Source organism: Streptomyces sp. CMB-StM0423 (assembly GCF_002847285.1).
GTDB lineage: Bacteria > Actinomycetota > Actinomycetes > Streptomycetales > Streptomycetaceae > Streptomyces.
Genome location: NZ_CP025407.1, coordinates 7,103,460 through 7,161,130, shown reverse-complemented (window position 1 = coordinate 7,161,130; position 57,671 = coordinate 7,103,460). Strand labels below are relative to the sequence as shown.

Annotated in this window: 51 protein-coding genes and 1 pseudogene (2 of these 52 cut by a window edge); 9 read left to right on the top strand and 43 right to left on the bottom strand. The window is 73.6% G+C overall.

Translation table 11 applies throughout. The features are described from left to right. The 3 genes from CXR04_RS31210 to pyrR form a co-directional block, all read right to left on the bottom strand. On the bottom strand, positions 1–130 hold the 5' end (the start) of the coding sequence (locus CXR04_RS31210; protein WP_101425552.1) for a dihydroorotase. The gene continues 1,166 nt to the left of window position 1, outside the view; 130 of the gene's 1,296 nt are visible here — the first part of the coding sequence; the start codon lies at positions 128–130; its stop codon lies beyond the left edge, outside the window. Beyond that, positions 127–1,125 (bottom strand): aspartate carbamoyltransferase catalytic subunit, encoded by a 999-nt coding sequence (locus CXR04_RS31205; protein WP_101425551.1) that lies wholly within the window; start codon positions 1,123–1,125, stop codon positions 127–129. Before CXR04_RS31205 ends, CXR04_RS31210 begins: the two co-directional genes overlap by 4 nt. Positions 1,126–1,220: 95 nt before the next feature. Next, the gene (gene pyrR / locus CXR04_RS31200; RefSeq protein WP_101425550.1) at positions 1,221–1,781 is read right to left on the bottom strand and encodes a bifunctional pyr operon transcriptional regulator/uracil phosphoribosyltransferase PyrR; all 561 of its coding nucleotides are present in this window, start codon (positions 1,779–1,781) and stop codon (positions 1,221–1,223) included. Between the two features lie 227 nt (positions 1,782–2,008). Here pyrR and bldD point away from each other — a divergent pair, with 227 nt between their 5' ends. Next, entirely contained in the window at positions 2,009–2,512 is a 504-nt protein-coding gene (gene bldD / locus CXR04_RS31195) for a transcriptional regulator BldD (RefSeq protein ID WP_018836716.1), read from the top strand. A gap of 385 nt (positions 2,513–2,897) precedes the next feature. On the opposite strand, the pseudogene nusB reads toward bldD, so the two are convergent. The 5 genes and pseudogenes from nusB to CXR04_RS31170 form a co-directional block, all read right to left on the bottom strand. Further along, positions 2,898–3,323, bottom strand: a pseudogene (nusB, locus tag CXR04_RS36230) (transcription antitermination factor NusB); the annotation flags it as partial. 1 nt (position 3,324) lies between these two features. Continuing rightward, positions 3,325–3,891 carry an elongation factor P gene (gene efp / locus CXR04_RS31185; protein ID WP_101425548.1) on the bottom strand — a complete coding sequence of 189 codons (567 nt, stop codon included), beginning with the start codon at positions 3,889–3,891 and terminating at the stop codon, positions 3,325–3,327. Between the two features lie 67 nt (positions 3,892–3,958). After that, positions 3,959–5,065 carry an aminopeptidase P family protein gene (locus tag CXR04_RS31180; RefSeq protein ID WP_101425547.1) on the bottom strand — a complete coding sequence of 369 codons (1,107 nt, stop codon included), beginning with the start codon at positions 5,063–5,065 and terminating at the stop codon, positions 3,959–3,961. Between the two features lie 113 nt (positions 5,066–5,178). Then, positions 5,179–5,919, bottom strand: coding sequence for an AAA family ATPase (locus CXR04_RS31175; protein ID WP_101425546.1), 741 nt, complete (start codon positions 5,917–5,919; stop codon positions 5,179–5,181). Positions 5,920–6,066: 147 nt separating this feature from the next. Continuing rightward, positions 6,067–6,282: a hypothetical protein gene (locus CXR04_RS31170; protein ID WP_234380567.1), complete on the bottom strand. Its 216-nt coding sequence runs from the start codon at positions 6,280–6,282 to the stop codon at positions 6,067–6,069. A gap of 187 nt (positions 6,283–6,469) precedes the next feature. Here CXR04_RS31170 and CXR04_RS31165 point away from each other — a divergent pair, with 187 nt between their 5' ends. Continuing rightward, entirely contained in the window at positions 6,470–9,052 is a 2,583-nt protein-coding gene (locus tag CXR04_RS31165; protein ID WP_101425544.1) for a protein kinase domain-containing protein, read from the top strand. Further along, on the top strand, positions 9,049–11,433 hold the full coding sequence (locus tag CXR04_RS36555; RefSeq protein WP_101425543.1) for a protein kinase domain-containing protein: 2,385 nt from the start codon (positions 9,049–9,051) through the stop codon (positions 11,431–11,433). Before CXR04_RS31165 ends, CXR04_RS36555 begins: the two co-directional genes overlap by 4 nt. A gap of 55 nt (positions 11,434–11,488) precedes the next feature. Here the strand turns inward: CXR04_RS36555 and aroQ are convergent, their stop codons facing one another. From aroQ to CXR04_RS31085, 15 genes are all read right to left on the bottom strand, one after another. After that, the gene (aroQ, locus tag CXR04_RS31155; RefSeq protein ID WP_101425542.1) at positions 11,489–11,929 is read right to left on the bottom strand and encodes a type II 3-dehydroquinate dehydratase; all 441 of its coding nucleotides are present in this window, start codon (positions 11,927–11,929) and stop codon (positions 11,489–11,491) included. Next, entirely contained in the window at positions 11,926–13,053 is a 1,128-nt protein-coding gene (aroB, locus tag CXR04_RS31150) for a 3-dehydroquinate synthase (protein WP_101425541.1), read from the bottom strand. Before aroB ends, aroQ begins: the two co-directional genes overlap by 4 nt. Further along, complete coding sequence (locus CXR04_RS31145; RefSeq protein WP_101425540.1) at positions 13,050–13,631, bottom strand: shikimate kinase; 582 nt, start codon at positions 13,629–13,631, stop codon at positions 13,050–13,052. Before CXR04_RS31145 ends, aroB begins: the two co-directional genes overlap by 4 nt. Then, on the bottom strand, positions 13,628–14,812 hold the full coding sequence (aroC, locus tag CXR04_RS31140) for a chorismate synthase (RefSeq protein ID WP_101425539.1): 1,185 nt from the start codon (positions 14,810–14,812) through the stop codon (positions 13,628–13,630). Before aroC ends, CXR04_RS31145 begins: the two co-directional genes overlap by 4 nt. Positions 14,813–14,954: 142 nt before the next feature. Beyond that, positions 14,955–15,791 carry a shikimate dehydrogenase gene (locus CXR04_RS31135; protein ID WP_442802478.1) on the bottom strand — a complete coding sequence of 279 codons (837 nt, stop codon included), beginning with the start codon at positions 15,789–15,791 and terminating at the stop codon, positions 14,955–14,957. Continuing rightward, entirely contained in the window at positions 15,791–17,407 is a 1,617-nt protein-coding gene (mltG, locus tag CXR04_RS31130) for an endolytic transglycosylase MltG (protein ID WP_101425537.1), read from the bottom strand. The genes CXR04_RS31135 and mltG overlap by 1 nt, the downstream gene beginning before the upstream one ends. A gap of 78 nt (positions 17,408–17,485) precedes the next feature. Next, complete coding sequence (gene ruvX, locus CXR04_RS31125; RefSeq protein WP_199850568.1) at positions 17,486–17,977, bottom strand: Holliday junction resolvase RuvX; 492 nt, start codon at positions 17,975–17,977, stop codon at positions 17,486–17,488. A 1-nt stretch (position 17,978) separates the two neighbouring features. Further along, a complete protein-coding gene (gene alaS / locus CXR04_RS31120) occupies positions 17,979–20,645 on the bottom strand; it encodes an alanine--tRNA ligase (protein WP_101425536.1) in 2,667 nt (888 codons plus the stop codon). Then, positions 20,645–20,995 (bottom strand): DUF6167 family protein, encoded by a 351-nt coding sequence (locus tag CXR04_RS31115; protein WP_101425535.1) that lies wholly within the window; start codon positions 20,993–20,995, stop codon positions 20,645–20,647. Before CXR04_RS31115 ends, alaS begins: the two co-directional genes overlap by 1 nt. A 5-nt stretch (positions 20,996–21,000) precedes the next feature. After that, a complete protein-coding gene (locus CXR04_RS31110) occupies positions 21,001–21,489 on the bottom strand; it encodes a DUF948 domain-containing protein (RefSeq protein WP_101425534.1) in 489 nt (162 codons plus the stop codon). Between the two features lie 194 nt (positions 21,490–21,683). Beyond that, entirely contained in the window at positions 21,684–22,295 is a 612-nt protein-coding gene (gene rpsD / locus CXR04_RS31105) for a 30S ribosomal protein S4 (protein ID WP_101425533.1), read from the bottom strand. A 162-nt stretch (positions 22,296–22,457) separates the two neighbouring features. Next, on the bottom strand, positions 22,458–23,843 hold the full coding sequence (locus tag CXR04_RS31100) for a replication-associated recombination protein A (protein WP_101425532.1): 1,386 nt from the start codon (positions 23,841–23,843) through the stop codon (positions 22,458–22,460). Between the two features lie 33 nt (positions 23,844–23,876). Then, positions 23,877–24,518: a vitamin K epoxide reductase family protein gene (locus CXR04_RS31095; RefSeq protein WP_101425531.1), complete on the bottom strand. Its 642-nt coding sequence runs from the start codon at positions 24,516–24,518 to the stop codon at positions 23,877–23,879. 182 nt (positions 24,519–24,700) lie between these two features. Next, complete coding sequence (gene hisS / locus CXR04_RS31090; protein ID WP_101425530.1) at positions 24,701–25,987, bottom strand: histidine--tRNA ligase; 1,287 nt, start codon at positions 25,985–25,987, stop codon at positions 24,701–24,703. Then, positions 25,984–26,703: an MBL fold metallo-hydrolase gene (locus CXR04_RS31085; protein ID WP_101425529.1), complete on the bottom strand. Its 720-nt coding sequence runs from the start codon at positions 26,701–26,703 to the stop codon at positions 25,984–25,986. The genes hisS and CXR04_RS31085 overlap by 4 nt, the downstream gene beginning before the upstream one ends. 193 nt (positions 26,704–26,896) lie before the next feature. Here CXR04_RS31085 and CXR04_RS31080 point away from each other — a divergent pair, with 193 nt between their 5' ends. Both CXR04_RS31080 and CXR04_RS31075 read left to right on the top strand, forming a co-directional pair. Next, positions 26,897–27,751: a peptidylprolyl isomerase gene (locus CXR04_RS31080; RefSeq protein ID WP_101425528.1), complete on the top strand. Its 855-nt coding sequence runs from the start codon at positions 26,897–26,899 to the stop codon at positions 27,749–27,751. A gap of 230 nt (positions 27,752–27,981) precedes the next feature. Next, positions 27,982–29,211, top strand: coding sequence for a DUF349 domain-containing protein (locus tag CXR04_RS31075; protein ID WP_101425527.1), 1,230 nt, complete (start codon positions 27,982–27,984; stop codon positions 29,209–29,211). 96 nt (positions 29,212–29,307) lie between these two features. On the opposite strand, the gene CXR04_RS31070 is transcribed toward CXR04_RS31075, so the two are convergent. The 15 genes from CXR04_RS31070 to pgsA all read right to left on the bottom strand — a co-directional run bounded on the left by CXR04_RS31070 (position 29,308) and on the right by pgsA (position 44,781). Continuing rightward, positions 29,308–31,806: a RelA/SpoT family protein gene (locus CXR04_RS31070; protein ID WP_101425526.1), complete on the bottom strand. Its 2,499-nt coding sequence runs from the start codon at positions 31,804–31,806 to the stop codon at positions 29,308–29,310. Positions 31,807–31,977: 171 nt separating this feature from the next. Further along, positions 31,978–32,526 carry an adenine phosphoribosyltransferase gene (locus CXR04_RS31065; protein WP_101425525.1) on the bottom strand — a complete coding sequence of 183 codons (549 nt, stop codon included), beginning with the start codon at positions 32,524–32,526 and terminating at the stop codon, positions 31,978–31,980. Next, positions 32,523–33,725, bottom strand: coding sequence for a protein translocase subunit SecF (gene secF / locus CXR04_RS31060; RefSeq protein ID WP_101425524.1), 1,203 nt, complete (start codon positions 33,723–33,725; stop codon positions 32,523–32,525). The genes CXR04_RS31065 and secF overlap by 4 nt, the downstream gene beginning before the upstream one ends. Before the next feature lies 1 nt (position 33,726). Beyond that, complete coding sequence (gene secD / locus CXR04_RS31055) at positions 33,727–35,484, bottom strand: protein translocase subunit SecD (RefSeq protein WP_199850567.1); 1,758 nt, start codon at positions 35,482–35,484, stop codon at positions 33,727–33,729. 160 nt (positions 35,485–35,644) lie between these two features. After that, the gene (gene yajC, locus CXR04_RS31050; protein WP_199850566.1) at positions 35,645–36,151 is read right to left on the bottom strand and encodes a preprotein translocase subunit YajC; all 507 of its coding nucleotides are present in this window, start codon (positions 36,149–36,151) and stop codon (positions 35,645–35,647) included. A gap of 233 nt (positions 36,152–36,384) precedes the next feature. After that, positions 36,385–37,428 (bottom strand): Holliday junction branch migration DNA helicase RuvB, encoded by a 1,044-nt coding sequence (gene ruvB, locus CXR04_RS31045; RefSeq protein ID WP_101425521.1) that lies wholly within the window; start codon positions 37,426–37,428, stop codon positions 36,385–36,387. 67 nt (positions 37,429–37,495) lie between these two features. After that, entirely contained in the window at positions 37,496–38,119 is a 624-nt protein-coding gene (ruvA, locus tag CXR04_RS31040) for a Holliday junction branch migration protein RuvA (RefSeq protein ID WP_101425520.1), read from the bottom strand. Next, positions 38,116–38,790 carry a crossover junction endodeoxyribonuclease RuvC gene (gene ruvC / locus CXR04_RS31035; RefSeq protein ID WP_101425519.1) on the bottom strand — a complete coding sequence of 225 codons (675 nt, stop codon included), beginning with the start codon at positions 38,788–38,790 and terminating at the stop codon, positions 38,116–38,118. Before ruvC ends, ruvA begins: the two co-directional genes overlap by 4 nt. A gap of 123 nt (positions 38,791–38,913) precedes the next feature. Continuing rightward, positions 38,914–39,666, bottom strand: a complete 753-nt coding sequence (locus CXR04_RS31030) for a YebC/PmpR family DNA-binding transcriptional regulator (protein ID WP_101425518.1) — start codon at positions 39,664–39,666, stop codon at positions 38,914–38,916. A 71-nt stretch (positions 39,667–39,737) separates the two neighbouring features. Next, positions 39,738–40,331 carry a pyridoxal 5'-phosphate synthase glutaminase subunit PdxT gene (gene pdxT, locus CXR04_RS31025; protein WP_101425517.1) on the bottom strand — a complete coding sequence of 198 codons (594 nt, stop codon included), beginning with the start codon at positions 40,329–40,331 and terminating at the stop codon, positions 39,738–39,740. 11 nt (positions 40,332–40,342) lie between these two features. Continuing rightward, on the bottom strand, positions 40,343–41,263 hold the full coding sequence (pdxS, locus tag CXR04_RS31020; protein ID WP_101425516.1) for a pyridoxal 5'-phosphate synthase lyase subunit PdxS: 921 nt from the start codon (positions 41,261–41,263) through the stop codon (positions 40,343–40,345). Between the two features lie 183 nt (positions 41,264–41,446). Then, positions 41,447–42,001, bottom strand: coding sequence for a hypothetical protein (locus tag CXR04_RS31015; protein ID WP_101425515.1), 555 nt, complete (start codon positions 41,999–42,001; stop codon positions 41,447–41,449). A gap of 1 nt (position 42,002) precedes the next feature. Continuing rightward, a complete protein-coding gene (locus CXR04_RS31010; protein WP_101425514.1) occupies positions 42,003–43,175 on the bottom strand; it encodes a glycosyltransferase family 4 protein in 1,173 nt (390 codons plus the stop codon). Beyond that, the gene (locus CXR04_RS31005; protein ID WP_234380837.1) at positions 43,172–44,038 is read right to left on the bottom strand and encodes a phosphatidylinositol mannoside acyltransferase; all 867 of its coding nucleotides are present in this window, start codon (positions 44,036–44,038) and stop codon (positions 43,172–43,174) included. The genes CXR04_RS31010 and CXR04_RS31005 overlap by 4 nt, the downstream gene beginning before the upstream one ends. 20 nt (positions 44,039–44,058) lie before the next feature. Continuing rightward, entirely contained in the window at positions 44,059–44,781 is a 723-nt protein-coding gene (pgsA, locus tag CXR04_RS31000; protein ID WP_101425512.1) for a phosphatidylinositol phosphate synthase, read from the bottom strand. A 251-nt stretch (positions 44,782–45,032) separates the two neighbouring features. Between pgsA and CXR04_RS30995 the strand changes: the two genes are divergently transcribed. Beyond that, entirely contained in the window at positions 45,033–47,231 is a 2,199-nt protein-coding gene (locus CXR04_RS30995; RefSeq protein WP_101425511.1) for an elongation factor G-like protein EF-G2, read from the top strand. A 141-nt stretch (positions 47,232–47,372) separates the two neighbouring features. Then, entirely contained in the window at positions 47,373–48,986 is a 1,614-nt protein-coding gene (locus tag CXR04_RS30990) for a hypothetical protein (RefSeq protein WP_101426696.1), read from the top strand. Between the two features lie 39 nt (positions 48,987–49,025). On the opposite strand, the gene yczR is transcribed toward CXR04_RS30990, so the two are convergent. Next, the gene (gene yczR, locus CXR04_RS30985; protein WP_101425510.1) at positions 49,026–50,480 is read right to left on the bottom strand and encodes an aminotransferase-like domain-containing protein; all 1,455 of its coding nucleotides are present in this window, start codon (positions 50,478–50,480) and stop codon (positions 49,026–49,028) included. 63 nt (positions 50,481–50,543) lie between these two features. Here yczR and CXR04_RS30980 point away from each other — a divergent pair, with 63 nt between their 5' ends. Beyond that, positions 50,544–51,737, top strand: a complete 1,194-nt coding sequence (locus CXR04_RS30980; protein ID WP_101425509.1) for a trans-sulfuration enzyme family protein — start codon at positions 50,544–50,546, stop codon at positions 51,735–51,737. 41 nt (positions 51,738–51,778) lie between these two features. Here CXR04_RS30980 and CXR04_RS30975 read toward each other — a convergent pair whose 3' ends face one another. The 4 genes from CXR04_RS30975 to CXR04_RS30960 form a co-directional block, all read right to left on the bottom strand. Then, the gene (locus CXR04_RS30975) at positions 51,779–52,852 is read right to left on the bottom strand and encodes a hypothetical protein (protein WP_159072410.1); all 1,074 of its coding nucleotides are present in this window, start codon (positions 52,850–52,852) and stop codon (positions 51,779–51,781) included. Between the two features lie 134 nt (positions 52,853–52,986). Further along, entirely contained in the window at positions 52,987–53,547 is a 561-nt protein-coding gene (locus tag CXR04_RS30970) for an HIT family protein (protein WP_101426695.1), read from the bottom strand. 59 nt (positions 53,548–53,606) lie between these two features. Then, positions 53,607–55,589, bottom strand: coding sequence for a threonine--tRNA ligase (thrS, locus tag CXR04_RS30965; protein WP_101425507.1), 1,983 nt, complete (start codon positions 55,587–55,589; stop codon positions 53,607–53,609). A 115-nt stretch (positions 55,590–55,704) separates the two neighbouring features. Continuing rightward, positions 55,705–56,862 carry a hypothetical protein gene (locus CXR04_RS30960; RefSeq protein ID WP_101426694.1) on the bottom strand — a complete coding sequence of 386 codons (1,158 nt, stop codon included), beginning with the start codon at positions 56,860–56,862 and terminating at the stop codon, positions 55,705–55,707. 492 nt (positions 56,863–57,354) lie between these two features. Here CXR04_RS30960 and CXR04_RS30955 point away from each other — a divergent pair, with 492 nt between their 5' ends. After that, positions 57,355–57,671 carry the beginning of a 3'-5' exonuclease gene (locus tag CXR04_RS30955; RefSeq protein ID WP_101425506.1) on the top strand. 412 nt of this gene lie beyond the right edge of the window, so only the first 317 of its 729 coding nucleotides appear in the window; its start codon is at positions 57,355–57,357; its stop codon lies beyond the right edge, outside the window.

The window sequence follows — 57,671 nt, the reverse complement described above, 5'->3', positions numbered from 1 at the left end:
CCACCTCGGCGCCTTCGGCCGCCAGCGCCACGCCGGGCTCGGCGACCTCGGCGATCGTCTCGCCGTCGATCAGGACGTCCCGGGCCTCGCCGCCGAGGAGCTTCGCGCCGCGGATCAGGGTCTTGCTCATCGGTCGGTCTCCTCGGTGCGTGCGGTGGTCGGGGCGGTCGTGGCGGCAGCGGGGGCCTCGCCCGGTGCGCCGCCGAGCAGCAGGTAGAGCACGGCCATGCGGATGGAGACGCCGTTGGCGACCTGCTCGACGGCGGTGCAGCGGGGCGAGTCGGCGACCTCGGCGGTGATCTCCATGCCGCGGTTCATCGGGCCCGGGTGCATGACGAGGGCGTGCTCGGGCATGCGCGCCATCCGGTCGCCGTCGAGGCCGTAGCGGCGGGCGTACTCCCGCTCGGTGGGGAAGAACGCGGCGTTCATCCGCTCCCGCTGGACCCGCAGCATCATCACGCCGTCGGACTTCGGCAGCACGGCGTCCAGGTCGTACGAGACCTCGCACGGCCAGCTCTCCACGCCGACCGGCACCAGCGTGGGCGGGGCGACCAGGGTGACCTCGGCCCCGAGGGTGTGCAGCAGCAGCACGTTCGAGCGGGCGACCCGGCTGTGCAGGATGTCGCCGACGACCGTGATCCGGCGGCCGTCGAGCCCGCCACCGGTGCCGGGCGCCAGGTGGCGGCGCATGGTGAAGGCGTCGAGGAGCGCCTGCGTGGGGTGCTCGTGGGTGCCGTCGCCTGCGTTGACGACGGAGCCGTTGATCCAGCCGGAGGTGGCCAGCCGGTGCGGGGCGCCGGAGTCGTGGTGGCGGATGACGACGGCGTCGGCGCCCATGGCCTCCAGGGTCAGGGCGGTGTCCTTCAGGGACTCGCCCTTGGAGACCGACGAGCCCTTGGCGGAGAAGTTGATGACGTCGGCGGAGAGCCGCTTGGCGGCGGCTTCGAAGGAGATGCGGGTGCGGGTGGAGTCCTCGTAGAAGAGGTTGACCACGGTGCGGCCGCGCAGGGTGGGCAGTTTCTTGATGGGCCGGTCCGCGATCCGGGCCAGCTCCTCGGCGGTGTCGAGGATCAGCACGGCGTCGTCGCGGGACAGGTCGGCGGCCGAGATGAGATGGCGCTTCACTGGGTGCTCCGGGGTGTCGTGGGTACGGCGGGTCGCGCGCCGCGGCTCACGGGGGGGCGTACGCCCCCGGCGGCCGGCGGAGCGGGGCGGGCGTCCTACTTGGAGCCGAGCAGCACGGCGTCGCGGCCGTCCTGTTCGGTGAGCTGGACGCGGACCGTCTCCCGCAGCGACGTGGGGAGGTTCTTGCCGACGTAGTCGGCGCGGATGGGCAGCTCGCGGTGGCCCCGGTCGACGAGGACGGCGAGCTGGACCGCCCGCGGCCTGCCGATGTCGTTCAGCGCGTCGAGCGCCGCGCGGATCGTGCGTCCGGAGAAGAGCACGTCGTCCACGAGCACCACCAGCCGGCCGTCGATCCCCTCCGCGGGGATGTCGGTGCGGGCGAGCGCGCGGGGCGGTCCCATGCGCAGATCGTCGCGGTACATCGTGATGTCGAGCGAGCCGACGCCCGACTGGCCGAACTTGCTGCCGGTGATCTCTTCCAGCTTTGCGGCGAGCCGGTGGCCGAGCCACACGCCGCGGGTCGGGATGCCCAGGAGCACCACGTCGTGGGCGCCTTTGGTGCGCTCCACGATCTCGTGCGCGATGCGGGTCAGCACCCGCTGGATGTCCGGCGCCTCCAGTACGGGCCGCGCCGGTTCAGGGCTGTGCGTGTCCATACGAAAAGGACCCCCTTCCCCGCCTCACAGGACGGGCGTTAAAGGACGTCAGGTCCCCTCTACCGTAACAGCGCGGCCGGACACCACCGCCGCCGGGGCTCCGCCGCTCCACCGCCGCGCGCGCACCACCCTGATGGGTGGCGGCCGGATGAATCTTCCGCTTGACGAAGCCAAGTTACGCTGCGTAACCTCACAGTGAGTTACCAGACTGTCGTCCGGGGAGCCATATGTCCAGCGAATACGCCAAACAGCTCGGGGCCAAGCTCCGGGGCATCCGTACCCAGCAGGGCCTTTCACTGCACGGCGTGGAGGAGAAGTCCCAGGGGCGCTGGAAGGCCGTCGTCGTCGGGTCGTACGAGCGCGGGGACCGTGCGGTCACCGTGCAGCGCCTGGCCGAGCTGGCGGACTTCTACGGGGTGCCGGTGCAGGAGCTTCTCCCGGGTTCGGCGCCCGGCGGGGCCGCGGAGCCGCCGCCGAAGCTCGTGCTGGACCTGGAGCGCCTGGCCCAGATCCCCGCGGAGAAGGCGGGCCCGCTGCAGCGCTATGCGGCGACGATCCAGAGCCAGCGCGGGGACTACAACGGCAAGGTCCTCTCCATCCGCCAGGACGACCTGCGCACGCTCGCCGTGATCTACGACCAGTCGCCCTCGGTGCTGACCGAGCAGCTCATCGGCTGGGGTGTCCTGGACGCCGACGCCCGCCGCGCCGTCGTGGTCCACGAAGACGCCTGACCCGCGTCTCACCTGCAGAAACGTGCCGCCGTCGGCGGACCGGACCCGTCCGGGTCCGGTCCGCCGTCGGCGGCAGTCCGCGTAAGAGGCGCGCGGGGCGCTAGCCGGCGTCGGACCGCGCGCCGTCCGGCACGTCGTCCGCAGGGGCGGCGGCAGGAACCTGCTCCGCCGCGCCCGCACCGGAGTCCCCGGTGGCCGCCGCGTCGCCGCTCCCGTCCCGCCCGGCACGCGGGCTTTCGCCGGCAGCGTCACGGCCCTGGTCCGCATCGGCATCCCGGCCCGCCTGCGGTGCCGGCGCATCGTCCGCGTCCGCTCCCGGCTCCGGGACCGCCTCCGCTTCCGCCGCCGTCCCCGCTTCCGCCGCCGCCTCCGGGCCCGCGTCCACGTCCCTGCGCAGCCGCGGCTTCAGCTCCTGGAGCCGGCCCAGCAGGCCGTTGACGAAGCCCGGGGAGTCGTCCGTGGAGAACTCCTTGGTGAGCTGCACCGCCTCGTCGATCGCCACCGCGTCCGGCGTCTCGTCCTCCCAGATCAGCTCGTACGCCCCAAGACGCAGGATGCTGCGGTCCACGACGGGCATCCGGTCCAGGGTCCAGCCGACCGAGTACGAGCCCAGCAGCTCGTCGATCCGGGCGGCGTGCTCCGCGTAGCCCTCGACCAGCCGCCGGGTGAAGTCGCCGACCGGCGGCTGCCGGGGGTCGGTGGCGCCCAGCCGGATCCAGTCCTCCAGCACCTGCCCCGCGGGCGCGCCGCGCTGATCGGACTCGAAGATGATCTGGAACGCGCGCTTGCGCGCCGTGTTCCGTGCGGCCACGTCAGCCGCTCACGCGGCCGAGGTACTCGCCGGAGCGGGTGTCGACCTTGATCTTCTCGCCGGTGGAGATGAACAGCGGGACCTGGATGGAGAAGCCGGTCTCCAGCTCGGCCGGCTTGGTACCGCCGGTGGAGCGGTCGCCCTGCACGCCCGGGTCGGTCTGCGCGATGGTCAGCTCGACTGCCGCGGGCAGCTCGACGTAGAGCGGCGTGCCCTCGTGCAGCGCCACGGTGGTGTCGAAGCCCTCCAGCAGGTAGTTGGCGGTGTCCCCGACGGTCTTGGGGTCGATGTGGACCTGGTCGTACGTCTCCATGTCCATGAAGACGAAGTACTCGCCGTCCTTGTACGAGAACTGCATGTCCCTGCGGTCGACGTTGGCCGTCTCGACCTTCACCCCGGCGTTGAACGTCTTGTCGACGGTCTTGCCGGAGAGCACGTTCTTCAGCTTCGTACGGACGAAGGCAGGGCCTTTGCCGGGCTTCACGTGCTGGAACTCGACGACGGACCAGAGCTGGTCGCCGTCGAGCTTGAGCACCAAGCCGTTCTTGAGGTCGTTCGTGGTGGCCACGTCGCGAAATCTCCTGGACTGCGTGGACGACGACGGAAGCCCGGATTCGCCGAAGACCCGGCCGGGGTCAGAGCGCGAGCAGTTCCTTCGTCGTGATGGTGAGTAGCTCGGGACCGCCGTCCGCCGGCGAGCGGACGACGAGCGTGTCGTCGATCCGGACCCCGCCCCGGCCGGGGAGATGGACTCCCGGCTCGACGGTGACCGGCACACGAGCGTCCAGTTTACCCATCGCCCCCGGGGCCAGCCGCGGGTCCTCGTCGATTTCGAGTCCCACCCCGTGGCCGGTGAAGGGGCCGACGCCGTCGCCGTGTCCGGCGGCGGTGAGCACCTGGCGCGCTGCGCGGTCCACCTCGCGGTACTCCGCGCCCGGCGTCAGCGCCTCCCGGCCGGCCCGCTGAGCGGCGAAGACCAGGTCGTACAGCTCGATCTGCCAGTCGTCAGGAGCGTTGCCGACGACGAAGGTGCGGCCGATCTCGCAGCGGTAGCCGCGGTAGCGCGCGCCCAGGCAGACGGTGAGGAAGTCGCCTTCCTCCACCCGCCGGTCGGTCGGTACGTGCCCGGCGCGGCCGGCGTGCGGGCCGGTGCCGACCGCGGTGGGGAACGCCGGGCCCTCGGCGCCGTGGTCGACCAGCCGCCGCTCCAGCTCCAGCGCCAGGTGCCGTTCCGTACGGCCGACGAGGATGGACTCCAGCAGTTCGCCCAGCGCCTGGTCGCCGATCTCGGCGGCGATCCGCAGGCAGGCGATCTCCTCGTCGTCCTTGACGAGCCGCTGCTGCTCCACGGCGCGGGACAGGTCCATCAGCGCGAGCCGGGGCGCGACGGAGGACAGGGCGCGGTGCCTGGCCACGGTCAGGTGGTGCTCCTCGACGGCCAGCGCGGTGGCGCCGCTCGCCGCCGCGAGCCCGGTGGCCGCGACGGCGGCGTCCCCTTCGGGGCCGCCGAGGGCGTGGACCCGCAGGTCGTCGGGCTGCGGGGCGCCGGCCGGGTCCAGCGCCGGGTCGCCGGGCCGTACGAGCATGTCCTCGCCGGCGCCGAGCAGCAGGACGGCCCCCGGCGGGGCGCAGCCGGTGAGGTAGGTGATGTTCGCCGGCCGGGAGACGAGCACGGCGTCGCTGCCGGCCGCCTCGCAGTGGGAGCGCAGCCGGGTACGGCGGGCAGCGTGCACCTCATGCATGATCCGAGCCTAGGGCGGCCCGGGTTCCCGGGCCGCCGGAGCGCGTCCGTACGGGCACGGGGCGCGGCCCCGCGCGGGTACGACACGGGCAGGTCCCGCACGACCGTACGCGGCTACCAGGCCGGCGGGCTCGCCAGGCTGCGCCCGACGACGTCGTCGAGCATCCGGACGGTCGCGGGCACGTCGTGGTGCGAGTTGTCGATGATCGGCAGCCCGGATCCGTACCAGCCGGCCATCCGGCCGTGGATGCGGGCCACCTCCTCGTCCGCGAGCCGCCTGTTGCCGGTGCGCGCGGCGTTGCGGGCGAGGACGGACTCCAGGCCCGGCAGCAGCACCACGGGCAGCAGCCCGGGGCCGACGTGCCGCTTCCAGCCGCCGAGGCCGATCACGGGGCGGTCGGGGAAGACGGCGTCGTCGAGGATGCAGGAGATGCCGTTGGCCAGGTAGTTGCGGGCGGCGAAGCCGCAGGTGCGGCGGGCGAGCCGGTACTGCGCCTCGGAGTGGTCGGTCCAGCCGGCCTGCGGGTCGGCGAAGCCGGCGCGCACCCACTCGCGTACGTCGTCGAGGCTGATGTGCGCGGTCGGCGCCCTGCGGGTGTCCGCCCAGTAGCGCGCGACGGTGGTCTTGCCGGCCCCGGCCGGGCCGATGAGGAGCACCGCCACCGTCGGTGGCGGTGCTCCGTGCGGCATCGGGGCGGGCGGCGGGCTGGGCAGGGCCACGGGGCCGCCGACCGGGAGCTTGATGTGGCCGGTCGTCTCGACCGCGTCGGGCGGCCCGGCCGCCGCCGGCGGCGGCGGACCGGCAGGGCCAGGTCTGCCCTGGGGCGGCTGCGGAACCCCCACTGCGTGCTGCATCCCGTGCACCCTCTGCTCTGTGACCCGTCACGTACCGACGCCCGGCTGGTCATGGCCGTTACCGCGGTCCGGGGCTGCCTTAGCCCCGCACGGTACCCGCACGACCCGCCGTGGTGGGAACGATCCTGCCAGGAGCGCCGCGCGGACCTAGTCCCAGGTGTGGTTTCCGCCGAGCAGGAGGAAGTGCTCCAGTACGTCCTCCATCGGGTCGTCGATCTGCCCCGTGCGGAGGAGCGAAAAGCTCGACCCGTTCGAGACGCTGCCGCCGTTGTAGTGCTCGTCGGCGGTCGCGACCCCGGCGTGCAGTCCCACTCCCGCCGGCGCCGCGACCATCGCGACCGCCACCCGCGCCCAAACGCGCATCCGTGTTTCTCCTCGTCGTCGGTGTGTCCGAGTGTTTCTGACGGGGACTCAGATGTCCCGGACTTCCTATCCGCGGCGGGCGCCGCGAGGTTACGCCTTCGCGCCGAAAAGAGGATCCGGAACTCCAATGGCGGTACAGGGCGTCTCTAGTCATCCGAAGACTCGGGACCGACGGGGGGGGCGGCGCATGGGTGCCGGGCAGGAGGCGGACGGCGGGCGGCGGTTCGGCCCGTACCGCGTCGTGCGGCCGCTGGGCCGCGGCGGCATGGGGCAGGTGTTCCTCGCCCGCGACGCCGCCGGGCGGCCGGCCGCCGTGAAGGTCGTGCACTCCTTCCTCGCCCACGACCCCGAGTTCCGCGTCCGGTTCGCCCGCGAGGTGGCCGCGGCGGGAGCGGTGGCGAGCCCCTGCACGGCGGCGCTGCTGGCGGCGGACCCGGATGCGGTGCGGCCGTGGCTGGCCTCCGCGTACGTCGAGGGGCCGACGCTGGCCGCGCTGCTGCGGGCCCACGGGCCGCTGGCCGAGGGGCGGTTGCGGGCCCTGGCCGCGGCGCTGGCGACGGCGCTGGGGGCGATCCACGCGGCGGGGATCGTGCACCGGGACCTCAAGCCGGCGAACGTGATCGCGGGCGCGGCCGGGCCATGCGTCATCGACTTCGGCGTGGCCCGGGCGGCGGACGCCACGCGGCTGACGGGGACCGGCGTGCTGATGGGCACCGCCGGTTACGCGGCGCCCGAGCACCTGACCGAGGGCGTCTCGACGCCGGCCTGCGACGTGTTCGCGCTGGGCGCGGTGCTGGCGACGGCGGCGACGGGGCGGCGGCCCTTCGGCGACGGGCCCGCGCACGCGGTGGCGTACCGGACGGTGCACGGTGAGCCGGATCTCGCCGGAGTGCCGGGGAAACTGCGGGAGTTGGTGGCCGGGTGTCTGGCGAAGGACCCGGGCGGGCGGCCGGGGGTGGCGGAGGTCGCGGCCGCGGCGGGGCCCACGGCCGGGGTGTCATGGACGTTCGCGGCGGAGGCGTTACGGGACCGGGGGGCGGCGTCCGTACGGGAGGAGGCCGCCGCGGGGCCCGGCCCCGGGGACCTGCCGCCGGCGGACGGCGGTGCGGGCGGGGCCGGGACCGTACGGGATGCCGCCGGGCCGGGCGGCGACGGCGCCGCGCCGCCCGCGGACCGCCCCCGTGACGTGCCCGCATCGCCGGACGCCCCCGAGCCCGCGGGGGTCTTCGGGCCGCCGCCCGGTCTCGGCCCCCGGAGCCGCGCCCTGCCCGGCCCGCCGGTCACCGCCGACGCGCTCCGGTACGCCCGCCGCCCCCGGCGGCGCCGGGTGGTGCTCGCCGGCGCCGCGGCGCTGGCGGCCACCGCCGTACTCGCCGCCACCCTGCTGCGCGGCGGCGACGGCGACGACCCGGGCGGCGGACCGCCGCCGGGCGCCGACGGCCGCGGCCGGCCCGCGGCGTCCGGGACGCCCGTCACCAACCCCGCCGAGCCCGGTGGCGACCGCGCCCTGCCCGCGCCGGCCGGCCCCGTCGACGGCGTCTCCCTCGCCACCGGCGAGTGGTCCGTGGCCTGGGACAACCGGCCGGAAGAGCCCGCGGCGGGCGAGGGCGTCAACGAGACCAGGAGCAGCGGCCTGCTCGGCGTCTGGCTCACCGGCGACACCGTCGTGCAGGCCGACGAGCACGACGTCCGCGGCTACGACCGCGCCGACGGCGACCTCCGGTGGACCGCGACGCCGCCCGCCGAAGGGCTGGTGCCGTGCGCCATGTCAGCGGCCACGAGCGGCGGCCGGGGCGCCGTGGCGTACGGCACTTCCGCCGGGGCCGACGGGGGCTGCGACCGGCTCGCCGTCCTCGACACCGGCACCGGCGCGACCGTCTGGCGCACCGGCCTTCGGCCCGGCAAGGGCGGCGACGACGCGGTGAGCACGACGGTCGGCATCGTGGGCGAACGGGTCGTCGTCCGCTCGTACTCAGGACTCGTCGGCTACGCCCTCGGCGACGGCAGGCCCGTGTGGCTGCGTACCCCGGAGGACGGCGACGGGTGCGCGCTCGGCGACGCCGCCGCCGGGCGGACGAGCGTCGCGATGATCACCGTCTGCGACGGCGGCGGCGACGACCGGCGGCGCGCCGACCAGCCGAGCGCCGGCCGGGTGCGCGTCGCGCAGCTCAACGCCGGGGACGGCACCGTACGTTGGTCGACCGAGCTGGGCGCGGGCGTCACCGGGGGCAACGTCGAGACGGTCGAGCCCGTCGCCGTACGGACCTACCTGGAGGACTCCGACGAACTGCCGCTCCAGGTCTTCGCCCCGGACGGGACAGCGCACGAACCGCTGGCAGGCAAGCAGCCGTTCGGCCGCGTCACCACGAGCAACTACGGCGAGACCCTCGCCCCGGAACTGCTCGGCTGGCGCGGCACCCTCGTCACCACCTACTCCGCGGGACCCGAGACGCGACCGGTCTTCGGCATCGCGGCGTACGACGCGCGCACCGGCACGTGGCGCTGGCACCGCACCCTGCCCGGCGACGCCCTCGGCGCGGTCTACGGCGTGGGCGACGACGGCGTGCTCCTGGGCAGCTCGGAGAAGGTCCTCGGCCGCATCCCGCTGCTGCGGCTGGCCCTGGCGGACGGGGACGCGGACACCGGCGGCACCCTCCCCCTGCAGATTCCCCATGTCGACGCCCTGCTGGCGCGAGAGGACACCGTGATCATCTTCGACTCGCCGACCGGCACCGAGGGCATGGCGCTGCTGTCCGCGCCGGACGCATGAGCCCGCCGCGGGGGCCGGGGCCCGGCGCGCGGGACGCCGGTACGCGCGTCGGCCCGTACCGGCTGGTGCGGCTGCTCGGCGCGGGCGGCATGGGCGAGGTGTACCTCGCGCGCGCCGACGACGGCAGGCACGCAGCGCTCAAGCTGGTGCACGAGGAACTGGCCGCAGACCCCGAGTTCCGGGCGCGCTTCCGCCAGGAGGCCGACGCCGCGCGCCGGGTGCTGAGCTTCTTCACCGTGCCGCTCGTCGCCGCCGGACCCGACGACCCGACGCCCTGGCTGGCCACGCAGTACGTCCCGGGCCCCTCGCTGGCGCATGCGGTGGCGGCGGACGGGCCGCTGCCGCCGCGCCGGCTGTGCTCGCTTGCCGCGGCGCTCGGCGAGGCGCTCGTCGTGGTGCACGCCGCCGGGATCGTGCACCGCGACCTGAAGCCGTCGAACGTCCTGCTCGCCGACGACGGGCCGCGCGTCATCGACTTCGGCATCGCGCGCGCCGCCAACGCCACCGGCCTCACCGGCACCGGCATGGCCATCGGCACCCTCGGCTACGCCTCGCCGGAACAACTCGTCGGCGACGACCCGGTGGGCCCGGCGGGCGACGTGTACTCGCTGGGCGCGGTGCTGCTGTACGCCGCCACCGGGCGGCCGCCGTACGGCGACGCGCCCGCGGCGGCGCTGGCGTACTGGACGGTGCACGGCACGCCGGATCTGACCGGGGTGCCCGCGGAGTTGGCGGATCTCGTACGGGCCTGCCTGGCCCGCGAGCCGGCAGACCGGCCGACGCCGGCGCAGGTGATCGCGGCGGCGCGGGCGGCGGAGTCGCCGGATCCGGCGGCAGCGGATCCGGCTGCGGAGGATCGGGAGGCGGCCGATCGGGAGGTGCCGGAGCAGTCCCCGGCGGTCAGCGGCGCCACCACGTCGTACCCGCTGGCGCCGCCCCGCTCCCCCGCGTCCCCGCAGCCGGCCGCCGGCACGGCGGGCAGGCTCCGCCGGCTGGCGGCCCGGCCCGTGGCCCTCGCCGCGGCCGCGGCGGTGACGGCGGCCGCGCTGCTGGCCGCCGGGTTCCTCCTCCTCCCGGACGACGACCGCGGGACCGGCGCCGCCGAGCAGGGCTCCTCCTCGTCCCGTACCCCCGGCGGCGACGGGGACGAGGGCAACGGCCGTACCGCCGCGCCCGAGCCCTCCGGTCCCGCCGCCGACTCCCCCGCCCACGTCACCGCCGCGGGCGACCGGGTGCGCGACTGGCGCGCCCCCGTCCACGGCACCGGCAACCGGACCGCCCTGGTCGGCGGCTGGCTCACCGAGCACGCCGCCGCCCGCACCGACTCCCGCGGCACCGTGGGAATCGATCCCGGCAGCGGCGACCGGCGCTGGTCCGTACCGCCGCCGCGGGGCTCGGCGGTCGCGTGCCAGACGTCCCGCGGCCGCACCGCCACGTACGACGGCATCGGCGCGGTCGGCTACGGCGACGAGGACGACGACCTGGACGACTGCGGCGTGGTCGGCGCCGTCGACACCGCCACCGGCCGGCTGCTGTGGCACCACGAGACCGGCGGCTCCTCGACCCGCAGCCCGGCGCTCGGCATGTCCGGCGGGCGGCTGGTGGTCGCCGCCCAGGAGGGGGTGCTCGGCTTCGATCCGCGTACGGGGGACGAGCGCTGGCAGCGCACCGAGGGCATCGACGGCTGCCGCCTGTCCGACGCCCTGACCGGACCGCGCACGACGGTGCTGATGGAGACCTGCGGCCGGGCCGGCAACCCCAACACGGTCGTCGAGCTGGACTCAGCCACCGGCGAGGAGCGCTGGCGCTTCGAACTGCCCCGCAACGCCACGGAGTCGTGGCCGCTGACCGCCGATCCGGTCTCGGTCGAGCTGGGACGCGGCGGCGACGGCAGCGAGAACGCGCTGCTGGTCTTCGACAGGACCGGGAGGAACCACCACGAGATCCCGGTGGCCGCGCCGTTCGGCGAGCTGAGCCTGAGCGGCGGCGAGAACACCGACATCCCGTGGATCGGCGCGCACGGCGACACCGTGGTCGTCGCCGCCGAAGCGCCGAGCGTGGTGGCGCCGTACCGGCTGGCGGCCGTGGACGCCGTCACGGGCGAGGTCCGCTGGGACGAGGGCGTGGCCTTCGGCGCGCCTTCGATCCTGGCGATGGACGACGAAACGGTCACCGTACGCGCGGAGTTCGGCGGCGAGGACGAGGTGCACCTCGTGCAGTACGCGCTGGCGGACGGCGAGGTCGTCGGCGACGGCACGCTGCCCGCCGCGTTCGGTGAGCCGACGGACCGGCGGGTGGCCGCGGCGGGCGACCGGGTGGTGTCGTTCGTCGGCAGGCGCGCGACGGGCGCGGAGGGTTACGCCGTCCCGGACGGCGGCTGACGGCCCTTACGGTACGGAGCGCCGGAGCGGCCCGTACCGTACCGGCCGCCGGGGGTCAGGACGACGCCAGGTCCTCCGCCAGCGCGCGCAGCGCCAGCCGGTACGAGCCGATGCCGAAGCCCGCGATCGTGCCGGAGGCCACGGCGGCGATCACCGAGGTGTGCCGGAACTCCTCGCGGGCGTGCGGGTTGGAGATGTGCACCTCGATCAGCGGCGCCGTGCGCTGCGCCGCCGCGTCGCGCACCCCGTACGAATAGTGCGTGAAGGCGCCCGGGTTGATCACCACGGGCAGCCGGCCGTCCGCGGCCTCGTGCAGCCAGCGGATCAGCTCCGCCTCGTCGTTGGTCTCCCGCACCTCGACCTCGAAGCCCAGCTCCTTGCCGAGGGCGGTGCACTGCTCGACGAGCCCGGCGTAGGACGTGGCGCCGTAGACGTCCGGCTCGCGGGAGCCGAGGCGGCCGAGGTTCGGCCCGTTGAGCACCAGCACGCGCGTCACCGGGCGGCCTCCTCTGCGCCCGCCGCGATCTCGGCGTGCGCGGCGAGCAGCATCGCCGGGTCGGGGCCCTCCAGCACGACGGGCTTCGCCAGCCCGTCGAGGACGATGAAGCGCAGCAGGTCGCCGCGGGTCTTCTTGTCCACCTTCATCGTCTGCAGCAGCTTGGGCCACTGGTCGCCGCGGTACGTCACGGGCAGCCCGACGGCGCGCAGCACCGCGCGGTGCCGGTCGGCGGTGGCATCGTCGAGGCGGCCGGCGATCCGGCCCAGCTCGGCGGCGAAGACCATGCCGACGGAGACGGCCGCGCCGTGCCGCCACTTGTAGCGCTCGTTCTTCTCGATGGCGTGGCCGAGGGTGTGCCCGTAGTTGAGGATCTCGCGCAGACCCGACTCCTTCAGATCCGTGGAGACCACCTCGGCCTTGACCCGGATCGCGCGCTCGACCAGCTCCGCGGTGTGCGGTCCCGCGGGGCTGCGGGCGCCCTCCGGGTCGGCCTCGACCAGCTCCAGGATCGCCGGGTCGGCGATGAAGCCGGCCTTGATGACCTCGGCGAGGCCGGAGACGTAGTCGTGGACGCCGAGGGAGTCCAGCGCGGCGAGGTCGCACAGCACCCCGGCCGGCGGGTGGAACGCGCCGACGAGGTTCTTGCCCTCCGCGGTGTTGATGCCGGTCTTGCCGCCGACCGCCGCGTCCACCATGCCCAGCACGGTCGTCGGCACCGCGACCCAGCGCACGCCGCGCAGCCAGGTCGCGGCGACGAACCCGGCGAGGTCCGTGGTGGCGCCGCCGCCGACGCCGACGACGGCGTCGCTGCGGGTGAAGCCGGACTGGCCCAGGGCCCGCCAGCAGTACGCGGCGACCTCGGCGGTCTTGGCCTCCTCCGCGTTCGGCACCTGGATGACGACGGCCTCGTACCCCTGCCCCGCCAGGTCTTCGCGCAGCGACTCGCCGGTCTCGGCCAGCGCCTCCGGCACGAGGACGGCGACGCGCCCGGCCCGCTCGCCGATCAGCCGCGGCAGCTCGCCGAGCAACTGCCGGCCGACGACGGCCTCGTACGGTTCCGTGCCCGCGGTGCCGCCGATGTGGATGCGGGTGACCTCGGCCCCTTCGGCGCTCGGTGTCATGCGGGGTGGCTCTCCAATGCTGCGAGTACGAGTTCGGCGACCTCGTCCGGCGTGCGGCCGGCGGTGGTGACGGTCGCGCGGGCGACCTCGGTGTAGTGCGGGCGGCGCTGTTCCATCAGGGTGCGCCACTGCTGGCGCGGGTTGACTGCGAGCAGCGGGCGGGGGGCGTCGAGGCCGACCCGCTTGACGGCGTCGGCCATCTCGACGTCGAGGAAGACGACGCGGTGCGCGGCGAGCAGCTCGCGGGTGCCGGGGTCCATGACGGCGCCGCCGCCGAGGGCCAGCACGCCGGGGTGCTCGGCGAGCGCGGCGCGCACGGCGGCGCGCTCCAGGGCTCGGAAGGCGGGCTCGCCGTCGTCGTAGAAGATGTCGGGGATCGGCTTGCCCGCGGCCTTCTCGACGTCCTCGTCGGTGTCGCGGACGGTGGTGCCGAGGCGGGCGGCGAGCACGGCGCCGACGGTGGACTTGCCGGCGCCCGGCGGGCCGACGAGCACGACGGCGGGGCCGTCCGTGCCTCCCGCGGCGGCCGGCTCGGACGCGGTGTCGGGGCGCTCACGGCCCTCGGTGCTGCTGGTCATCGGATCGCCAGATTCTCCAGGTAGCCGCGGACGTTGCGGGCGGTCTCCGTGACGCTGTCGCCGCCGAACTTCTCCGCCACCGCGTCGGCCAGCACCAGCGCCACCATCGCCTCCGCCACGATGCCCGCGGCGGGTACGGCGCAGACATCGGAGCGCTGGTGGTGCGCCTTGGTGGCCTCGCCGGTGGCGACGTCCACCGTCGCCAGCGCCCGCGGCACGGTCGCGATGGGCTTCATCGCGGCGCGCACCCGCAGCAGCTCGCCCGTGCTCAGCCCGCCCTCGGTGCCGCCGGAGCGGCCGGAGGAGCGGCGGATGCCGTCGTCGGTGCCGACGATCTCGTCGTGGGCCTGCGACCCCGGCACACCGGCCAGCGCGAACCCGTCGCCCAGCTCGACGCCCTTGATGGCCTGGATGCCCATGAGCGCCCCGGCCAGCCGGGAATCCAGCCGGCGGTCCCAGTGCACGTGCGAGCCGAGGCCGACCGGTACGTCGTACGCGACGACTTCGACGACGCCGCCGAGGGTGTCGCCGTCCTTGTGGGCCTGGTCGATCACCTCGACCATCGCCTTGCTCGCGTCGGCGTCCAGGCAGCGCACCGGGTCGGCGTCGAGCCGCGCCACGTCGGCCGGGGCGGGGATGCTGCCGTACGGGGCCTTGGCGCCGCCCAGCTCCACGACGTGCGAGACGATCTCGATGCCGGCGGTCTCCTTCAGGTACGAGCGGGCCACGGCGCCCAGCGCCACCCGGGCCGCGGTCTCGCGGGCGGAGGCGCGCTCCAGCACCGGCCGGGCCTCGTCGAAGCCGTACTTCTGCATCCCGGCGAGGTCGGCGTGGCCGGGGCGGGGGCGGGTCAGCGGGGCGTTGCGGGCGATGCCCGCCAGCTCGGCCGGGTCCACCGGGTCGGCGGCCATGACCTTCTCCCACTTGGGCCATTCGGTGTTCCCGATCATGACCGCGACCGGGGAGCCGAGGGTGAGCCCGTGGCGTACGCCGCCGATGAAGGTGACCTCGTCGCGCTCGAACTTCATCCGCGCCCCGCGGCCGTACCCCAGCCGGCGGCGGGCGAGGTGGTCGGCGACCAGGTCGGTGGTGACGGGCACCCCCGCGGGGAGGCCCTCCAGTGTCGCCACGAGTGCCGGGCCGTGCGATTCCCCTGCGGTGAGCCAGCGCAACCTGCTCAACGGTGCTCCCTTACGAGTGCGAAGTCCTCGCCCCGATCCTCGCACGCTCCCGGCCCCGCACTTGTCCAGGTCCACCGAATGGACGGTGGGACAGGCAAACTCTTGCACCCCCCGGCGGACGGTCCGCCGGGGGTGCCGGGCCTCAGAGCGTACGGGCGCGCAGCGCGGCCTCGCCGGCCTCGCGCATGGCCGCCAGCGGGGCCCGCGCGGCGCCCGTCATCTGCTCCACCTGCAGCACCGCCTGGTGCACCAGCAGGTCGAGACCTCCGACGACTGTCCCGCCGCGCGCGGCCCACGCCCCGGCGAGCGGGGTGGGCCAGGGCTCGTACAGCACGTCGAAGAGCGCGCCCGGGCGCTCCGGGACCGCGGCCGCGAGGCCGTCGGTGGCCCCGGCCGGGGTGGTGGCGACGACCAGCGGGGCGTCGAAGGCGGCGGCGGCCTCGGACCAGTCCGCACAGCGCACCGAGACGCCGAGGCGCTCGCCCCACTGCTCCATCTCCGTCGCGCGGGCGGCGGAGCGTACGTAGGCGGTGACCTCCCCGGTGCAGACGGAGGCGAGGGCGGCGAGGGCGGAGGAGGCGGTGGCGCCGGCGCCGAGGACGGCGGCGCGCTCGACCTTCTCGATGCCGCGCTCGCGCAGCGCCGCGGTGATGCCGGGGATGTCGGTGTTGTCGCCGAAGCGGCGGCCGTCGTCGTGCAGCACGACGGTGTTGACCGCCTCGACCGACCGGGCCGTGGCGCTGACCTCGTCGAGCAGCGGGATCGCGGCGCGCTTCAGCGGCATGGTCAGCGAGAGCCCGGCCCACTCCCCCGGCTCCAGGCTGTCGAGGAAGCCGGCCAGCCGCCGCTCGTCCACCTCGTAGCGGCCGTACGTCCAGCCGGTCAGGCCCAGTTCGCCGTACGCGGCGCGGTGCAGCACCGGCGAGAGGGAATGGGTGATGGGCGAGCCGAGGACGGCCGCGCGCCGGGGCTGCGCGATCACTCGTCCTCCTTCTTGCGCTGGTTCTCGTTGAACTCCTCGACGTTGCGGTCGTGCTCCTCCTTGCTGGCGGTGAAGCGCGTGTCGCCCGGCTTGACGGTGACGAAGTACAGCCAGTCGCCCGCGGTCGGTTCGAGGGCCGCCACGATGGCCCGCTCGCTGGGGTTGTCGATGGGCCCGGGCGGCAGGCCGGCGTGGAGGTAGGTGTTGTACGGGGAGTCGAACTGCGTGTCCTGGTTGGAGATGTCGAGGTTCGACTCGCCCTTGGCGTAGTTGATGGTGGAGTCGAACTGCAGCATGCCGTTGGTGGCGGTGTTGTCCGGCTTCAGGCGGTTGTAGATGACCCGCGAGACCTTGCCGAACTCCTCCTTCGACTGCCCCTCGGCCTCGATGAGGCTGGCGATGGTGACGATCTCGTACGGGGTCTGCCCCACCTTCGCCGCCTTGTCCTCCAGGCCCAGCTCGGTGTACGTGGCGTTGGCCCGCTTGACCATCTCGCGCAGCAGCTTCTTGGGGTCCGTGCCCTCGGCGGCGGAGTAGCTCGACGGCCACAGGAAGCCCTCGGGGTTGCCGTCCGCCCAGTCGGGCAGGCCGAGATCGCCCTTCTCGGCGATCTTGGCGGTGGTGTCGTCCTTGAGCCCGAGGTGCTCGTCGATCATCGCGTAGACGGCCGTGGCGCGCCGGCCCTCGGGGATGACGAGCTGGTTGGCGGCCTCCGGGTTCAGCATCATCTTGACCGCGGCCTGGCCCGACATGCCCTTGTGCAGGGTGTACGAGCCGGGGTGGAGCATCTCGTCGCCGGCGGCGTCGACGAACGCCTGGACGCTCTTGACCACGCCCTTGTCCTTCAGGATGTTCCCCATCTGCGTGATGCTCGCGCCCTCGGGGATCTCCACGTTCACGCTGCCCGTGCCCTCGCCCGAGTAGTCGGGCGCGGCGCCGAAGCGGTCGTTCCAGAAGTTGTAGCCGAGGTAGCCGAGGCCGCCGAGGCCCGCGGCCAGCACGAGGGCGATGACGAGGCACGCGCAGCCGTTGCGGCGCTTGGCGCCGCGGCGGTCGCGGCCCGTACCGCGGCCTGCGCTCCGGCCGCCGCCGCGGCCCTCGCGGGGGCCGTCGTCGAAGTCGTCGTCGCCGCCGTCGAAGAAGGGGTGGTCGTCGCGCGCGGGCGGGCGGGAGGCGGGGTCCCAGTCCTCGCGGCCGCCGTTGCGGCGGCCGCCCTGCCCCGGGTGCGGGGGCTGCTGCTGGTGCGGCGGGGGCCGGTGGTGCCCGGGCTGCGGGGGCCCCGGCTGCTGCTGCGGGTGCGGGCGGCGCGGATGCGGGTTCGGCGGCGGGTAGGCGTCCGGCGTGCCGTAGTAGTCGGGCTGCGGCGCGGGGGCGTAGGGGTCGGCCAGCGGCATCCCGCCGCCGGTGGTGTCCCAGCCGCCGGGGTACTGCTGGTGCTGGCCCGAGTCCCAGGACGCCTGCTGCTGGTGCGGATAGTGCTGCTGCGGCTGCTGTCCCCCGTAGTGGTGGTGCCCGGCGCCGGGCTGCCCGCCCGACCAGTCCTGCTGCCCGCCGTAAAGGCTGTCGTCGGGCTGCCAGGGTTGGGAGCCGGGGTTTTGGCCGTAGTCAGTCATCAGTCCCCTATGCCGCGTGGCCGCCGGTGCGTTTATACGACGGGTGCCGTGTCCGCGCGGAACGTTACCGTATCGCGATCACAGGGCCGCCTCGACGCTCTCACCCGGCGCCGCCCCTGACGCCCGTTCGGCTTCCAGCGCGCTCTGGAGGATGACGACGGCCGCCACCTGGTCGACCACCGATCGGCCCTTGCGGCTCGATCTCCCGGCCGCACGCAGGTTCTGCGCGGCCGTCACCGTGGACATGCGTTCGTCGACGAGCCGTACGGGCACGGGGTGGACGCGGCGCGCCAGCTTCTCCGCGAAGCCGCGGACCTTGGCGGCCGCGGGGCCCTCGCCGCCGTGCAGCGAGCGCGGCAGGCCGACGAGCACCTCCAGCGGCTCGTACTCCTCGGTGAGCGCGGCGAGCCTGCGGAACGCCGCCGGCAGGTCCCGGCCCGGCACGGTCTCCACGGGCGTGGCGAGGATCCCGTCGGGGTCGCAGGACGCGACCCCGATCCGGGCGTCGCCGACGTCCACCGCGAGCCTGCGCCCGCGGCGGATCGTCCGGCCCTCCGGCGGCGGTTCCATATCAGGCGGCCTCCGCTACGCCCCGCTCCACCGCGGCCACGGCCTCGCCGACGGCCTGCGGGTCCTGCCCGCCGCCCTGGGCGATGTCGGGCTTGCCACCGCCGCCGCCGCCGAGCGTCTTGGCGGCCGTACGCACCAGGTCGCCGGCCTTCAGACCGCGCTCGCGGGCAGCCTCGTTGGTGGCGATCACGGTGACCGGGCGGCCACCCGCGACGGAGAAGAGCGCCACGACGGCCGGCCGGTCGCCGGGGATCCGGCCCCGTACGTCCAGGACGAGCTTGCGCAGGTCCTCGGCGGCCGTGCCGTCCGGCACCCGGGCGGCGACCAGCGCGACGCCGCCGACGTCCCTGGCGCCCTCGGCGAGCCCCGCGGCGGCCTGCAGCACCTTCTCGGCGCGGAACTTCTCGATCTCCTTCTCCGCGTCCTTCAGCCGGGCCAGCATGCCGGAGATCCGCTCGGGCAGTTCCTCCGGGCGGCCCTTCAGCAGCTCGGTGAGCTGGTGGACCACGGTGTGCTCGCGGGCCAGGAAGTTGTACGCGTCAACGCCGACCAGGGCCTCCACCCGGCGCACGCCGGCGCCGATGGAGGACTCGCCGAGCAGCTTGACCAGGCCGAGCTGGGCGGTGTTGTGCACGTGGGTGCCGCCGCACAGCTCCTTGGAGAAGTCGCCGATGGTGACGACGCGCACCCGGTTGCCGTACTTCTCGCCGAACTCGGCCAGCGCGCCCTGCTTCTTGGCGTCCTCCATCGACATGACCTCGGCGTGCACGTCGAGTTCGCGGGCGAGCACCTCGTTGATCTTCTGCTCGACGTCGCCGAGGACGCCGCCCGGTACGGCGGCGGGCGCGCCGAAGTCGAAGCGGAAGCGGCCCGGGGCGTTCTCCGAGCCCGCCTGGGCGGCGGTCGGGCCGAGGGCGTCGCGCAGCGCCTGGTGGGTCAGGTGGGTGGCGCTGTGGGCGCGGGCGATGGCGCGGCGGCGGCTCACGTCGATGGCGGCCTGCGCGGGCTCGCCGACGGTGACCTCGCCGACCTGGACGACGCCCTTGTGCACGCTGACGCCGGGCACCGGCTGCTGTACGTCGCGCACGTCGACCACGGCGCCGGAGCCGAGCCGGATCCGGCCGGTGTCGGCGAGCTGGCCGCCGCCCTCCGCGTAGAAGGGGGTGCGGTCGAGGATGACCTCGACCTCGTCGCCCTCGGTGGCGGCGGGCGAGGCCACGCCGCCGACCAGCAGGCCGACGACGGTGGACTCGGCGTCGGTGGCCGTGTAGCCCGTGAACTCGGTGGCACCGGCGGAGTCGGCGACCTCGCGGTACGCGGACAGGTCGGCGTGGCCCGTCTTCTTGGCGGCGGCGTCGGCCTTGGCCCGGTCCCGCTGCTCCTTCATCAGCCGGCGGAAGCCGTCCTCGTCGACCGTCAGCCCCTGCTCGCCGGCCATCTCCAGCGTGAGGTCGATCGGGAAGCCCCAGGTGTCGTGAAGCAGGAACGCCTTGTCGCCGGGGAGCACGCCGGAGCCGGCGGACTTGGCCTCGGTGACGGCGGTGTCCAGCACGTTGGTGCCGGCCTTGAGGGTCTTGAGGAAGCGGGCCTCCTCGGCGAGCGCGACGGACTCGATGCGCTTGCGGTCGGCGACCAGCTCCGGGTACTGCTCGCCCATGGTGGAGATGACGACGTCGACCAGCTCGCCGACGACGGGGCGGTCGGCGCCGAGGAGCTTCATGTTGCGCACGGCGCGGCGCATGATGCGGCGCAGCACGTAGCCCCGGCCCTCGTTGCCGGGGGTGACGCCGTCGCCGATGAGCATGACGGAGGCGCGCATGTGGTCGGAGACGACGCGCAGCGAGACGTCCGAGTGGTCGGCGACGCCGTAGCGCACGCCGGTCAGTTCCTCGGCCTTGTCGATGACGGCGCGCGACGTGTCGATCTCGTACATGTTGTGCACGTCTTGCAGGATCATCGCCAGGCGTTCGAGGCCGAGGCCGGTGTCGATGTTCTGCTGGGGCAGGTCGCCGAGGATCGGGTAGTCCTTGCCCTTGCCGGGGCCGCGCACGTACTGCATGAAGACCAGGTTCCAGAGCTCCACGTAGCGCTCGCCGTTGGCGGCGGGGCCGCCGGCCTCGCCGAACTCGGGGCCGCGGTCGTAGCTGACCTCGGAGCAGGGGCCGCAGGGACCGGGCACGCCCATGTCCCAGTAGTTCTCCTCCTTGCCCAGGCGCTGGATGCGCTCCGGGGGCACGCCGACGACGTCGCGCCAGATGCGCTCGGCCTCGTCGTCGTCCTCGTAGACCGTGATCCACAGGCGCTCGGGGTGAAGACCGTAACCCCCCGCGTCCTGCGAGCTGGTGAGCAGCTCCCAGGCGAGGCTGGCGGCACCCTCCTTGAAGTAGTCACCGAAGGAGAAGTTGCCGCACATCTGGAAGAAGGTGCCGTGCCGGGTGGTCTTGCCGACCTCGTCGATGTCCGGGGTGCGGATGCACTTCTGCACGCTCGTGGCGCGCTTGTACGGCGGGGTGGCCTCGCCGAGGAAGTACGGCTTGAAGGGGACCATGCCCGCGTTGATGAGGAGCAGCGTGGGGTCGTCCGCGATCAGCGACGCCGACGGCACGACGGTGTGCCCACGCTCTTCGAAGAAGCGCAGCCAGCGGCGGCGGATTTCGGCCGACTCCATCAGTGGTCCTCTTTCAGGTTGCGATTGCGGTGGTACGGGCCGCGGTCGCCGGGGCGGCGCCGCGCGGCCTTCCGTTCGAGCTGCGCCTTGGCGCGCTGTCCCGGCAGCTCCGCGGGGCGGCTGCGCGGGCTGAGCCCGAGGGCGTCGTTGAGCTGGCCCTCGCGCTCGGCCATCGCGGCACGCACGTCCTGGGCGAAGAGCAGCGCGCGGCGGCCGGTGTCGACGGCGCGGTTGGCCGCCGTGGCGGCGATGCCCTCCGGCGAGACGCGGCGCATCGCGCGCTGCGCCCTGACGGTGGCCCAGACTCCGGTGGCCGCACCGGTCGTGAACCAGAAGGTCCGACGGAACATGCTGCTCAGCCCTTTCTGCGCCTGGCGGAAAAGCCCCGGCGGGCGGCGGGCACCCGGGCGCCCGCGGCCCCGGCGCCCCGCGCCGCACTCGCGGCGGGCCCGCGGACCGGGCCGCCGACGATCACGTCGCCGTCGTCCGCGGCCGGGCCGCGGTTCCGGCCGAGCGCACGGCGCACCCCGTACCCGAACGCGGCCACCTTCACCAGGGGGCCGCCGAATGCGGTGGAGACGGTGGAGGACAGGGCCGAGGCGTTGGCCGTGACCTCCTGCACGTCGGAGGCGATGGCATCGACCCGGGCGAGCTGCGTGTTGGCCGAGCGGACCGTGGCGCCGGCCTCCGCGAGCAGCGGGACGGCCTCCTCGGTCACGCGCGTGACCAACTCGCCCGCCGCGCGGAGCGTGCGGGCGAGCCGGAAGAGCGCCACGGCCAGGAACGAGACCAGGATGGCCCAGAAGACGGCCACGAGGATGCCGGCCACCTCTCCACCGGACACGATGCACCGCTCCTTCAGGGCTGCTCGCCGGGCGAGTCGACGGGGTGTTGCGCTGCCAGGGCAGGCTCCGACCCTATCGCGCCGGACCGACAGCGCCGTACCGGATTAACCCCCGTGCACTGGGGAGTTGCGCGAGCGGATTGTACGTTGCGCATACTTCCGCGTACGTTCCGTGCGCCCGCGGGGCGGGGCCGTCAGCGGGCGTAGTACTCCACGACGAGCTGCTCGTCGCAGATGACGGGGATCTCGCGGCGGTTGGGCTCCCGGTCCAGCCGGAAGGCGAGCGCCGGCAGGTTGACCTCCAGGTAGCGGGGGGTCTCGCCGTCCGTCGCGTAGCCGCCCTCGCGCGCGACCTGGAACGGGTACTTCTCGCGGCTGCGCTCGCGGACCTTCACCACGTCGTCGGGGCGAACCCGGAAGGACGGCTTGTTGACCTTGCGGCCGTTGACCTCGATGTGGCCGTGGACGACCATCTGCCGGGACTGGTAGACGGTCCTGGCCAGGCCGGCGCGGAGGACCAGCGCGTCCAGCCGGCGCTCCAGCTCGACGATCAGCGCCTCACCGGTCTTGGCCTGCACCTTGCTGGCGCGCTCGTACGCCCGGACGAGCTGGCGCTCGCTGATGTCGTACTGCGCGCGCAGGCGCTGCTTTTCGAGCAGCCGTACCTTGTAGTCGCTCGTCTGCTTCCGGCCGCGGCCGTGCATGCCGGGCGGGTACGGGCGGCTCTCGAAGTACTTGGCTGCCTTCGGGGTGAGCGGGATGCCGAGGGCCCGCGACTTGCGGACCTTGGGGCGCGGCTGGTTCACGTGGTTCCGTCCTCCTCAGGAAAGTTAGGCAAGGCTTACCTTAAGCGATGTCGGCGCTTTCGCGCTCCTACCTCGAAAAACGCGCCCGCGATTTCGGGCATTCCCGGCGGCAAGGCACCGTGATCCGCATCACCAGGCGGCCGGCCGGCCGCGCACGGCGGGTCAGTCCCGCTCGTCGCCCCGGGCGGAGCCGTCCCGGCCCCCGCCCGCCAGCCGCTCCCGCACCCGCTCGACCACCTCGGCGTACCGCGCCTCCGCACCGTACCGCGTCGGCTCGTAGTACCTGCGGCCGGCGAGGGCGTCCGGGGCGTACTGCTGGGCGGCGATGGCGCCCGGTATGTCGTGCGGATACACGTACCCCTGCGCGTGCCCCAGCTTTTCCGCACCCTTGTAGTGCCCGTCCCGCAGATGCGCCGGCACCGGGCCCGCCTTCCCGGCCCGTACGTCGTCCATCGCGGCGCCGATGGCCTTCGTCACCGCGTTGGACTTCGGGGCCAGCGCGAGCGCCACCGTGGCCTGCGCCAGCGTCAGCGCCGCCTCCGGGAAGCCGATCATGGCCACCGCCTGGGCCGCCGCGACCGCCGTCTGCAGCGCCGAGGAGTCGGCGAGGCCGATGTCCTCGCTGGCGGAGATCATCAGCCGGCGGGCGATGAACCGCGGGTCCTCGCCCGCCTCGATCATGCGCGCCAGATAGTGCAGCGCCGCGTCCACGTCCGAGCCGCGCACGGACTTGATCAGGGCGCTCGCCACGTCGTAATGCTGGTCGCCGTCCCGGTCGTACGCCACGGCGGCGCGGTCCACCGCCGCCTCCAGCGTCGGCAGCGACACCTCCGCCTCGCCCTGTGCCAGCGCCGCCCCGGCCGCCGCCTCCAGCGCCGTGAGCGCCCGGCGGGCGTCGCCGCCGGCGATGCGCAGCAGGTGCTCCTCGGACTCCCCGGGCAGCGTCACGGCGCCGCCGAGGCCGCGCTCGGCGGCGACCGCCCGGCGCAGCAGCCCCCGCACGTCGTCGTCGGTGAGAGGCGCCAGGGTGAGCAGCAGCGAGCGGGAGAGCAGCGGGGAGATCACCGAGAAGTACGGGTTCTCGGTGGTGGCCGCGATCAGCGTCACCCAGCGGTTCTCCACCGCGGGCAGCAGCGAGTCCTGCTGGGCCTTGCTGAAGCGGTGGATCTCGTCGAGGAAGAGGACCGTCTCCTTGCCGTACCCCCCGGCGGCGCGGCGGGCGCCCTCGATGACCGCGCGGACCTCCTTGACGCCCGCGGTGATCGCGGACAGCTCCACGAAGCGCTTCTGGGTGGCCTGGCTGACCACGTACGCCAAAGTCGTCTTGCCCGTGCCGGGCGGGCCCCACAGCAGCACGGACGCCGGGCCCGCCGGGCCGCCGGCGCCCTCGCCGACGAGCCGGCGCAGCGGCGCGCCGGGCTTGAGCAGGTGCTGCTGGCCCACGACCTCGTCGAGGCTGCGCGGGCGCATCCGGACGGCCAGCGGGGAGCTGCCGGGATCCTTCTCCTGGCGCTCCTCGGCCGCTGCGGTGAACAGGTCGGGCTCCACGCTTCCGACCCTATGCCACCGGACTGACAGCGCTCAAAGGAGCGTCTTCCAGTACGACCACCAGCGGATGCCGATCAGGATGAGCAGAATCCCGTACCAGAGGACGGGCACCACCCAGTTGAACTCCAGCACCGTCTCGCGCACCCGCGCCGAGACCGGGAAGACGCCGGTCTTGACGTTGTGCACGGTGGTGTACCAGAAGATCAGGATCGTCACCGCCCAGACCAGCGAGCACCACAGGCACAGCGAGCCGATCTTGTACAGCGACGAGTACTGGAGGAAGGTGACGAAGCCGACCCCGAAGAGGGAGCCCGCCCACAGCCCGGTCCACCACCACCGGCGGTGCGTGGCGCCGGACAGCAGGCCGACGCCGATCACGACGAGCATCGGGAAGGCGATCCAGCCGACGAACGGGTTCGGGAACCCGAACACCGTCGCCTGCCAGCTCTTCATGATGTTGTTGCACGACAGGACGGGGTTCAGACTGCAGGCCGAGACGTAGTTCGGGTCCTCCAGCAGCTTCATCTTGTCGTGCGTGATCACCGCGGACGCGACCAGACCCAGCACGCCGCCGATCACCAGCAGCCAGGCGAACGGTCGGCCCGACCCGATCAGTCCGGAATCGGGCGGGTCCTCGTGCTGGGACGGGGCCGTTCTCGTTGCGGTCGTGGTCATCTCTGCTTCCGTGGGCTCGGCTCGGTGGCGGCAGTTCATTGTGCCGCAACCCAGGGCGATCGGGCACCGGTGCACCGGTGATCGGCCGGTGACCCTCCGGCCATCCACCGGCAGGGGTCAACGATGCCCGACCGCGCATTCGACCGGCGTAAATCCACCCGTCACCGCGCCACCCGCGGGGGTCAGGCCAGCAGCTTCCGCAGCTCGCCGACGACCTCGGCCAGCCCGACCGCCCGCTGCTCGCCGCTGCCCAGGTCCTTGAGCTGCACCACGCCCTCGCCGAGGTCCCGCTCCCCCGCCACCAGCGCGAAGCGCGCGCCGGAGCGGTCGGCGGACTTCATCGCGTTCTTCAGGCCCTTGCCGCCGAACGCGAAGTCCGCCGCGACCCCGGCCCTGCGCAGCTCGGTGACCACCCCGAAGAGCGTCCTGCGGGCCTGCTCGCCGAGCGCCGCCGCGTACACGTCGGTGGTCGCGGGCAGGTCCAGCGCCACGCCCTCGGCCTCCAGCGCCAGCACCGTGCGGTCCACGCCCAGCGCCCAGCCCACCGAGGGCAGCGCGGGGCCGCCGATCATCTCCGACAGCCCGTCGTAGCGGCCGCCACCGCCGATGGCGGACTGCGCGCCGAGGCCGTCGTGGATGAACTCGAAGGTGGTGCGCGTGTAGTAGTCGAGGCCGCGGACCAGCCGGGGGTCGTCCTCGTACGCGACGCCCGCGGCGGTCAGCAGCTCGCGGACCTGCTCGTGGTACGCCTTGCACGCCTCGCACAGGTGGTCGCGCATCAGCGGCGCGGCGTCGAGCTGGGCCCTGACCTCGGGGCGCTTGTCGTCGAGCACCCGCAGCGGGTTGATCTCGATCCGCTCGCGGGTGGGCTCGTCGAGGTCGAGGCCGCGCAGGAAGTCCTGGAGCGCGGTCCGGTACGCGGGCCGGCACTCCTGGTCACCGAGCGAGTTGAGCAGCAGCCGGAAGCCGGTCAGCCCCAGCGCGCGGTAGCCGTCGACGGCCAGGACGATCAACTCGGCGTCCAGCGCCGGGTCCTCGGTGCCGATGGCCTCGGCGCCGACCTGGGAGAAGTGCCGGTAACGGCCCTTCTGCGGGCGCTCGTAGCGGTAGTACGAACCGGAGTACCAGAGTTTGACCGGGAGGTTGCCCTGCTTGTGCAGGTTGCTCTCCAGCGCCGCGCGCAGCACGGACGCGGTGCCCTCGGGGCGCAGCGCCAGCTCGTCGCCGCCCTTGGTGATGAGGGTGTACATCTCCTTGGTCACGATGTCGGTGGACTCGCCGACGCCGCGGGCGAAGAGCCGCACGTCCTCGAAGCCGGGGGTCTCGACGTAGCCGTAGCCGGCACGGCGCACGGGCGCGGCGAACGCCTCGCGGACGGCGAGGTAGGCCGCGGAGCGCGGCGGGATCAGGTCGTAGGTGCCCTTGGGGGCCTTGAAGGCCGGTGAAGTGCTCACGGAGGGTGTCGTCACATTCGTCGTTGGTGGCGGAGCGGGGCGGCCGGGCCGCCCGCCCGGCCGGCGGCCAGCTCCTGCAGGAAGGGGTTGCCGACGCGCTCGCGTCCGATGGTGGTCTGGGGGCCGTGCCCGGGGAGCACCACGGTCGAGTCGTCGAGCGGCAGGCACACGCGGGCCAGCGACTCCAGGATCTCGGCGCTGTCGCCGCCGGGCAGGTCGGTGCGGCCGATGGAGCCGGCGAAGAGCAGGTCGCCCGAGAAGAGGACCTGCGGCACATCCTGCTGCTCGGGCAGCCGGAAGGTCACCGACCCCTTGGTATGGCCCGGCGCGTGCGCGACCGTGAGGCTCAGCCCGGCCAGCTCCAGCTCGGCGCCGTCGGCGAGCTCGGCCACGTCGTCCGGCTCGCCCACGGTCAGGTCGCCGAGCAGCGGCGCCCCGACGGCCATGCCGAGCGCCTTCTCCGGGTCGGCGAGCATGTACCGGTCGGCGGGGTGGATCCAGGCGGGCACGTCGTGGGCGCCGCAGACGGGGATCACCGAGGCGACGTGGTCGAGGTGCCCGTGGGTGAGCACCACTGCGACCGGCTTCAGCCGGTGCTTGGCGACGGCCTCCGCGACGCCGTCCGCCGCCCGGTGCCCGGGGTCGACGATCACGCACTCCTCCCCGGCGGCCGGGGCGAGGAGATAACAGTTGGTGCCCCATGCGCCCGCGGGGAACCCGGCAATGAGCACGATCGTCCTTCACCTGTCGGATCTCGTCGGATGTGTGCCGCCGCCGGGAGCCGCACGGCCGGCGGCGGCCCCGGAATTGCGGCCGTACCGAGACTACCGGCGCTCCTCATCCGGCAGCGAATCGATATACGGTACGGCACACGGAATTCCGGTCCACGAACGCGTGTGGCAGCGACTTGAGGGAGAAGACGCGGTGGTCAGCAGGGACCAGCGGAGGCGGCAGCTCGCCCGGGACAAGTACGAGCGGCAGCAGCGCAGGCGCGCCGACCGCAGAAAGCACAACCGGAAGCTCGCGGCGATCATCGCCGCCCCGCTCGTGGTGGTGATCACCGCCGTCACGGTCGCGGCGGCCACGGGCTTCGGGTCGGACGACGACGACAAGAAGAAGGACGACGCCGCGGCGCCCAGCGCGAGCCCGGAGAAGGCGCACGACCCCTGCGGCAAGCCGGAGAAGGGCAAGCCGTCGGACAAGACGTGGAAGAAGGAGCCGAAGCTCGGCATCGACGACTCGGCGACGTACACGATGACGCTGTCGACCACCTGTGGCGACATCGGCATCGAGATGGACGCGGGCAAGGCGCCGCACACGGTGAACAACATGCGCTTCCTCGCCGACGAGGGCTACTTCGACCACAGCCCGTGCCACCGGCTGACCGGTCAGGAGTCCGGCATCTTCGTGCTGCAGTGCGGCGACCCGGCCGGCACCGGCCAGGGCGGCCCCGGCTACACGATCCCGGACGAGAACCTCAAGGACAAGGCGGTCAAGGGCGGGACGTACCCCGCGGGCACCGTGGCGATGGCCAACACCGGTCAGAAGGACTCCGGCGGCAGCCAGTTCTTCCTCGTCTACCAGGACAGCCCGCTGCCCCCGAACTACACGCCGTTCGGTCAGCTCACCGACGAGGGCACGGCCACGGTCAAGACCATCGCCGAGGCCGGCGCGCAGCCGCAGGACCCGCAGACGGGCAACACCGCCCCGAACGCGACGGTGGTCATCGACAAGGCGACCGTCACCGAGGGCACCAAGGAGCAGGAGACCGACCGCTGAGCCACGGCCGGCCCCGCGTCGTTACGGGATTGGTCTCGCGCGGGATGCGGACAGCCGGCCCGCCGTTCGCCTATGTTGGCGTTGTGCAGGTGCGGGGGTGCCGGCGGCAGTCGCTTTCGCCCGCCGCCGGATCGGCCGGATCCGGTACCCCATCCCCTTTCCGGCCGCAGACAACTGTGGAAGACGCCGCCGGGCTGCCGGGCCCGCGGGGCGTCATGTGAGGAGGCGCTGTGAGCAGCGACCCATGGGGCCGGGTCGACGAGACGGGCACCGTGTACGTGCGTACCGCCGACGGCGAACGAGTCGTCGGCTCCTGGCAGGCGGGCTCGGCCGAGGAGGCGCTCGCCTACTTCAAGCGCAAGTACGAGGGCCTGGTCGTGGAGATCGGCCTCCTCGAGCGCCGGGTGCAGACCACCGACCTGTCCACCAAGGACGCCAGCACCGCCATCGAGCACCTGCGCGCGCAGGTCTCGGAGGCGCACGCGGTCGGTGACCTGGAGGCGCTGACGGCGCGGCTCGACCGGCTGGTGGAGGCCGTCGGCGCCCGTCAGGAGGAGCGCAAGGCGGCCAAGAACAAGCACCAGCAGGAGGTGCGCGAGTCCAAGGAGGCGGTGGTCGCCGAGGCGGAGGAGCTGGCGCAGAGCGAGCAGTGGCGCGCGGCCGGCGAGCGGCTGCGGGAGCTGGTGGAGACCTGGAAGGGTCTGCCGCGGCTGGACCGCAGGAGCGACGACGAGCTGTGGCACCGCTTCAGCCACGCGCGCTCGGCGTTCTCCAAGCGCCGCAAGGCGCACTTCGCGTCGCTCGACGCCCAGCGCGAGGAGGCCAGGCGGCGCAAGGAGAAGCTGGTGGAGGAGGCGGAGGCGCTCTCCGGCTCCCGCGAGTGGGGGCCGACGGCCGCCCGCTACCGCGAGCTGATGGCGGACTGGAAGGCCGCCGGCCGTGCGCAGCGCGACCAGGAGGAGGACCTGTGGTCCCGCTTCCGCGGCGCGCAGGACGTCTTCTTCCAGGCCCGCAGCGAGGTCTTCGCCGAGCGCGACCACGAGCAGCGCGAGAACCTGACGCGCAAGGAGGAGCTGGTGGCGGAGGCGGAGAAGCTGCTGCCGGTCACCGACCTCAAGTCCGCCAGGGGCGCCTTCCGCTCGATCAACGAGCGGTGGGAGGCCATCGGGCACGTGCCGCGGGACGCCCGGACGAAGATCGAGGCCCGGATGCACGCCGTGGAGCGGTCCATCGGCGAGGCGGAGGAGGCCGAGTGGCGCCGTACGAACCCGGAGGCGCGGGCGCGCGCCGAGGGGCTGACGGGGCAGTTGCAGGACGCCGTCGACAAGCTGCACCGGCAGATCGAGCAGGCGCGGGCGCAGGGCAACGCGGCCAAGGCCGACAAGCTGGCCCGTGAGCTGGAGGGCCGGCAGGCGCTGCTCGACCAGGCGCTCAAGGGCCTGCGGGAGTTCGGCGGCTGAGAGGGCCGGGAAGGCTGACACCAGCCGGTACGTGACCGGGCCCCCGCCGTGCGGCGGGGGCCCGGTCGCGTACGGGCACGGTGGCGGCGGGTGCGCTCAGTTGTTCCGGGCGGAGGTGACGCGGTACACGTCGTAGACGCCCTCCACCTTCCGTACGGCCTTCAGTACGTGCCCCAGGTGCTTCGGGTCGCCCATCTCGAACGTGAAGCGCGAGGTGGCCACCCGGTCGCGGGAGGTCTGCACGGCGGCGGACAGGATGTTCACGTGCTGGTCGGACAGCACCCTGGTGACGTCCGAGAGCAGCCGGGAGCGGTCCAGCGCCTCCACCTGGATGGCGACGAGGAAGACCGACGACTGCGTCGGCGCCCACTCCACCTCGATGATCCGCTCGGGCTGCTGCGACAGCGACTCGACGTTGACGCAGTCGGCACGGTGCACGGAGACGCCCTTGCCGCGGGTGACGAAGCCGATGATCGGGTCTCCGGGCACCGGCGTACAGCAGCGGGAGAGCTTGACCCACACGTCGTCGACGCCCTTGACGATCACGCCGGGGTCGTTGACCGCCCGGCGCTTGCGGGTCTTGCCGTGCAGTGGCGGCGCGGTCTCCTCGATGTCCTCGGTGGCCGCCTCCTCGCCGCCGAGCGCCTGGACCAGCTTCTGCACCACGTTCTGCGCGGAGATGTGACCCTCGCCGATCGCCGCGTAGAGCGCGGAGATGTCGGGGTAGCGCATCTCGTGCGCGATGGTGACCAGCGAGTCGCCGGTGAGGATCCGCTGGATCGGCAGGTTCTGCTTGCGCATCGCCCGCGCGATGGCGTCCTTGCCCTGCTCGATGGCCTCGTCCCGGCGCTCCTTGGAGAACCAGGCACGGATCTTGTTGCGCGCGCGGGGCGACTTGACGAAGTTCAGCCAGTCCCGGGAGGGGCCCGCGCCGGCCGCCTTGGAGGTGAACACCTCGACGGTGTCGCCGTTGTCGAGCGCGGACTCCAGCGATACGAGCCGGCCGCCGACCCGCGCTCCTATGGTCTTGTGCCCGACCTCGGTGTGCACCGCGTACGCGAAGTCGACGGGCGTCGCGCCGGCGGGCAGGGCGATCACGTCGCCCTTGGGCGTGAAGACGAAGACCTCGTTGCGGGACAGGTCGAAGCGCAGCGCGTCCAGGAACTCGCCGGGGTCCTCGGTCTCCTTCTGCCAGTCGATCAACTGCCGCAGCCAGGCCATGTCGTTGACCTGCTCGGACTTACTGCCCCTGCGGGTGCCGGCGCCCTGCTGGCGGGCGGCGCCGCCGGTCGCCTCCTGCTTGTACTTCCAGTGCGCGGCGATGCCGTACTCGGCGCGGCGGTGCATGTCGAACGTGCGGAGCTGCAGTTCGACGGGCTTGCCCTCGGGTCCGATGACCGTCGTGTGCAGCGACTGGTACATGTTGAACTTGGGCATCGCGATGTAGTCCTTGAACCGTCCGGGGACGGGGTTCCACCGCGCGTGGATGGTGCCCAGCGCCGCGTAGCAGTCGCGGACCGAGTCGACGAGGACGCGGATGCCCACCAGGTCGTAGATCTCGGCGAAGTCGCGGCCGCGCACGATCATCTTCTGGTAGACGCTGTAGTAGTGCTTCGGGCGGCCGGTGACGGTCGCCTTGATCCGGGCGCTGCGCAGATCCTGCTGCACCTCGTCGATGACGACGGCCAGGTACTCGTCCCGCTTCGGGGCGCGCTCGGCGACCAGGCGGACGATCTCGTCGTACATCTTCGGGTAGAGGATCGCGAAGGCGAGGTCCTCCAGCTCCCACTTGATGGTGTTCATGCCCAGCCGGTGGGCCAGCGGCGCGTAGATCTCCAGCGTCTCGCGCGCCTTCTGCTCCTGCTTCTCGCGGCGCAGGTAGCGCATCGTGCGCATGTTGTGCAGCCGGTCGGCGAGCTTGATCACCAGGACCCGGGGGTCCTTGGCCATGGCGACGACCATCTTGCGTACGGTCTCCGCCTGCGCGGCCTCGCCGAACTTGACCTTGTCCAGCTTGGTGACGCCGTCGACCAGCAGCGTGACCTGGTCGCCGAAGTCGCGGCGCAGGTCCTCGAGCCCGTACTCGGTGTCCTCCACCGTGTCGTGCAGCAGCCCCGCCATCAGCGTGGCCGGGTCCATGCCCAGCTCGGCCAGGATCGTGGTGACGGCCAGGGGGTGGGTGATGTACGGGTCGCCGCTCTTGCGCTTCTGGCCGCGGTGCCAGCGCTCCGCGACCTGGAAGGCGCGCTCTATCTGGCGCAGCGTCGAGGAGTCGGCCTTCGGGTCGTTTCCGCGCACTATCCGCAGCAGCGGCTCCAGGACCGGGTTGTACGGGCTCTGCCGCTGTACGCCGAGGCGCGCCAGCCGGGCGCGCACGCGGCTCGGGGAGCCGCCGCGGCCGGCCTGCCCGCCGCCGTGGCCCGAGGCGGGCTCGACGCGCGCCGGAGTGGCCGGCTGCGTCCGCCCTTCCGGCGGCGCGGTCCGGCGTCCCGAGCCGTTCTCGGCGGCCCGGGCGGGCAGCGGGCGGTCCTCCGCGCCGGACTGCCGCTGCTTCTCGGGCGGGGCGGCGGTGGACCGATGAGCCTCGTCTGGCAAGAGCACTCCTTGACGGTGGACGGCCCACGGGGAGATCCCCGGAACTGCCATGGTATCTGCCGTCGCGCCCTCACCACCCGGCAACCGCCTGACCAGGCCCCTGACCGGGCAGAACGCCGACCGGGCAGGCTCTCCGGAGGAGCCGGGGGCCCGGGCGGCCCCCGGGTCGGCTCAGACGGTGACGAGCGCGTCCAGCGGAGCCCCGGCGAGCGCCTGCTCAACCCGCGCCCGGCCGGCCAGGAAGCCCAGCTCCAGCAGCACGGCCACGCCGGTGACGGTGCCGCCGGCCCGCCGGATGAGCTGCACCGACGCCTCCGCGGTGCCACCGGTGGCCAGCACGTCGTCGATGACGAGCACGCGGTCGCCGGACTGCACGGCGTCGGCGTGTATCTCGATCTCCGCCGTGCCGTACTCCAGGTCGTACGCCTGCCCGAGGGTGGCGCCCGGGAGCTTGCCCGCCTTGCGCACGGGCACGAAGCCGATCCCCGCGCGCACCGCGACCGGCGCGCCCAGGATGAAGCCGCGCGCCTCCAGGCCGACGACCTTCTGCGCACCCTGCTCCCGGCAGACCTCCGTCAGCGCGTCCGTGAGCACGGCGAACGCCTTCGCGTCGGCCAGCAGCGGGGTGATGTCCTTGAACATCACGCCCGGCTGCGGGTAGTCCGGCACGTCCTGGATCCGGCTGAGCAGCAGCTCCCTGGTCCCCTCGGGCACGCTCACCGGCGCTTGCCTCCCGACCGGCCGCCGCGGCTGCCGGAGGGGCGGCCCCGGCCGCGCTGCCGGGACACCGGCTGCTGCCGGCGGCCCTCGCCGCGCGGGGGCCCGACGACGCCCTGGCCCGCGGGCTGGGGGGCACGGGGGTCGTCCCCGGGCTCGTCGTCCTCGACGGCCGCCGCGTCCGGGCCGTCCTCGTGGCCGGCCGTCCCCTTCTCGCCGCGGGCGGCGGACCGGGCGTCGGAGGCGCGCCGGGCGGCGACCCGCTTGTTGTGGGCCTGTATGGCGGGGTCGCGCTCCTTGAAGTCGACCACCAGCGGGGTGGCGATGAAGATCGAGGAGTACGCGCCGGCCGCGAGGCCGACGAACAGCGACAGCGCGATGTCGTTGAGCATGCCGCCGCCGAGCACGCCGCCGCCGATGAACAGCAGGCCGGCGACCGGCAGCAGGGCCACGACGGAGGTGTTGATGGAGCGGACGAGCGTGCCGTTGAGGCTGCGGTTGGCCGCCTCGCGGTAGGTGAAGCCCGTCTGTCTGGTGATGTCCTTCGTGCTCTCCTTGAGCCCGTCGAAGACCACCACCGTGTCGTACAGCGAGTAACCGAGGATGGTCAGCAGACCGATGACCGTGCCCGGGGTGACTTCGAAGCCGACGATCGTGTAGACGCCGACCGTGATCGTCAGGTCGTGGATCAGCGCGACGAGCGCCGCGAACGCCATGCGCCACTCGAAGGCGATGGCGAGGTAGATCACCACCAGGACCATGAAGATCGCCAGGCCCTGCCACGCCTTGTTCGCGATCTGCTCGCCCCAACTGGGCCCGACGAGCTGGTCGTTGATGTCCGCGGCGTCGACGTTCAGCTCTTCGGCGAGCGCCGTCTTGACCTTGTCGGACTGCTGCGTCTCGATGCTGCTGACCTGGATACGGAGCTTCCCGCTGCCCAGTTCCTGGACGATCGCCTGGTGCCCCGAGGCATCCTCGGCGATCTCCTGGGCCTGCGAGACCGAGGTCTCGGTCTTCGGGGTGGTGAAGACCGCACCGCCCTCGAACTCGATGCCCATGTTCAGGCCGCGGATGAAGAAGCCGGCGATCGCGATGATCGTGATGAGGACGGAGACGCCGTACCAGAGGAACCGCTTGGCGACGAAGTCGTAGCCGGCCTCACCGCGGTAGAGGCGGGCGCCGAGGGTGCCGAGGCGCGACATCTCAGACCTCCTTCGGGTTGACGGGACCGGCGGTGCGCGGGCGGCCGCGCAGCGGTGGCGTGGCTCCCAGCCGTTTGGGATCGAGCCCGGACCAGGGATGGCCGCTGGCGAAGAACCGCTTGCGGGCCAGGATGGTCATGACCGGCTTGGTGAAGAGGAAGACCACGACGACGTCGAGGAGCGTGGTCAGGCCCAGGGTGAAGGCGAAGCCCTGCACCTTGCCGACGGTGACCGCGAAGAGCACGGCCGCGGCCAGGAAGGACACGAAGTCGGACACCAGGATGGTGCGCCGGGCCCGCGGCCAGCCGCGCGCCACGGCGGGGCGCAGCGTGCGGCCCTCGCGGATCTCGTCGCGGATGCGTTCGAAGTACACGATGAACGAGTCCGCCGTGATGCCGATCGCCACGATCGCGCCGCAGACCGCCGGGAGGTTCAGCGCGAAGCCGATGCCGGGGCCGAGCAGGGCCATGATCGTGTACGTGAGGGCGGCGGAGACCATGAGGCTGACGACGGCCACCAGGGCCAGCCCGCGGTAGTACGCGACGAGGTAGATGATCACCAGCGCCAGACCGACGGCGCCGGCGATGAGGCCCGCCTGGAGCTGCTCGTTGCCGAGGGCCGGCGAGACGGTGGTGACCTCGGACTCCTCGAAGGACAGCGGCAGGGCACCGTACGACAGGACGTTGGCCAGTTCCTCGGCCGACTCCTGGTTGAAGCTGCCGGAGATCTGCGCCCGGCCGCCGGTGATCGACTCGTCGACGGAGGGCGCGGAGACGACCTCGCCGTCGAGCTCGATGGCGAACTGGTTGTTCGGCGGGGCCTGGCCGGCGAGGGTGCCGGTGACATCGGCGAACTTGTCGGAGCCCTTGCCGTTGAACTCGAGCTGCACGATCCAGCCGGAGCCCTGCTGGGCGTCGTACGTGGCGGAGGCGTCGTCGACGTCCGTGCCCTCGACCTCGGCCGGGCCGAGCGCGTACTTGTACGCGCCCTCGCTGTCGCACGCGACGACGGTGTCGGTCGGCTTGGCGTTCTCACCGATCTTGGTGCGCTCCTCGACGTTGGAGCAGTCCAGCGCGTCCAGCTTCTTCTGCACGTCGGCGGAGACCTGCCCGGTGGGCGCCTGCTCGGCCGGGGGCGTCTCGGCGGGCGGCGCCTGCGACTCGGTCGGGCTGGGCGAGCCGTCGGCCTGGGCGAGGCCCTCGGACAGCGCGCGGCCCTGCTCGGTGGCGCCGTCGCTCGCCTTGTCGGAGGCGCTCTCGGACGGTGACGGCGAGGAGGAGGCGTCCTTGCCCTTGTCCTTCTCCTTGCCCCCGGACTCCGAGGCGCTGGGCGAAGGCGCCGGCTGCTCGTTCGCCACGTACGACAGCACGGGGCGGAAGAAGAGCCGCGCGGTGGTGCCCACCTGCTCGCGCGCCGACTTCTGGTCGGTGCCCTTGGGGATGTTGACGATGATGTGCCGGTCGCCCTGGGTCTGGACCTCCGCCTCCTGCACCCCGAGGCCGTTGACGCGGCGCTCGATGATGTTGACGGCGGTATCCATATTGGTGGAGTTGATCGCGTTCTCGCTGCCCGGCTGGGACTTGGCCTCCAGCGTGATGCTGGTGCCGCCGGCGAGGTCGATACCGAGGCGCGGGGTGGTGTGCCCGGAAAGGAACATTCCACCGGTGAGCGCGGCGATCGCGGTCAGGATCAGCAGCAGGGGGCGCCAGGGCCTGCCGTGAGATCCCTGGGACCTGCGGCCCGTTTTGGGTGCTGCCACCTTCTCGATTCTCCTGTCCAGACACCGCGCGGCGGGGCTCGTCGCGCGGTCACGAAGTGTAGCCCCGCGGTGCCGCGAGGCGAAAAGTGACCGGTCCCCCGTTCACCGCGGCCGGCGGCGCCTCCGCACCAGGTGCGGGGCCGCCGCCGAAGGGCCGCGGTCACTTCGCGGCGGAGCCGCCGTTCTTCTTTTCGTCCTCGTCGGTGGTGTCCGCGGCCCCGGCGTCGCCTTCGGCGTCGTCGGCCGCGTCCTTCTTGTCGAGGTCGATACGGTCCGAGGTCTCCCTGCGGTCCTCGGCGTCCTCGTCACCGGCGTCGCCGTCGGCGGAGCCGGTCAGCGAGGAGGCGTCGTCGGGCGCCGAAACGTCCTCGTCGTCGAACTCCGGGGCGCCGTGGACGATGCGGTTGTATTCGGCGTCGTCCAGGACGGCGCCGATGGAGTTCTTCGCGTAGATCGCGTGTACTCCGGGGGCCACCTCCAGAAGGATGGTGTCCTCGTGGACCTCCTTGACCGTGGCGTACATACCGCCGATGGTCCGCACGCCGCTGCCCGGCTGCAATTGGTCCCGCATGTTCGTCATCTGGCGCTGCTTGTTCTTTGCCGAGCGGGTCATCAGGAACATCGCCCCGATGAGCACGATGAACGGCAAGAGAATCGTGATATCCACGGTGTCCGGGTTTCCTTCGTAGGACCGCGTTCGCCACGGCCTCGTTCTGGGGGGCGGGGGTGCCCTCCGGTTCCGGAAGGCGTCGGCGGAGTCTAAGCGAGTTCCGCCGTGTGAACAACGCCCAGCATGTCACCCGGGTTCCGTAACCGGCGACTCCCCGCGCCGCCGCGGTATCCGCCGGGGCACCCGCGCCGCCGGGTCCCCGCCACGCCGCGGCGGGCGCGGCGGGGCGCTCAGAACGCGGTCTGCTGCAGGCCGCCGCCCGGCTGCGGGGGCGGGATGCCCAGGTGGGCCCAGGCCGCCGGGGTGGCGACGCGGCCGCGGGGCGTACGGGCCAGCAGCCCTTCGCGTACGAGGAAGGGCTCGGCGACCTCCTCGACGGTCTCCCGCTCCTCCCCCACCGCCACGGCCAGCGTGGACAGCCCGACGGGGCCGCCGGAGAAGAGCTTGAGCAGGGCGCCGAGCACGGCGCGGTCGAGGCGGTCCAGGCCGCGGTCGTCGACCTCGTAGACCTCCAGGCCGCGGGCGGCGATCTCGCGCGTGATCACGCCGTCGGCCTTGACCTGGGCGTAGTCCCGCACCCGGCGCAGCAGGCGGTTCGCGATGCGGGGGGTGCCGCGGGAGCGGCCGGCGATCTCGGCGGCGCCGGCGGCGTCCACGGAGACGTCGAGGAGGTGGGCGGAGCGGTGCAGGACGCGCTCCAGCTCGGCCGGGGAGTAGAACTCCATGTGCCCGGTGAAGCCGAAGCGGTCGCGCAGCGGCGGGGGCAGCAGCCCGGCCCGGGTGGTGGCGCCGACCAGGGTGAAGGGGGGCAGCTCCAGCGGGATGGCGGTGGCGCCGGGGCCCTTGCCGACGATGACGTCGACGCGCAGGTCCTCCATCGCCATGTAGAGCATCTCCTCGGCGGGGCGGGACATGCGGTGCAGCTCGTCGAGGAAGAGCACCTCGCCCTCCTGGAGGGAGGAGAGGATCGCGGCGAGGTCGCCGGCGTGCTGGATGGCGGGGCCCGAGGTGATGCGGATCGGGGCGGCCATCTCGGCGGCGACGATCATCGCGAGGGTGGTCTTGCCCAGCCCGGGGGCGCCGGAGAGCAGCACGTGGTCGGCGGCGCCGCCGCGCTGGCGGGCGGCGCGCAGCACCAGGTCGAGCTGCTCGCGCACCCGCTCCTGGCCGACGAACTCGGCCAGGTCCTTGGGGCGCAGCGCCGTCTCCACCGCCCGGTCGTCGGCGTCGGCGGCCGAGTCCACCAGCCGCGGGTCGGCGTCCTCCCAGGTCATCGTGGATCCGTCCGTCGTGGTTCGGTTGCTGTCGCGGTTCGTCGTACGCGCCGGGGGCCGGGCGCCGTCATCGGGCGCGGTTCAGGGTCTGCAGGGCGGCACGCAGCAACTGCGGCAGCGGCGGGGGCGCGGCGCCGTTCTCCTCCGCCTGCGGGGCGACGGCGGTGACGGCCTCGTCGGCCTCGCGCGGCGCGTACCCCAGGCCGGTGAGGGCGGCGTGCAACTGCTCGCGCCAGCCGGCGGCCGCGGCGGCGCCAGCCTGCCTGCCGACGAGGCCGCTGCTGCCCAGCGGCTCGCCGAGCCGGTCCTTCAGCTCCAGCAGCAGCTTCTGCGCGCCTTTCTTGCCGATGCCGGGGACGGCCGTCAGCGTCTTCTCGTCGCCGGTGGAGACGGCGAGGCGGAGGGCGTCGGGGCGGTGCACGGCGAGCATGGCCTGGGCCAGCCGCGGGCCGACGCCGCTGGCGGTCTGCAGCAGCTCGAAGACCTGGCGCTCGTCGTCGTCGGCGAAGCCGTAGAGGGTGAGGGAGTCCTCCCGGACGACGAGGGAGGTGGCCAGCCGGGCGTCCTTGCCGACGCGCAGCGTGGACAGGGTGTCGGGCGTGCACTGCACGGCCATGCCGATGCCGCCCACCTCGATGACCGCGGCGTCGGGGGCGAGGGCGGCGACGGGGCCGCTGACGAAGGCAATCATGCGGGGTCTCTCCGGATCTCGCGGTCCCGGGGCTCCGGGCGGTCCTGGCCCGCGCGGCCTGCGCGCGGTGCGCCCTGGCCGGCGGCGCCCCGGTCGGCCGGGCGGGCGGTGCGCCGCACGCCGGGGGCGGCGGCGCGGGCGGCCGTCGCGGCGCGCGCGGGTGCGCCGGCGGCACGCGCGCGCAGCAGGCGGTCCTGGGCGGGGGCGCGCCACAGGTGGCAGATGGCCAGCGCCAGGGCGTCGGCGGCGTCGGCCGGCCTGGGCAGGGCGTCGAGCCGCAGCAGCCGGGTGACCATGGCGCCGACCTGCGCCTTGTCGGCCCGGCCCGAGCCGGTGACAGCGGCCTTGACCTCGCTGGGGGTGTGCAGCGCGACGGGCAGGCCGCGGCGGGCGGCGCAGAGGATGGCGACGGCGCTGGCCTGAGCGGTGCCCATCACCGTGCGTACGTTGTGCTGGCTGAAGACCCGCTCGACGGCGACGGCCTCGGGCCGCTGCACGTCCAGCCACTCCTCGATGCCGCGCTCGATGAGCAGCAGCCGCTCGGGGGTGGGGGCGTCGGACGGGGTGCGTACGACCCCGACGGCGACCATCCGCAGCGCCCGGCCCGCCGCTCCGTCCACGACGCCCACGCCGCACCTCGTGAGCCCCGGGTCCACTCCGAGCACCCGCACCGGCCGCCCCCTCTCGTCTGCCCGCGTACGTGTGTGCAGGCTACCGGCCGGCACCGACAGCGCAGCCGAAGGGCCCGCCGGATGTCGCCATCCTGCGGGCCCCTCACGGCGTACGCGTGCGGCTCAGGCGGAAGCCTTCTCCATGACCTCGTCGGAGACGTCGAAGTTGGCGAAGACGTTCTGGACGTCGTCGCTGTCCTCCAGGGCGTCGATGAGCCGGAAGATCTTGCGGGCGCCCTCCTCGTCCAGCTCCACCTGCATGGTGGGGACGAAATTGGCCTCGGCCGAGTCGTAGTCGATCCCGGCGTCCTGCAGCGCGGTGCGGACCGCGACCATGTCGCCGGCCTCGCTGAGCACCTCGAAGGACTCGCCCAGGTCGTTGACCTCCTCGGCGCCGGCGTCCAGCACCGCGGCCAGCACGTCGTCCTCGCCCAGCCCGCCCTTGGGGACGATCACCACGCCCTTGCGGTTGAACAGGTACGACACGGAGCCGGGGTCGGCCATGGAGCCGCCGTTGCGCGTCATGGCTACCCGGACGTCGGAGGCGGCGCGGTTGCGGTTGTCCGTCAGGCACTCGATGAGCACGGCCACGCCGTTGGGGCCGTAGCCCTCGTACATGATCGTCTCGTACTCGGCGCCGCCCGCTTCGAGACCGGCGCCGCGCTTGACGGCGCTGTCGATGTTCTTGTTCGGGACGGACTGCTTCTTGGCCTTCTGGATCGCGTCGTACAGCGTGGGATTTCCGTCGGGGTCGGCACCCCCCTGCCGCGCCGCGACCTCGACGTTCTTGATCAGCTTGGCGAAGAGCTTTCCTCGCTTGGCATCGATCACGGCCTTCTTGTGCTTGGTGGTTGCCCACTTAGAGTGGCCGGACACAGCCCCGCTCCATTCCGCGTTCCGCGCATTCGACTAACCGGCAACGAACTCGTCGATCCTACCGGGGCCGGTCAGGCGGCCCGGCGCACCATATCCGCGAAGAGAGCGTGCACGCGGTGGTCGCCGGTGAGTTCGGGATGGAACGACGTCGCCAGCAGCGGACCCTGCCGGACGGCGACGGGATGCCCGCCGGCCTCCGCCAGCCGCTCCACCCGGGCGCCGGTGGACTCCACCCACGGCGCCCGGATGAACACGCCGTGCACCGGGCCGCCGGGGACACCGGCCACCTCCAGCGGCACCTCGAACGACTCGTTCTGCCGGCCGAAGGCGTTGCGGCGCACGATCATGTCGATACCGCCGACGGTCTCCTGCCCGGAGCGCGGGTCGAGGATCTTGTCGGCCAGCATGATCATGCCGGCGCAGGAGCCGTACGCGGGCATCCCCGCCCGCACCCGCTCGCGCAGCGGCTCCAGCAGCCCGAAGGCGACCGCGAGCTTGGACATCGTGGTGGACTCGCCACCGGGGATGACCAGGCCGGAGACCTCCGCCAGCTCCGCCGGCCTGCGGACCGGCACGGCGTGCGCACCGGCCGCTTCGAGGGCGGCCAGGTGCTCGCGTACGTCGCCCTGGAGGGCGAGGACGCCGATGGCGGGGGCGGTGCCCATGGCTGCCGACCTCACCAGCCCCGGCCGGCGTAGCGCTCGGCGTCGTCCAGGGTGTCGAGGTTGATGCCGACCATGGCCTCGCCGAGGTTGCGGGAGGCGTCCGCGACGACCTTCGGGTCGTCGTAGAAGGTGGTGGCCTTGACGATGGCGGCGGCGCGCTTGGCCGGGTCGCCGGACTTGAAGATGCCGGAGCCGACGAAGACGCCCTCGGCGCCGAGCTGGCGCATCAGCGCGGCGTCGGCGGGGGTGGCGACGCCGCCCGCGGAGAAGAGCACGACGGGCAGCTTGCCGAGCTTCGCGACCTCGGCGACCACCTCGTACGGGGCCCGCAGCTCCTTGGCGGCGGCGTACAGCTCGTGGCTGTCCAGGCCGCGCAGGGCGCCGATCTCGTTCTTGATCTGGCGCAGGTGGCGGACCGCCTCGACGACGTTCCCGGTGCCGGCCTCGCCCTTGGAGCGGATCATGGCGGCGCCCTCGGCGATCCGGCGCAGGGCCTCGCCGAGGTTGGTGGCGCCGCAGACGAAGGGGGTGGTGAAGGCCCACTTGTCGGAGTGGTTGACCTCGTCGGCGGGGGTGAGCACCTCGGACTCGTCGATGTAGTCGACGCCGAGCGCCTGGAGGATCTGGGCCTCCACGAAGTGGCCGATGCGGGACTTGGCCATCACGGGGATGGAGACGGCCTCGATGATGCCCTCGATCATGTCGGGGTCCGACATGCGCGCCACGCCGCCGTCCTTGCGGATGTCGGCGGGCACCCGCTCCAGGGCCATCACCGCGACGGCACCCGCGTCCTCGGCGATCTTCGCCTGCTCGGGGGTGACGACGTCCATGATCACGCCGCCCTTGAGCTGCTCGGCCATGCCGCGCTTGACGCGTGCGGTGCCGGTCTCGGGAGCCGACGACTGGGGGGCGGAGCTGGGCGTGCTGGACACGGTGGAACCTCGCTCGGTGATGGGTGCGGTCTGGATGTGTGGGTGGCGTACGGTGCGCTGCTTCCATCGTAAACACGTTCGGACACGGGGCCGAACGCGCGCCACCGTCAAGGAAACCCCAGGCGGGAGGGGTCGGGAAAGAGCCAATCGGCAAGCTGTGGCCGCCCAGCCGGCGGCGGGGGGTCAGCCCGCGGGGGCGCGGTCGGTCAGCGCCGGCGGCGGCTCGTCGTCCATCTCGACCGCCAGCGGGAACGGCGCGTGCCCGGCCAGCCGGAACCAGCGCACCTTGCGGTGCCGGCGCAGCGCCCGCGCCGCCCGTACCGCGTCGTTGTGGAAGCGCCGCGCCATCGGCACCCGCCGCGCGGCCTCCGCCAGCTCGTGTACGGCCTCCTCCCCGCCCGGCGCCCCGCGTACCGCCTCCACCTGCTCCGGCGCCTCGAAGACCGCCCGCAGCGCCTGGCTCAGCTCGCTCTCGGCGACCTCACGCTGGTCCTCCTCCGCCTGCCGGGCGGCGTGCGCGGCCTCGTAGAGCACGATCGAGGCGGCCGGGTCGAGCACGCCGCTGGTGGCCAGCTCCTGCGCCACCGAGGCGCGGCGCAGCAGTTGGGCGTCGAGGGCCGCCTTGGCGGCGTCGATGCGGGTGTGCAGCCGGTCGAGCCGGCCGGCGGTCCAGCTCAGATAGACGCCGATCAGGCAGAGCCCGACGGCGCAGAGCAGCAGGGTCAGGGCGGTCGACACGTCATGCCTCCCGGTCGCGGGTGGGGCCGAAGCGGGCCGCCCAGCGGCCGGCGCGCTCGTCCTCCGCCACCGACGCGGCGCCCTGGGTCACCGTCTCGTAGACCGCCAGGATGTCCGCGCCGACCGTCGACCAGTCGAAGCGCTGTACGTGCCGGCTGCCGCGCTCGCGCAGCTCGGCCCGGCGGGCGCCGTCCAGCAGCAGCCCGGCCGCCCGCTCGGCCAGGTCCCCGGCGTCCCCGCCGGCGAACACCTCGCCCGCCGTGCCGCCGTCCAGCACCTGCACGAAGGCGTCGAGGTCGGCGGCGAGCACCGGCGCGCCCGCGGACATCGCCTCGACGAGGATGATGCCGAACGACTCGCCCCCGGTGTTCGGCGCGACGTACAGGTCGACGCTGCGCAGCAGCCGCGCCTTGTCCTCGTCGCTGACCATGCCGAGGAACTCCACCCGCTCGCGCACCTCGGGCGCCAGGTGCCCGGCGACCTCGGCCGGGTCGCCGCGCCCGGCGACCAGCAGGCGGGCGTCCGGCACCCGCTCCAGGATCCGCGGGAACGCCTCCATCAGCACCGGCAGCCCCTTGCGCGGCTCGTCGATCCGGCCGATGAAGCCCAGCGTGCGGCCCTGCCACTCGGCCTTGGGCCCGGCCCCGGCGAAGAAGGAGACGTCGACGCCGTTGGGGATGACGACGGCGTCGCCGCCCAGGTGCTCGACCAGGGTGCGGCGCGCGTACTCGCTGACCGCGATGCGCGCGCTGATCTTCTCCAGCGCGGACTGCAGGATCGGGTACGCGGCGATCATGCCGCGCGAGCGCGGGCTCGACATGTGGAACGTGGCGACGATCGGCCCCTTCGCCGCCCAGACGGCCAGCAGGGCGAGCGACGGCGCGGCCGGCTCGTGGATGTGCAGCACGTCGAAGTCGCCGTCGCGCACCCAGCGGCGCACCCGGGCGGCGGACAGGAAACCGAAGTTGATGCGCGCCACGGATCCGTTGTACGGCACGGGGACGGCACGGCCGGCCCCCACGACGTACTCCGGCAGCGGGGTGTCGTCGTCCGCGGGCGCGAGGACGGAGACCTCGTGGCCGGCGGCGCGCAGGTGCTCGGCCAGGTCCCGGACGTGGAACTGCACCCCGCCGGGCGCCTCCCAGGAGTACGGGCAGACGATCCCGACCCTCACCGCGACTCCAGGTCCGCCAGCCAGAAGCGCTGCAGCATGTGCCAGTCCTCCGGGTGCTCGGCGATACCGGCGGCGAAGTCGTCGGCCATCGCCTGCGTCATGACGGCGGTCTTCTCGGCGCGGGTGCCGGTCGCGGGCACCTCGACGGGGGCGTGCACCTTCCCTTGCAGGACGGGAGAGTCGTCGTACCAGAGCGTGACGGGCAGCAGCAGCGCGCCGGTCTGCTGGGCGAGCAGCGCGGGTCCCGCGGGCATCCGGGCGGCGGAGCCGAAGAAGTCCACCTCGACGCCGGTGGCCGACAGGTCGCGGTCGGCGACCAGGCACACGAGACCGCCGCTGCGCAGCCGCCTGGCGAGGATGCCGAAGGCGCTCGCGCCGCCGTGCGCCAGCACCTCCATCCCCAGGCTCTCGCGGTAGGCGACGAAGCGGTCGTACAGCGACTCCGGCTTCAGCCGCTCCTGCACGGTGGTGAAGGGGACCCCCAGCTTGGTGGTGACCCAGGCGCCCGCCAGGTCCCAGTTGCCCATGTGCGGCAGCGCGAGGATCACGCCGGTGTCACCGGCGAGGCCGTCCTTGAGGAAGTGCACATCCTGGGGGTGGAAGCCGTCGCGGACGCGCTGCCTGCTCCAGGCCGGCAGCCGGAAGGACTCCATCCAGTAGCGCATGTACGAGCGCATGCCGGCCCGGCTGAGCGCGGCCAGCCGCTCGGGCCCGGCGTCCGGGACGACGCGGGCGAGATTCGACGTCAGCCGCCGTACGCCCTTGCCGTCGCGGCGCCAGGCGGTGTCGGCGATGCGCCTGCCGAGGGCGGCGGCGGCGGGCTCGGGCAGCCGTTTCACGGCGGCCCAGCCCAGGCCGTACATCCCGTCGGTCAGGCGCTCCTTCACGTGCTCTCCTGGTCCGCCGGCGCGGTCTCGGCCTCGGCTTCCGGGGGCGGGCCGCCGCGCGGCGCGGGCGGCGGCAGCGGGTCGACGGCGTCCTTCTCCGCCGCCTCCCGGTGCACGGTCACCATCCGCTGGAAGAGCGTGACGGCGCTGCCCGCGGCGACCGCCCACAGCGCGATCGGCAGCAGGAGGTCGATGTGCGGGATGCCGAAGGTGCGCTCCATGCCCGCGAAGCCGGCGAGCACCAGGGTGATCACCAGCCGGTCGGCGCGCTCCATCAGGCCGTTGACCTTCACCGGCAGCCCGATGCTCTCGCCGCGGGCCTTCGTGTACGAGACGACCTGGCCGCCGGCGAGGCAGAAGATCGCCACCGCGCACAGCACGAGGTCGTCGCCGCCGCCCGCGTACCAGAGCGCGATGCCGCCGAAGACGGCGGAGTCCGCGGCCCGGTCGAGCGTCGAGTCCAGGAATGCGCCCCAGCGGCTGGAGCGGCCGGACTGGCGGGCCATGGTGCCGTCGATCAGGTCGGAGAAGACGAAGAGGGTGATGATCACCGTGCCCCAGAAGAACTCCCCGCGCGGGAAGAAGGCCAAGGCGCCCGCCATCACCCCGAGGGTGCCCACGAAGGTGACGGTGTCGGGGCTCACGCCACGACGCAGCAGCATCGCGGCGATTGGCGCGAAGACACGCGTGAAGATCGCACGCGCGTACTTGTTCAGCATGGCCGTCCCAGGGTCGCCGGTCGGCGGGCCCCCGCGGCTGGCCGGGGGACACGTCGGTGGAAGTCGCTCAAGGTAGCGCAGCCATCGTAGCCAGCGCCCCGGCGGGGGCGCGCGGGCCGTACGCCCCTGACCGGCCGGGCCGTACGCACGTCCGGCCGGTCGCCGTTTCCGAAGCCGTCCGTGCTATGGACGGGGTCTGACCGCGGTGCAAAGCTCGAATGCACCGCACGTGTCAGACGGAGGCGAGACACATGGGTGACAAGGCAAACGCACACCCCGGAGCCGCCGGCAGGGCAGCGGCGGCCGCCCGGCCCTCCGACATTCGGAACGTGGCGCTGGTCGGCCATAGCGGATCCGGTAAGACGACGCTGGTGGAGGCGCTGGCGCTGACCACGAAGGCGCTCACCCGGGCCGGCCGGGTCGAGGACGGCGGCTGCGTATCCGACTACGACGAGATCGAACAGCGCCAGCAACGCTCGGTGCAGCTCTCGCTGGTCCCGGTGGAATGGGACGGCATCAAGATCAATCTGTTGGACACCCCCGGCTACGCGGACTTCGTCGGGGAGCTACGGGCCGGTCTGCGCGCCGCGGACGCGGCCCTCTTCGTCGTCTCGGCCGCGGACGGCGTGGACGGCGCGACCCGGATGCTGTGGGACGAGTGCGCGGCGGTCGGGATGCCGCGGGCGATCGTCGTCACGCATCTGGACGCCGCCAGAGCCGACTTCGACCAGATGACGGAGACCTGCCGGGAGGCGTTCGGCGGCGACGACCCCGACGCCGTGCTGCCGCTGTACCTGCCGCTGCTCGGCGAGCAGGCGGCGGACGGCCATTCACCCGTCCGCGGGCTGATCGGCCTGCTCACGCAGCGCGTCTTCGACTACACCTCCGGCGCCCGCGAGGAAAGACCGCCTCGCGAGGAGGAGCTGCCGCTGATCGAGGAGGCGCGCAACCGGCTCATCGAGGGCATCATCTCCGAGAGCGAGGACGAGTCCCTCATGGAGCGCTACCTCGGCGGCGAGGACGTCGAGGTCAAGACGCTCGTGCAGGACCTGGAGAAGGCCGTCGCGCGCGGGGTGTTCCACCCGGTGCTGGCCGCCGCGCCCGCCGTGGACGGCGGCACGCAGGGTCTCGGCACGGTCGAGTTGCTGGAGCTGATCACCGGCGGCTTCCCCACCCCGCCGGAGCGCCGGATCCCCGACGTGACCACCGTGCGCGGCGAGGAGCGCGCGGGGCTGGCCTGCGACCCGGCCGGACCGCTGGCCGCCGAGGTGGTCAGGACGTCCTCGGACCCGTACATCGGCAGGCTGTCACTGCTGCGCATCTTCTCCGGCACGCTGCGCCCCGACCAGACGGTGCACGTCTCGGGGCACGGCATGGAGGACCGCGGCCACGAGGACCACGACACCGACGAGCGGATCGGCTCGCTGACCGCCCCGTTCGGCAAGCTCCAGCGCCCGCTGGACGCGGCGATCGCCGGCGACATCGCCTGCGTCGGCAAGCTGAACGGCGCGGAGACCGGTGACACGGTCTCGGCCAAGGACGAGCCGCTGCTGATGGCGCCCTGGGTGATGCCCGACCCGCTGCTGCCGGTGGCCATCGAGGCGCACACCAAGCAGGACGAGGACAAGCTGTCGCAGGGCCTGGCGCGGCTGTGCGCAGAGGATCCGACCATGCGGCTGGAGCAGAACGCCTCGACCCGGCAGTTGGTGCTCTGGTGCCTGGGCGAGGCGCACCGCGACGTGGCGCTGGAGCGGCTGCGCACGCGGTACGGCGTGCAGGTCGACTCGGTGGACCACAAGGTGTCGCTGCGCGAGACGTTCTCGGGCCGGTCGGCGGCGCGCGGGCGGCACGTCAAGCAGTCCGGCGGCCACGGGCAGTACGCCATCTGCGAGATCGAGGTCGAGCCGCTGCCGGAGGGCGCGGGCATCGAGTTCGTGGACAAGGTGGTCGGCGGCGCGGTGCCGCGGCAGTTCATCCCGTCGGTGGAGAAGGGCGTACGCGGCCAGGCGGTCAAGGGCGTGGCCACCGGCTATCCGCTGGTCGACGTGCGGATCACGCTCGTCGACGGCAAGGCGCACTCGGTGGACTCCTCCGACGCCGCGTTCCAGACGGCGGGCGCGCTGGCGCTGCGGGAGGCCGCGGCGCAGGTGCAGATCCATCTGCTGGAGCCGGTCGCCGAGATCGGCGTGCTCGTCGCGGACGAGTACGTGGGCCCGGTGATGAGCGACCTGTCCGGGCGGCGCGGCCGGGTGGTCGGCACCGAGCAGGCGGGCGGCGGCCGGACGCTGGTGCGCGCGGAGGTGCCGGAGTTCGAGATCGGCAGGTACGCGGTGGATCTGCGCTCCCTGTCGCACGGCACCGGCCGGTTCGACCGCTCGTATGCCAGACACGAGCCGATGCCGCAGCAGTTGGCGGCGAAGATCCGTGATCGGCAGGCCCGCGACGGTTGACCGCGGCTAGGCTGGGGCACATTGGTGGTCGGGCCCGCTTGCCCGCGGGCCTGGCCCCATCACCGGGGCGGACGCGCGGCGTTGGGGGCGGCAGTGGCAGGTTCTGAGGGGCTGGAGTTCGACTTCGCCCCGCGCGCACAGGTGCCGCTCTCGGGCGCCCAGGGTCAGACGGCGGCGACGCACGCGCTCGCCTCCACGGCGTACCGCGACAGCGACGTGACCAAGCTCCTCGACGCCAACAACGACTGGAGCAAGTCGGACTTCAAGAAGGGCCGGCTGTCGCTCTTCGAGCCGAACCTGGGCGAGGCGTTCGCGCGCGCCGTCACGGTGCGCATGCTCGCCGACGGCCGCAAGCCCCTCATCCAGTCGTTCGGCACGGAGCCGCAGGCGGTGCTGGAGCACTGTCTGGCGGCCAATCGCTACCGCAAGGAGCGCGACACCCGGCTGACCGTGGTCATGGGCGTCTTCGGGCTGCTCTTCCTGCCCGGGGTGCTGCTCTGGCTCGGCGTCTTCCAGCTCCGCCGCACCCTGGCCGGCGCGTCGGACAAGCGCGTCGGCGCGGTGGGGTACGTGCTGCTGGGCATCATCGGCGTCGCCGCCATCTACCTCTTCATCACCATGCCGCTCGACGGCCTGCTCTACATCTATCTGCGCGGCCTGCTGGTCGCGCCGATCATAGGCTGGTTCTGGGCGAACCGGATCTGCGAGCAGTACGCCAAGGGCCTGCGCGAGCACTGGACGGCGCTGCTGTCCGGCGGCGGCCTGGGCGCCAAGATCCCCGAGGCGGTGCCGAGCAACCCGGGCGACGCCAGCGCGGAGCGGCTGCGGCTGGGCCTGGCGAAGCTCTCGGCGGAGCAGCACAGCAACGTCGTCTTCTACGCGGGCCCCAAGGGGATACTCGGCATGGGCACCCGCTGGGGCGCCTGGCACCTGGCGGAGGAGCTCAAGCCGAAGGAGTCCGGCGGTGAGATCAACCCCTTCCGCAGTTGGGACATCGCCAAGGCTGTGCACGACAAACTGCGCATGCTGGAACGCACCCCGCTGCACACCGGCGGCTTCCCGGCGCCCGCGATAAAGCACTGGATCGTCTCGCCGATAGGCGAGGGCGCGGGCGAGGTCGCCCGGCCCGGCGGCACGATCGTCGACGGCTATTCCGTACGGGACTTCGAGGTGCAGCGGATCTGCAACGAGCAGCAGTTCGGCGCGGGCAACCGGCACTATCTGGGCGTGCAGTTCACGCTCTGGGACGGCCAGTTGGTCATCACGCTGCTGGTCTCGGTGACCGTGCTGCACCAGACGCTGCGCATCGAGGTCACGGGGCACGCGCTGGGCCCGGTGCACCCGCTGTTCACCAGCAAGCCCAGCCGCGAGACGAAGACTGTGAGCGGCATGAAGTTCTGGGAGACCAAGGAGAAGCCGCTCCCCCTGGTCCGTACCCGCGAGGTGGTGCGGCTGGCCGCGCGGGCGCCGTTCACCTGGTACCCGCCGCTGCTCGACTACCTGGGCGGCAAGCTGAAGCTCCCCGAGCCCTTCGGGCTGCGGCACGTGTGGGCGGGCAAGCCGTGGCGGCACCGCTTCATGGCGGACGACGCGCTGCGCGCGGCGACGCCGGTGCTGCGGGTGGTGCACCAGGCCGCGCTGCGGGTGCTGGAGGAGAACAACGTGGACACGACGAACTTCGCCGGCCGGTCGATGGCGCTCAGCGGGATGGTGCAGGGCGCGGAGCCGGGACGGGCGGACGTGTACGACGCCTGACGGCGCACACGGCGCACCCGGGCCGGGGTTCCGCCCCCGTCACACCGTCACGCCGCCGAGGGCTGCGGGCGTCGCCGGGCGGGAGCTCCCGTCGTACGCGGTCCAGGCCGCGGCCAGCCGCTCGACGGCCTCGGTGAGCACGTCCCGCGGAGAGCAGAAGTGCAGCCGCAGATACGGGCCGCTGCCCCCGGCAGCGTCCACGCAGGCGCCGGGCAGGACGGCGACCCCGTGCCGGAGCGCGACCTGCGCGAAGGCCACCCCGTCCCCGTACGGCAGCCGCAGCCACACCGTCTGCCCGCCGGCCACCGGCGGGCAGTCCCAGGAGGGCAGCAGCCGGGCCAGCTCGGCGCGCAGATGGTCGTGGGCGGCGCGCAGTTCGGCGCGGCGGCGGGCGAGCAGCGGTTCGTACGCGGCCAGCAGGGAGACGGCGACGAGCTGCGCCGGCACGTCGGTGCCGAGGTCGTGGACGGCCTTCAGCCGGGCGAGCCGGGTGACGACGCCCGCGGGCGCGCGCACCCAGCCGATGCGCAGCCCGCCCCACACCACCTTGCTCAGCGACCCGGCGCTGATGACCTCGGCGCCGTCCGCGCACGCGGCGAGCGCCGGCGGCGCGGCGCCCTCGAACGCGAGGTCCGCCACCACCTCGTCGTCCACCAGCGGTACGCCGAAGTGCCCCGCCGCCTCCGCGAGCCGCCGCCCGCGCAGCGGGGGCAGCACGGCGGCGGTCGGGTTCTGGTGCACCGAGCCGACGTACGCGAGCGCCGGCCGGTGCTCCGCCAGCGCCCGCACGGCGGCGTCCACGTCGATGCCGTACGGCCCCACCGGCACGGGCCGCAGCACGGCGCCCGCCTCCCGGAACAGGTCCAGCGCGCCGGGGTACGCGGGCGCCTCGACCAGCACCGGGTCGCCGGGGGCGACGAACAGCCGGGTCAGCAGCGCCAGCGCCTGCTGGCCGCCGGTGGTGATGAGGATCTGCGCCGGGTCCGTGGGGATGCCGCGGGCGGTGTAGCGGGCGGCGACGGCGGCGCGCAGGGCGGGCAGCCCTGCGGGGTGGTAGCCGAGGCCGGTCGCGGGCAGGACCAGATCCCGGTACGCGCGGGCCAGTTCGGGCGGCGGGCCGTCCGGGGCGGCGCAGCTCAGCAGGATCACGCCGTCGGCCGGCTCCAGCAGGTTGAGGAAGAGCGGGTTCGCGGTCTCCGCCGTACGCCCCGGCACGAGCGCCGCCTCCGCGACGCGGGTGCCGCTCCCCTGCCGCCGTACGACGCGGCCCTCCTGCCGCAGCACGCCGTACGCCGCGACCACCGTCGTGCGCCCCACGGCCAGCGCCGCCGCGAGCACCCGCTCCGGCGGCAGCGCCGCACCCGGGCGCAGCCGGCCCTCGTCGACCAGCCGGCGGAGCCGGGCGGCGAGCAGCACGTACAGCGGGCCGCGGCCTGCCGACCAGCGGCCCAGGGCGGCCACCAGGTCGGAGGCCCGCACGTCGTCGGTGTCCATGGCGGACCAATCTCCCGGAATTGGCCCTGGTCCGGCAACCCATTCGCCGCGGAGACTTTCGCCATGAGCGCCGACCTGCACCCCTCGACCCGTACCGCCCACCCGCCCGTGCCGGTTCCCGAGGGCAGCCGCCCGGTGACCGTGCCGATCCACCAGGGGCACGTCTTCTCGTTCGACTCCGCCGACGCGATGGCCGCCGCGTTCCACGACCCGGACGGCGCGTACCTCTACAGCCGCTTCGGCAACCCGACCGTCCGCGCGCTGGAGGAGGCCGTCAGCGACCTCGAAGGGGGCGCGGGCGGGCTCGCGTTCGCGTCCGGCATGGGCGCGATCAACGCCGTGCTGCTCAGCCTGCTCTCCGCGGGCGACCACGTCATCGCGCAGCGCTCCCTGTACGGCGGCACGTACGCGACGCTGACCGATCTGGCGGAGCGCTGGGGAGTGTCGGTCACCTACGTCTCCGGCCGGGACGCCGACGAGGTACGGGCCGCCTGCACGCCCCGTACCCGGGTGCTCTACCTGGAGACCATCGCCAACCCCACCACCGCCGTCACCGACCTGCCCGCGCTCCTGGCCGCCGCCGCGGAGGCCGGGGTCACCGGCGTCGTCGACAACACCTTCGCCACCCCGCTGCTCTGCCGCCCGGTCGAGCACGGCGCCGCGGTCGTCGTGCACTCGGCGACCAAGTACCTCGGCGGCCACGCCGACGTCCTGGGCGGCGTCGCCGTCTTCCGCGACCCCGGGCTGCGCCGCCGGGTCTGGGCGCACGCCGTCGAACAGGGCGCGGTGGCCGACCCGTTCGCGGCGTGGCTGACGCTGCGGGGCATGGCGACCCTGGCGCTACGCGTCGAGCGGCAGTCCGCGACGGCGCTGACGCTGGCCGAACGGCTCGCCGCCCACCCGGCGGTCGCCCGGGTCCGCCACCCGGGGCTGCCGGACCACCCGGACCGCGCGACGGCCGCCCGGCTGCTCGCCGCGGGCGGCGGGGTGCTGGCGTTCGACCTGGCGGGCGGCCGGGAGGCGGGGCGCAGGTGCGTCGAGTCGCTGCGGCTGGCGCTGCTGAGCCCGTCGCTCGGCGACGTCAAGACGCTCGTCATGCACCCGGCGAGCACGTCGCACCGGCAGCTCGACGCGGCGGCGCTGGCGGCGATGGACATCGGCGAGGGCACGGTGCGGGTCTCGGTGGGCATCGAGCACCCGGACGACCTGTGGGCGGACCTGGCACAGGCGCTGGCGAAGGCGGCGGACCCGGCATAGGGCGGGCGCCCCGGTTCCGACGGCCCGGGGCGCCCCCGGGCTCACCCGTCGCCGCCCCCTCCCCCGCCACCGCCGCCGTCGAAGCCGCCGCCACCGCCGCCACTGACGTCGCCGCCGTCGAACCAGCCCCCGGAGGCACCGCCGGCCGTGGAGCCCAGGTTGGTGGGCCACGGGTCGTCCCAGCCGCGGCTCGCGCCATCCGTCCCGCCCGTCCCGTACGGGTCCTGCACCGGGTGCATCGTGCCGAGGCGGATCAGCGCGTTCTCGTCACCCGCGCCGCACACCGCGCCGAAGAAGTGGGCCACCACCGCATCCAGCGGGTCCGCGGTCTCGTACCGGACGTCCATCAGCGGCTCCACCTGCGCGTACCGCACCTCCCAGTCCCGGCGGCGGGTGAGCAGGGCCACCGGGCGCCCGCCCCGCAGCAGCCGGGACGACTCCACGTCCCGTCCCTCCAGCTCCCACTGCACCTTCACCGTCCGGAGCACGGCGACCCACCCCCGTACCGACGAGTCGAGGACGGTGAGCACGGCCGGCCGCCCCGCCACGGTGACCGTCAGCGGCGGATTCCTCGTCTGCAGTTCCTCGGTGGTGAGGCCGGCCTTGCCACGCAGCCGCACCGCGGGTGTCCCGGGCGTCTCCTCGGCCCACACGTCCGCCCGTATCAGCCGCCGGTCGACGGCCACCGTCACCAACCCGCCGTGCGGCCCCGCGGCGGAGCGCCGCGCCAGCCACAGCGGCACGCCCTCCTCCTCGGCCCGCCGCCCCGCCGCGGTCACCTCCGCGGGCCCGCCGCTCAGCTCCACCGCCAGTTCCCCGAGGGCCCGGGCGAACACCGCCGCCTGCCGCACCCGGATCACATGGGCGGAACCGGTCATGTGGATAAGCGGCACGACGCCCGGCCCGTTCCTGATCCGCGCCAGCTCGCGCTCCATCCCGCGGCCCCCGAGCCACTTCCCCCGCAGATACGCCTCGGCCATGGCCATCAGGTTCATGTCGCGGACCCGCACGTGCCGGCCCCGCGCCGCGGACAGCATTTCCTTCGTCAGCCGTACCTTCGCCGCCCGTGGGCGCCACGATTTCTCCGCATAGACGACCGTCTCGTCACCCGACATCTGTGCCCCCCTGCACACCGTCGCCCCAGCGGTGGCCGAACCCCCCGCTTTCCGATCCAGTGTGCACGAAACACCGGAAAACTCACCCCGGTCGGACGCCGCGACCGTGGCGAGGTGCTCCGGCCTGGCGGCGGCTAGGACGCCGGCCAGGCGGCGGCGAGCATCGCGCGGGTGTCCGCGAGGAGTTGGGGCAGCACCTTGGTGTGGCTGACGACCGGCATGAAGTTCGTGTCGCCGCCCCACCGCGGCACCACGTGCTGGTGCAGATGCGCGGCGATGCCCGCGCCCGCGACCGGGCCCTGGTTCATGCCGAGGTTGAACCCCTGGGCCCCGGACGCGCTGCGCAGGGCGGTCATCGCGCGCTTGGTGAAGACCGCCAGCTCCGCGGTCTCCTCGCCGGTCAGCTCGGTGTAGTCCGCGACGTGCCGGTACGGGACGACCATCAGGTGCCCGCCGTTGTACGGGTACAGGTTCAGCACCGCGTAGACCTGTGCGCCGCGGGCGAGGATCAGCCCGTCCTCGTCGGACTTCTCCGGAATCGCGCAGAACGGGCAGCCGTCGCCGGCGGCGGTGCCGGTGGGCTTGTTCTCCCCCTGGATGTACGCCATCCGGTGCGGCGTCCACAGCCGCTGGAACTGATCCGGGGTGCCGACCCCGAGCTGCTGCTCCGGCTCACTGGTCATGCTCAGCAGCATATGGCGTACGGCCCCGCCGACCGGGCGCCGGGCCCGCCCGGCGCCCCGGCCGCGCCGGATCACGACCCGGCGCGCTCCGTGACCGCGCGGGCCACCTCGTCGATCGCGTCGTCGATCGGCACGCCGTTGTTCTGCTCGCCGCTGCGGTAGCGGAAGGAGACGGCGCCCTTGGCCATGTCGTCGTCGCCCGCGATCAGCATGTACGGGACCTTGGCCTTCTGGGCGTTGCGGATCTTCTTCTGCATCCGGTCGGAGGAGGAGTCGACCTCGACCCGCAGCCCGCGGGCCCGCATCTTCGCCGCGACCTCCTGGAGGTACGGCACGTGGTCGTCGCCGATCGGGATGCCGACGACCTGCACCGGCGCCAGCCACGCCGGGAAGGCGCCCGCGTAGTGCTCCAGCAGGACGGCGAAGAACCGCTCGATGGAGCCGAAGAGGGCCCGGTGGATCATGACGGGCCGCTGCCGCGAGCCGTCCGCGGCGGTGTACTCCAGGTCGAAGCGCTCGGGGAGGTTGAAGTCCACCTGGATCGTGGACATCTGCCACGTCCTGCCGATGGCGTCCTTGGCCTGCACGGAGATCTTCGGCCCGTAGAACGCCGCCCCGCCCGGGTCCATGACCAGTTGCAGGCCCTGCTTCTCCGCGGCCTGGCGCAGGATCTCGGTGGCCTCCGCCCAGACCTCGTCGGAGCCGATGGACTTCTCCGGGTCCTTGGTGGACAGCTCCAGGTAGAAGTCCTCCAGGCCGTAGTCGCGCAGCAGGTTCAGCACGAAGGTCAGCAGCGAGTCCAGCTCGCCGGCCATCTGCTCCTTGGTGCAGTAGATGTGCGCGTCGTCCTGGGTGAAGCCCCGGGCCCGGGTGAGGCCGTGCACGACGCCGGACTTCTCGTACCGGTAGACGGTCCCGAACTCGAAGAGGCGCAGCGGCAGCTCGCGGTACGAGCGGCCGCGGGCGTCGAAGATCAGGTTGTGCATCGGGCAGTTCATGGGCTTCAGGTAGTAGTCCTGGCCCTCGTCGAGCTGCATGGGCGGGTACATGCCGTCGGCGTACCAGTCCAGGTGGCCCGACTTCTCGAAGAGCTTCCCCTTCGTCGCGTGCGGGGTGTAGACGAACTCGTAGCCCGACTCCTCGTGCCGCCGGCGCGAGTAGTCCTCCATCACGCGGCGCACGACGCCGCCCTTGGGGTGGAAGACCGCCAGGCCCGAGCCGATGTCCTCGGGGATGGAGAAGAGGTCCAGTTCGGTGCCGAGCTTGCGGTGGTCGCGCTTCTCGGCCTCGGCCAGGAACTCCAGGTGCGCCTTCAGCTCGTCCCGCGACGGCCAGGCCGTGCCGTAGATCCGCTGGAGCTGCGGGTTCTTCTCGCTGCCGCGCCAGTACGCGGCGGCGGAGCGCATCAGCTTGAAGGCGGGGATGAGCCGCGTGGTCGGCAGGTGGGGGCCGCGGCAGAGGTCCTTCCAGCACAGCTCGCCGGTCTTGGCGTCGAGGTTGTCGTAGATCGTCAGCTCGCCGGCACCGACCTCCGCGGACGCGCCTTCCGCGGCCTCGGCGGCGTTGCCCTTGAGGCCGATCAGCTCCAGCTTGTACGGCTCGGCGGCCAGCTCCTCGCGGGCGTCGGCGTCGGTGGTGACGCGGCGGGAGAAGCGCTGGCCGCGCTTGACGATCTCCTGCATCTTCTTCTCGACGCGCTTGAGGTCGTCGGGGTGGAAGGGCTCGGGGACGTCGAAGTCGTAGTAGAAGCCGTCCTTGATGGGCGGGCCGATGCCGAGCTTTGCCTCGGGGAACAGCTCCTGCACGGCCTGGGCCATGACGTGGGCGGTGGAGTGCCGCAGGATGTCCAGCCCGTCGGGGCTGTCGATCTCCACGGGCTCGACCTCGTCGCCGTCGGCGACCTCGTACGCGAGGTCCTTCAGCGCGCCGGCGACGCGGGCGGCGATCACGGTGCGCTCGCCGGGGAAGAGGTCGCCGGCCGTCGTGCCCGTCGTGACCACGCGCTCTTCCCGCTCGGCGGCATCGCGGCTGATGATCACACGGACGTCGGACACGGGGTCTCCTTCACGGGGAACGGGGGTGCCGCACGCGGCGGCGGCACGGCGTGAATCGTACCGAGCCAGGGGGGCGCACGGCGAAATCGGGCGTCGCGTGCGCGGACCGGTGCTCTCAGCCGTCGCCGTACGCCTCGTCGAGGAAGTCCAGGTGCTCGTGCGCCTTCGGCAGCCGGTCCCCCTCGGCGTCCGCCACCGGTACGGGCCGCACCCCCGACGCCCCGGTCAGCCGCCGGAAGCCACCACGGCTCTCCAGCATGCCGCGGAGCCGCACCGGGACGCCGGCCAGGTGCGCCTGGCCGGCGACGCGGTACGCCTCCTCGTCGAGCGACGTACGCACCTCGGTGACGTCCGCGCCCGCGAGTACCCGCAGCCGCACCCGGCCGGGGCCGGTGGCTGCCGTCCGGCTGAGCCGGGTGACGGCTGCGGTGAGCCGGACCGGGAGGGAGGGCTCCCGGTGCCGGTAGCGCACGGCGGCCCGCTGCAGGGCCGGGATGTCGCCGGGGGTGAACTCCACCGGCTCGGGGGCCGCGGCGAAGCCCCTCGGCGGCGGGTACGCGGGCGCCCAGGCCAGGGTGATGCGCACGCCGTCCGTGCCGCGCACGAGGGCGGTCAGGGCCTCGGCCAGCTCGTGGCACCCGCCGAGTTCGACGGCGTGGTCGAAGGCGTCCATGGCCCCGGTGGTGTGCTGGCGGTCCACCGCCCCGCGGGTGCCGCGCAGGGCGCGCAGCAGCGTGGTGGTGACCGCGCGGCTCTCCGGCGCGGGTACGAAGGCGGTGAGCCGGGCGGCGTGGGCGCCGGGGCCGAGCAGGGTCTGCTCGACGTCCCGCGCCGCGTGCGGGCGCAGCCGGGCGCCGTGGAAGCCCGCGGGGCGGCGGGCGGCGAGCGCACCGGCCAGCAGCATGGCGCGGGCGGCGGCGGACAGCCGCTCGGCGTCGGCCCACCGGGCGGGCCCGGCGCGCCGCTCGGCGCCGTACTCCCAGCTCACCTCGTCGCTGGGCACGGCGACCGCGGTGAGCACGAGCGGGGCGGACGGCTCGGGGCTGCGGGCCAGCGCGGTGAGCGCTTCCGCGAGCAGGTCGGTGCAGTCGGGGAAGGCGCGGTCGGCCGGTACGAGGACGCCGGCACCGCCCGGTGCGTCGCCGGGCGGGGTGAAGCGCGCGTACCTGCCGGTGGAACCGCCGTGCCGGCGCCAGCCATGGCGGGCGAGGAGGGCGCCGAGCACGGCGGGGTCGGTATGGGCGGGGTCGGGCTCCGGAGGCTGCCGGTACATCAGGGTCTCCCTCCCCTGCCGGCCCGCGCGGTGAGCACGTGGCGCGCGGGCCGGCGAGACACGGATCAGTGCGTGGCCGGCCGGGTGGTGCGCGGCCCGTACCGGGACGTGCCGGTCGCTGCCGCTGCCGGGGAAGGGCTGCACCGGGGTGCAGCGGGCAGCGGCAACGACCGCGTGCAGACAGGCGGTCTGCAGCGTCTCCGTGCACGCCGTCGCGGCGAGAGCACCGCGCCGCGGTGCGGTCCGCTCGGGGAGCGGGCCGCGCGGTTCCGGCCGGGTGAGGGCCATGGCCCAACTGCCTTCCACGCGCTGTCGGTAGCTGACGGGGGCCGGCCCGCCACGGGCGGCCGAGGCGCGCCCGGCCCTCACTCTCTGTTGTCACCGCACGGGCTCTCCGCCAAACAACCATTGTTCGAACGGGGGGTGTTGGGGGTATCACCCGGTCGGGTGGGAACGACCCCACCGACCGTAAAACTCCAGGGAGTTGGGCTGATGACGCTCTGGTACGAGGGGCCGCTGGCCGCCTTCGACACCGAGACGACCGGCGTGGACGTGGAACGCGACCGGATACTCTCCGCAGCCGTCGTCGTCCAGCCCCACATCACCTCGCCGCCCCGCTGTACGTCCTGGCTCGTCTCCCCCGACGTGGAGATCCCGGCGGCGGCCACGGCGGTGCACGGGCTGACGCTGACGCATCTGCAGCGTCTGGGCCGCTGGCCGGCGCCGGTGATGGAGGAGGTCGGCAAGGCGCTGGCGGCGCAGTGCGCGAGCCACGTACCGCTGGTGGTGATGAACGCCCCGTTCGATCT

Bases quoted from the DNA above. Each gene is read 5' to 3' on its own strand.
- CXR04_RS31175 (WP_101425546.1), bottom strand. From the start codon at position 5,919: ATGCAGCACGCAGTGGGGGTTCCGCAGCCGCCCCAGGGCAGACCTGGC.
- alaS (WP_101425536.1), bottom strand. From the start codon at position 20,645: ATGGAGTCGGCCGAAATCCGCCGCCGCTGGCTGCGCTTCTTCGAAGAG.
- CXR04_RS31095 (WP_101425531.1), bottom strand. From the start codon at position 24,518: ATGACCACGACCGCAACGAGAACGGCCCCGTCCCAGCACGAGGACCCG.
- CXR04_RS31170 (WP_234380567.1), bottom strand. From the start codon at position 6,282: ATGCGCGTTTGGGCGCGGGTGGCGGTCGCGATGGTCGCGGCGCCGGCG.
- CXR04_RS31005 (WP_234380837.1), bottom strand. From the start codon at position 44,038: ATGTACGGCCTGGGCTGGGCCGCCGTGAAACGGCTGCCCGAGCCCGCC.
- CXR04_RS31180 (WP_101425547.1), bottom strand. From the start codon at position 5,065: ATGCATGAGGTGCACGCTGCCCGCCGTACCCGGCTGCGCTCCCACTGC.
- bldD (WP_018836716.1), top strand. From the start codon at position 2,009: ATGTCCAGCGAATACGCCAAACAGCTCGGGGCCAAGCTCCGGGGCATC.
- pyrR (WP_101425550.1), bottom strand. From the start codon at position 1,781: ATGGACACGCACAGCCCTGAACCGGCGCGGCCCGTACTGGAGGCGCCG.
- CXR04_RS31145 (WP_101425540.1), bottom strand. From the start codon at position 13,631: ATGACCAGCAGCACCGAGGGCCGTGAGCGCCCCGACACCGCGTCCGAG.
- aroB (WP_101425541.1), bottom strand. From the start codon at position 13,053: ATGACACCGAGCGCCGAAGGGGCCGAGGTCACCCGCATCCACATCGGC.
- ruvX (WP_199850568.1), bottom strand. From the start codon at position 17,977: ATGGAACCGCCGCCGGAGGGCCGGACGATCCGCCGCGGGCGCAGGCTC.
- ruvA (WP_101425520.1), bottom strand. From the start codon at position 38,119: ATGATTGCCTTCGTCAGCGGCCCCGTCGCCGCCCTCGCCCCCGACGCC.
- CXR04_RS31165 (WP_101425544.1), top strand. From the start codon at position 6,470: ATGGGTGCCGGGCAGGAGGCGGACGGCGGGCGGCGGTTCGGCCCGTAC.
- CXR04_RS30960 (WP_101426694.1), bottom strand. From the start codon at position 56,862: ATGTACCGGCAGCCTCCGGAGCCCGACCCCGCCCATACCGACCCCGCC.
- yczR (WP_101425510.1), bottom strand. From the start codon at position 50,480: ATGGACACCGACGACGTGCGGGCCTCCGACCTGGTGGCCGCCCTGGGC.
- CXR04_RS30980 (WP_101425509.1), top strand. From the start codon at position 50,544: ATGAGCGCCGACCTGCACCCCTCGACCCGTACCGCCCACCCGCCCGTG.
- secF (WP_101425524.1), bottom strand. From the start codon at position 33,725: ATGTCGCGCCTCGGCACCCTCGGCGCCCGCCTCTACCGCGGTGAGGCC.
- pdxT (WP_101425517.1), bottom strand. From the start codon at position 40,331: ATGGGCACCGCCCCCGCCATCGGCGTCCTCGCCCTCCAGGGCGACGTA.
- CXR04_RS36555 (WP_101425543.1), top strand. From the start codon at position 9,049: ATGAGCCCGCCGCGGGGGCCGGGGCCCGGCGCGCGGGACGCCGGTACG.
- pgsA (WP_101425512.1), bottom strand. From the start codon at position 44,781: ATGCTGAACAAGTACGCGCGTGCGATCTTCACGCGTGTCTTCGCGCCA.
- mltG (WP_101425537.1), bottom strand. From the start codon at position 17,407: ATGACTGACTACGGCCAAAACCCCGGCTCCCAACCCTGGCAGCCCGAC.
- CXR04_RS30970 (WP_101426695.1), bottom strand. From the start codon at position 53,547: ATGCTGCTGAGCATGACCAGTGAGCCGGAGCAGCAGCTCGGGGTCGGC.
- ruvB (WP_101425521.1), bottom strand. From the start codon at position 37,428: ATGACCTGGGAGGACGCCGACCCGCGGCTGGTGGACTCGGCCGCCGAC.
- CXR04_RS30975 (WP_159072410.1), bottom strand. From the start codon at position 52,852: ATGTCGGGTGACGAGACGGTCGTCTATGCGGAGAAATCGTGGCGCCCA.
- CXR04_RS30995 (WP_101425511.1), top strand. From the start codon at position 45,033: ATGGGTGACAAGGCAAACGCACACCCCGGAGCCGCCGGCAGGGCAGCG.
- CXR04_RS31115 (WP_101425535.1), bottom strand. From the start codon at position 20,995: ATGTTCCGTCGGACCTTCTGGTTCACGACCGGTGCGGCCACCGGAGTC.